The 57,432-nt window shown below is 54.3% G+C and carries 53 protein-coding genes and 1 riboswitch (1 of these 54 only partly in view); of the genes, 16 read left to right on the forward strand and 37 right to left on the reverse strand.

Going from position 1 to position 57,432, the window contains the following annotated elements; genetic code table 11:
- Positions 1-358: 358 nt before the first annotated feature.
- On the reverse strand, positions 359-688 hold the full coding sequence (locus DYU11_RS25760) for a hypothetical protein (RefSeq protein ID WP_119670620.1): 330 nt from the start codon (positions 686-688) through the stop codon (positions 359-361).
- Positions 689-1,214: 526 nt separating this feature from the next.
- Here DYU11_RS25760 and DYU11_RS25765 point away from each other — a divergent pair.
- Complete coding sequence (locus DYU11_RS25765; RefSeq protein ID WP_119670621.1) at positions 1,215-1,622, forward strand: hypothetical protein; 408 nt, start codon at positions 1,215-1,217, stop codon at positions 1,620-1,622.
- 186 nt (positions 1,623-1,808) lie between these two features.
- On the opposite strand, the gene rfbA is transcribed toward DYU11_RS25765, so the two are convergent.
- The 3 genes from rfbA to galE form a co-directional block, all read right to left on the reverse strand.
- Positions 1,809-2,669 carry a glucose-1-phosphate thymidylyltransferase RfbA gene (rfbA, locus tag DYU11_RS25770; RefSeq protein ID WP_119670622.1) on the reverse strand — a complete coding sequence of 287 codons (861 nt, stop codon included), beginning with the start codon at positions 2,667-2,669 and terminating at the stop codon, positions 1,809-1,811.
- Positions 2,670-2,746: 77 nt separating this feature from the next.
- Positions 2,747-3,817 (reverse strand): dTDP-glucose 4,6-dehydratase, encoded by a 1,071-nt coding sequence (gene rfbB / locus DYU11_RS25775; RefSeq protein ID WP_119670623.1) that lies wholly within the window; start codon positions 3,815-3,817, stop codon positions 2,747-2,749.
- Between the two features lie 53 nt (positions 3,818-3,870).
- Positions 3,871-4,911 (reverse strand): UDP-glucose 4-epimerase GalE, encoded by a 1,041-nt coding sequence (gene galE, locus DYU11_RS25780; RefSeq protein WP_119670624.1) that lies wholly within the window; start codon positions 4,909-4,911, stop codon positions 3,871-3,873.
- A gap of 130 nt (positions 4,912-5,041) precedes the next feature.
- Between galE and DYU11_RS25785 the strand changes: the two genes are divergently transcribed.
- Positions 5,042-5,917, forward strand: coding sequence for a transglutaminase-like domain-containing protein (locus tag DYU11_RS25785; RefSeq protein ID WP_119670625.1), 876 nt, complete (start codon positions 5,042-5,044; stop codon positions 5,915-5,917).
- 32 nt (positions 5,918-5,949) lie between these two features.
- Here the strand turns inward: DYU11_RS25785 and DYU11_RS25790 are convergent, their stop codons facing one another.
- Positions 5,950-6,669, reverse strand: a complete 720-nt coding sequence (locus tag DYU11_RS25790) for a 4'-phosphopantetheinyl transferase family protein (RefSeq protein ID WP_229366049.1) — start codon at positions 6,667-6,669, stop codon at positions 5,950-5,952.
- A gap of 14 nt (positions 6,670-6,683) precedes the next feature.
- Between DYU11_RS25790 and DYU11_RS25795 the strand changes: the two genes are divergently transcribed.
- The 3 genes from DYU11_RS25795 to folB all read left to right on the forward strand — a co-directional run bounded on the left by DYU11_RS25795 (position 6,684) and on the right by folB (position 9,074).
- Complete coding sequence (locus DYU11_RS25795; protein ID WP_119670627.1) at positions 6,684-7,583, forward strand: WD40 repeat domain-containing protein; 900 nt, start codon at positions 6,684-6,686, stop codon at positions 7,581-7,583.
- 119 nt (positions 7,584-7,702) lie between these two features.
- Complete coding sequence (locus DYU11_RS25800) at positions 7,703-8,653, forward strand: DivIVA domain-containing protein (protein ID WP_119670628.1); 951 nt, start codon at positions 7,703-7,705, stop codon at positions 8,651-8,653.
- 70 nt (positions 8,654-8,723) lie between these two features.
- Complete coding sequence (gene folB / locus DYU11_RS25805; protein ID WP_119670841.1) at positions 8,724-9,074, forward strand: dihydroneopterin aldolase; 351 nt, start codon at positions 8,724-8,726, stop codon at positions 9,072-9,074.
- A gap of 98 nt (positions 9,075-9,172) precedes the next feature.
- On the opposite strand, the gene ytxJ is transcribed toward folB, so the two are convergent.
- Entirely contained in the window at positions 9,173-9,502 is a 330-nt protein-coding gene (gene ytxJ / locus DYU11_RS25810) for a bacillithiol system redox-active protein YtxJ (protein WP_119670629.1), read from the reverse strand.
- Between the two features lie 55 nt (positions 9,503-9,557).
- Positions 9,558-9,863, reverse strand: coding sequence for a phosphoribosylpyrophosphate synthetase (locus DYU11_RS25815; protein WP_119670630.1), 306 nt, complete (start codon positions 9,861-9,863; stop codon positions 9,558-9,560).
- Between the two features lie 61 nt (positions 9,864-9,924).
- Between DYU11_RS25815 and DYU11_RS25820 the strand changes: the two genes are divergently transcribed.
- Positions 9,925-11,217, forward strand: a complete 1,293-nt coding sequence (locus DYU11_RS25820; RefSeq protein WP_119670631.1) for a 3-deoxy-D-manno-octulosonic acid transferase — start codon at positions 9,925-9,927, stop codon at positions 11,215-11,217.
- A gap of 68 nt (positions 11,218-11,285) precedes the next feature.
- Positions 11,286-12,212 (forward strand): ribosome small subunit-dependent GTPase A, encoded by a 927-nt coding sequence (rsgA, locus tag DYU11_RS25825; RefSeq protein ID WP_119670842.1) that lies wholly within the window; start codon positions 11,286-11,288, stop codon positions 12,210-12,212.
- Positions 12,213-12,299: 87 nt separating this feature from the next.
- Here rsgA and DYU11_RS25830 read toward each other — a convergent pair whose 3' ends face one another.
- The 4 genes from DYU11_RS25830 to mce form a co-directional block, all read right to left on the reverse strand.
- A complete protein-coding gene (locus DYU11_RS25830; RefSeq protein ID WP_119670632.1) occupies positions 12,300-13,676 on the reverse strand; it encodes a cystathionine beta-synthase in 1,377 nt (458 codons plus the stop codon).
- 2 nt (positions 13,677-13,678) lie between these two features.
- A complete protein-coding gene (locus DYU11_RS25835; RefSeq protein ID WP_119670633.1) occupies positions 13,679-14,251 on the reverse strand; it encodes a hypothetical protein in 573 nt (190 codons plus the stop codon).
- On the reverse strand, positions 14,248-15,318 hold the full coding sequence (locus DYU11_RS25840; protein WP_119670843.1) for an AAA family ATPase: 1,071 nt from the start codon (positions 15,316-15,318) through the stop codon (positions 14,248-14,250). Before DYU11_RS25840 ends, DYU11_RS25835 begins: the two co-directional genes overlap by 4 nt.
- A 70-nt stretch (positions 15,319-15,388) precedes the next feature.
- The gene (mce, locus tag DYU11_RS25845; RefSeq protein ID WP_119670634.1) at positions 15,389-15,796 is read right to left on the reverse strand and encodes a methylmalonyl-CoA epimerase; all 408 of its coding nucleotides are present in this window, start codon (positions 15,794-15,796) and stop codon (positions 15,389-15,391) included.
- 81 nt (positions 15,797-15,877) lie between these two features.
- Between mce and DYU11_RS25850 the strand changes: the two genes are divergently transcribed.
- Both DYU11_RS25850 and DYU11_RS25855 read left to right on the forward strand, forming a co-directional pair.
- Complete coding sequence (locus tag DYU11_RS25850) at positions 15,878-16,204, forward strand: HesB/IscA family protein (protein ID WP_119670635.1); 327 nt, start codon at positions 15,878-15,880, stop codon at positions 16,202-16,204.
- Between the two features lie 77 nt (positions 16,205-16,281).
- Positions 16,282-16,854: an acyl-CoA thioesterase gene (locus DYU11_RS25855; RefSeq protein WP_119670636.1), complete on the forward strand. Its 573-nt coding sequence runs from the start codon at positions 16,282-16,284 to the stop codon at positions 16,852-16,854.
- 114 nt (positions 16,855-16,968) lie between these two features.
- Here DYU11_RS25855 and DYU11_RS25860 read toward each other — a convergent pair whose 3' ends face one another.
- The 9 genes from DYU11_RS25860 to DYU11_RS25900 form a co-directional block, all read right to left on the reverse strand.
- Complete coding sequence (locus tag DYU11_RS25860; RefSeq protein ID WP_119670637.1) at positions 16,969-18,009, reverse strand: methionine synthase; 1,041 nt, start codon at positions 18,007-18,009, stop codon at positions 16,969-16,971.
- An 84-nt stretch (positions 18,010-18,093) separates the two neighbouring features.
- Positions 18,094-18,462, reverse strand: coding sequence for a nuclear transport factor 2 family protein (locus DYU11_RS25865; RefSeq protein ID WP_119670638.1), 369 nt, complete (start codon positions 18,460-18,462; stop codon positions 18,094-18,096).
- The gene (locus DYU11_RS25870) at positions 18,462-19,868 is read right to left on the reverse strand and encodes a Gfo/Idh/MocA family protein (protein WP_119670639.1); all 1,407 of its coding nucleotides are present in this window, start codon (positions 19,866-19,868) and stop codon (positions 18,462-18,464) included. Before DYU11_RS25870 ends, DYU11_RS25865 begins: the two co-directional genes overlap by 1 nt.
- A gap of 49 nt (positions 19,869-19,917) precedes the next feature.
- On the reverse strand, positions 19,918-20,427 hold the full coding sequence (locus tag DYU11_RS25875; protein ID WP_119670640.1) for a GNAT family N-acetyltransferase: 510 nt from the start codon (positions 20,425-20,427) through the stop codon (positions 19,918-19,920).
- Between the two features lie 5 nt (positions 20,428-20,432).
- Entirely contained in the window at positions 20,433-20,795 is a 363-nt protein-coding gene (locus DYU11_RS25880) for a cupin domain-containing protein (RefSeq protein WP_119670641.1), read from the reverse strand.
- Positions 20,788-21,594 (reverse strand): sugar isomerase domain-containing protein, encoded by an 807-nt coding sequence (locus DYU11_RS25885; RefSeq protein WP_229366051.1) that lies wholly within the window; start codon positions 21,592-21,594, stop codon positions 20,788-20,790. Before DYU11_RS25885 ends, DYU11_RS25880 begins: the two co-directional genes overlap by 8 nt.
- Entirely contained in the window at positions 21,591-22,487 is an 897-nt protein-coding gene (locus DYU11_RS25890) for an ROK family protein (protein ID WP_119670643.1), read from the reverse strand. Before DYU11_RS25890 ends, DYU11_RS25885 begins: the two co-directional genes overlap by 4 nt.
- Positions 22,484-23,269: an SDR family NAD(P)-dependent oxidoreductase gene (locus DYU11_RS25895; RefSeq protein ID WP_119670644.1), complete on the reverse strand. Its 786-nt coding sequence runs from the start codon at positions 23,267-23,269 to the stop codon at positions 22,484-22,486. Before DYU11_RS25895 ends, DYU11_RS25890 begins: the two co-directional genes overlap by 4 nt.
- Positions 23,270-23,320: 51 nt before the next feature.
- Positions 23,321-24,514, reverse strand: coding sequence for a Gfo/Idh/MocA family protein (locus DYU11_RS25900; RefSeq protein WP_119670645.1), 1,194 nt, complete (start codon positions 24,512-24,514; stop codon positions 23,321-23,323).
- A 113-nt stretch (positions 24,515-24,627) separates the two neighbouring features.
- On the opposite strand from DYU11_RS25900, the gene pnuC reads away from it, so the two are divergent.
- On the forward strand, positions 24,628-25,311 hold the full coding sequence (gene pnuC, locus DYU11_RS25905; RefSeq protein ID WP_119670646.1) for a nicotinamide riboside transporter PnuC: 684 nt from the start codon (positions 24,628-24,630) through the stop codon (positions 25,309-25,311).
- 147 nt (positions 25,312-25,458) lie between these two features.
- On the forward strand, positions 25,459-25,770 hold the full coding sequence (locus DYU11_RS25910; RefSeq protein ID WP_119670647.1) for an isoamylase early set domain-containing protein: 312 nt from the start codon (positions 25,459-25,461) through the stop codon (positions 25,768-25,770).
- A 68-nt stretch (positions 25,771-25,838) separates the two neighbouring features.
- Here DYU11_RS25910 and DYU11_RS25915 read toward each other — a convergent pair whose 3' ends face one another.
- The 8 genes from DYU11_RS25915 to DYU11_RS25950 all read right to left on the reverse strand — a co-directional run bounded on the left by DYU11_RS25915 (position 25,839) and on the right by DYU11_RS25950 (position 35,747).
- The gene (locus DYU11_RS25915) at positions 25,839-26,774 is read right to left on the reverse strand and encodes a hydroxypyruvate isomerase family protein (protein WP_119670648.1); all 936 of its coding nucleotides are present in this window, start codon (positions 26,772-26,774) and stop codon (positions 25,839-25,841) included.
- Between the two features lie 25 nt (positions 26,775-26,799).
- Positions 26,800-27,633 carry an RpnC/YadD family protein gene (locus DYU11_RS25920; RefSeq protein ID WP_119670649.1) on the reverse strand — a complete coding sequence of 278 codons (834 nt, stop codon included), beginning with the start codon at positions 27,631-27,633 and terminating at the stop codon, positions 26,800-26,802.
- Complete coding sequence (locus tag DYU11_RS25925; RefSeq protein ID WP_119670650.1) at positions 27,634-30,756, reverse strand: PVC-type heme-binding CxxCH protein; 3,123 nt, start codon at positions 30,754-30,756, stop codon at positions 27,634-27,636.
- A 114-nt stretch (positions 30,757-30,870) separates the two neighbouring features.
- Entirely contained in the window at positions 30,871-31,614 is a 744-nt protein-coding gene (locus tag DYU11_RS25930) for a Dph6-related ATP pyrophosphatase (RefSeq protein ID WP_119670651.1), read from the reverse strand.
- The gene (cobU, locus tag DYU11_RS25935; RefSeq protein ID WP_119670652.1) at positions 31,611-32,144 is read right to left on the reverse strand and encodes a bifunctional adenosylcobinamide kinase/adenosylcobinamide-phosphate guanylyltransferase; all 534 of its coding nucleotides are present in this window, start codon (positions 32,142-32,144) and stop codon (positions 31,611-31,613) included. The genes DYU11_RS25930 and cobU overlap by 4 nt, the downstream gene beginning before the upstream one ends.
- Positions 32,095-33,057: an ABC transporter substrate-binding protein gene (locus DYU11_RS25940; protein ID WP_119670653.1), complete on the reverse strand. Its 963-nt coding sequence runs from the start codon at positions 33,055-33,057 to the stop codon at positions 32,095-32,097. The genes cobU and DYU11_RS25940 overlap by 50 nt, the downstream gene beginning before the upstream one ends.
- Before the next feature lie 105 nt (positions 33,058-33,162).
- Positions 33,163-33,750, reverse strand: coding sequence for a DUF6580 family putative transport protein (locus DYU11_RS25945; protein WP_119670654.1), 588 nt, complete (start codon positions 33,748-33,750; stop codon positions 33,163-33,165).
- A gap of 14 nt (positions 33,751-33,764) precedes the next feature.
- A complete protein-coding gene (locus DYU11_RS25950; protein WP_119670655.1) occupies positions 33,765-35,747 on the reverse strand; it encodes a TonB-dependent receptor plug domain-containing protein in 1,983 nt (660 codons plus the stop codon).
- 142 nt (positions 35,748-35,889) lie between these two features.
- Positions 35,890-36,077, reverse strand: a riboswitch (cobalamin riboswitch).
- A gap of 143 nt (positions 36,078-36,220) precedes the next feature.
- Between DYU11_RS25950 and DYU11_RS25955 the strand changes: the two genes are divergently transcribed.
- Positions 36,221-36,991: an SDR family oxidoreductase gene (locus tag DYU11_RS25955; RefSeq protein ID WP_119670656.1), complete on the forward strand. Its 771-nt coding sequence runs from the start codon at positions 36,221-36,223 to the stop codon at positions 36,989-36,991.
- Positions 36,992-37,076: 85 nt separating this feature from the next.
- Here the strand turns inward: DYU11_RS25955 and DYU11_RS25960 are convergent, their stop codons facing one another.
- From DYU11_RS25960 to DYU11_RS25975, 4 genes are read right to left on the reverse strand one after another with little or no spacing between them, the layout of a single operon-like run.
- Complete coding sequence (locus DYU11_RS25960) at positions 37,077-39,464, reverse strand: hypothetical protein (protein ID WP_119670657.1); 2,388 nt, start codon at positions 39,462-39,464, stop codon at positions 37,077-37,079.
- A 56-nt stretch (positions 39,465-39,520) separates the two neighbouring features.
- The gene (locus tag DYU11_RS25965) at positions 39,521-40,636 is read right to left on the reverse strand and encodes a DUF4249 domain-containing protein (RefSeq protein ID WP_119670658.1); all 1,116 of its coding nucleotides are present in this window, start codon (positions 40,634-40,636) and stop codon (positions 39,521-39,523) included.
- Between the two features lie 6 nt (positions 40,637-40,642).
- Positions 40,643-43,420, reverse strand: a complete 2,778-nt coding sequence (locus DYU11_RS25970; protein ID WP_119670659.1) for a TonB-dependent receptor — start codon at positions 43,418-43,420, stop codon at positions 40,643-40,645.
- 2 nt (positions 43,421-43,422) lie between these two features.
- Entirely contained in the window at positions 43,423-44,154 is a 732-nt protein-coding gene (locus DYU11_RS25975; RefSeq protein WP_119670660.1) for a hypothetical protein, read from the reverse strand.
- A 467-nt stretch (positions 44,155-44,621) separates the two neighbouring features.
- Between DYU11_RS25975 and murI the strand changes: the two genes are divergently transcribed.
- From murI to DYU11_RS25990, 3 genes are all read left to right on the forward strand, one after another.
- On the forward strand, positions 44,622-45,452 hold the full coding sequence (gene murI / locus DYU11_RS25980; protein ID WP_119670661.1) for a glutamate racemase: 831 nt from the start codon (positions 44,622-44,624) through the stop codon (positions 45,450-45,452).
- A gap of 94 nt (positions 45,453-45,546) precedes the next feature.
- Positions 45,547-47,022 carry a carotenoid oxygenase family protein gene (locus DYU11_RS25985; protein WP_119670662.1) on the forward strand — a complete coding sequence of 492 codons (1,476 nt, stop codon included), beginning with the start codon at positions 45,547-45,549 and terminating at the stop codon, positions 47,020-47,022.
- Between the two features lie 216 nt (positions 47,023-47,238).
- Positions 47,239-47,520: a hypothetical protein gene (locus tag DYU11_RS25990; RefSeq protein ID WP_119670663.1), complete on the forward strand. Its 282-nt coding sequence runs from the start codon at positions 47,239-47,241 to the stop codon at positions 47,518-47,520.
- Between the two features lie 94 nt (positions 47,521-47,614).
- Here the strand turns inward: DYU11_RS25990 and DYU11_RS25995 are convergent, their stop codons facing one another.
- Together DYU11_RS25995 and DYU11_RS26000 are read right to left on the reverse strand one after the other, a co-directional pair.
- Entirely contained in the window at positions 47,615-49,000 is a 1,386-nt protein-coding gene (locus DYU11_RS25995) for a RagB/SusD family nutrient uptake outer membrane protein (protein WP_119670664.1), read from the reverse strand.
- A gap of 5 nt (positions 49,001-49,005) precedes the next feature.
- A complete protein-coding gene (locus tag DYU11_RS26000) occupies positions 49,006-52,206 on the reverse strand; it encodes a SusC/RagA family TonB-linked outer membrane protein (RefSeq protein WP_119670665.1) in 3,201 nt (1,066 codons plus the stop codon).
- 586 nt (positions 52,207-52,792) lie between these two features.
- Between DYU11_RS26000 and thrA the strand changes: the two genes are divergently transcribed.
- Positions 52,793-55,264, forward strand: a complete 2,472-nt coding sequence (gene thrA / locus DYU11_RS26005; protein WP_119670844.1) for a bifunctional aspartate kinase/homoserine dehydrogenase I — start codon at positions 52,793-52,795, stop codon at positions 55,262-55,264.
- A gap of 63 nt (positions 55,265-55,327) precedes the next feature.
- Here thrA and DYU11_RS26010 read toward each other — a convergent pair whose 3' ends face one another.
- The 3 genes from DYU11_RS26010 to DYU11_RS26020 form a co-directional block, all read right to left on the reverse strand.
- Positions 55,328-55,732, reverse strand: a complete 405-nt coding sequence (locus tag DYU11_RS26010; RefSeq protein ID WP_119670666.1) for a hypothetical protein — start codon at positions 55,730-55,732, stop codon at positions 55,328-55,330.
- A 209-nt stretch (positions 55,733-55,941) separates the two neighbouring features.
- The gene (locus DYU11_RS26015; RefSeq protein ID WP_119670667.1) at positions 55,942-56,742 is read right to left on the reverse strand and encodes a LytR/AlgR family response regulator transcription factor; all 801 of its coding nucleotides are present in this window, start codon (positions 56,740-56,742) and stop codon (positions 55,942-55,944) included.
- A 23-nt stretch (positions 56,743-56,765) separates the two neighbouring features.
- Positions 56,766-57,432 carry the 3' end of a histidine kinase gene (locus DYU11_RS26020; protein ID WP_158600364.1) on the reverse strand. Its footprint extends 2,507 nt past the window's final position, so only the last 667 of its 3,174 coding nucleotides appear in the window; the start codon falls outside the window, past its right edge — the gene reads right to left on this strand; it ends in the stop codon at positions 56,766-56,768.

Consider the following 57,432-nt stretch of genomic DNA (forward strand, 5'->3'; position numbering starts at 1 on the left):
CCATTACAACTATGCAAGGCGTCACCGATCCCTAGACTTTATTACCCCGCAAGAAAAGTGGGAGAAAGCAGTGGTGTGTGACTCAACCGTTTTAGAAAATCTGTCCAACTAATAGGGGGCTAAGACAAGTTGTTACTGCATCCCCTGTCCCATCATCTAAATCTTGAACAAGATTTAGATTAGCTTCATTGTAGAAGTTGCCAGAGAAGTACTGGATGTTTGTCGGACCAAAACTTGCGTAGTATGCACCTGTAACTTGCAGACTTATGCGTGGAATCTTATTGGCAAACCATACGCCAAGCACTTTCTCTTGGCTTTTTGCTCCGGCTCTAACTTTTTTGAAAATGTTACCCGGTACTCAAACTGTGATGAACGGTTGAATTAGTGAAAAATCGCCAACTAATCGCTTTCTATCACCTTGGTAGCCTGAAATACAATCTCTGTTCTCATCTTTTAATCTTGCATTTCGATCATTAGTTATTTGCAAACGAATGACATCTTTAATATCATCCAAATTATTAAGTTTTGACGGCTCGAAATCTCTTATATAATAAACCTTGTTTTCCACATACTTGTAAGCATCGTTTCCGAAAACAACAACTCCCTCTTTGTTAAGCACAGTTGCTAAAATATCGCTGTCTATTATTCTAACAACCTCTAGATCCTCTCCGTCCTTTCGTAGAAACATAAAAGATTCGTAACCACTGACCGACTTGGCACTTGCAATCTGATTTCTATCGGCTTATGTTAAATTGTTATATGCGGAGCGCATTAATACAAATCCAGTATTACTGAATTTTACTTCCCAAGCATTCAGTTCGGAAACACTTTGATGTTCAGTGAGATTAAGGTATAGCGTTCGATTGATGAGCTTAAGGCTATTATATATATAAAAGTAGTGCAACTCTAAGTACACAATCCCTCCATAATGCGGCCTTTATTTACGACAAGTCCGATCTTCGTTTGACTTGCCGAGACAACAAAGTGAGGTCTGATCCAGACATTTACCCTTTCTAATATTTTTCTAAGCGATAAAATCCTGCCTTTTCAATAGATATTACCAATTTTGTTATGGGCAGATTCTCGCTCGACATGCACATCCTTGAAAATGGAGCGAGCGACCAACTGCACCGGCGGTTGGTCGTTGTTTATTCTTCCATAAACAAGTAAAAACATGTCTGTTAACACCTTATTCTCGTAAACCCAACCTTACTATGACTAAGCCCTATCTAATCTACGTAATCGGCGTGGAGGAAGACACGCAGCTTCTATTGCTACGTGCCTTCAGCCGCACCGCCCCCGACTGCGTCCTGTATTTCTTCAGTACGTACGACGAACTGCTCGAACACCTGACCTTGACGCAGGATAAACCACACCTCATTCTGACCGATGGCTTACAAAGTCCGCGGCCTCATAGCAGTCAACCCATAGCTCAGACCCGGCTCATTCCGGCGTTCGTTGCCCGGGTGGCTGGTTATCTGAATCAGCAAGCCAAGGAAGACGGCCCGATGGAGCGGTGCCGTTTTCTGCCCCCCCTGACTACATGTTCCCAGGCCGTTCAGTTTATCAGCCAGCTCCGCCCGTTGTGGACCCGCACAAATCTGGTAGCAACCGCCGGTTAACGGTTTGCATAGCTTCTCTTGTCCATAAATAGGTTAGATTTCAATGACTTGCCGACATTCCGATTGGCAAGTCATTATTGTTTTACAATGAGTCAGCCAACGGTACGTAGAACGCAAAAAGCCCGGAAGCAAAACTTCCGGGCCAATAGACGCAATCAGGCGGGCCAACCGAATTCGGCCCACCCCTTACTTCAATATATTCAGCAGATATTGCCCGTATCCGCTCTTTACCAGCGGGCGTGCCACGGCCTCCAGTTGCCCGGCATCAATGAACTTCATCCGGTAGGCAATTTCTTCAATGCAGCCGATTTTTAATCCCTGCCGCTCTTCAATCACCTGTACGAACTGACCAGCCTGCATCAGCGACGCGAACGTACCGGTGTCAAGCCAGGCTGTACCACGGTCCAGTACACCAACTTTCAGTTTGCCCCGTTCCAGATACACCCGGTTTACGTCCGTAATTTCCAGTTCGCCCCGGGGTGAGGGTTTGATGTTTTTGGCGATGTCAACGACTTCGTTGTCGTAGAAGTACAAACCCGGCACTGCGTAGTGAGACTTCGGGTTGGCCGGCTTCTCTTCGATAGATAACACCTTGAACCCTCCATCAAATTCAACAACGCCATACCGCTCGGGGTCCTGGACCTGATACGCGAATACGACACCCCCATCGGGGTCATTGTTGGATTGCAGCAGTTTGGACAGACCGGAGCCGTAGAAGATGTTGTCGCCCAGCACCAGCGCCACTTTGTCGTTCCCAACAAACTCTTCGCCGATGATAAACGCCTGAGCCAGCCCATCCGGACTCGGTTGTACGGCGTAGCTGAACTGACAGCCGATACGGGAACCGTCGCCGAGCAGTTTTTCGAAGTGCGGCAGATCGTGAGGTGTTGAGATGATCAGAATGTCGCGGATGCCGGCCAGCATCAGAATCGACAGTGGGTAATAAATCATCGGCTTATCGTAGACCGGCATTAACTGCTTCGATACGGCCAGCGTCAGCGGATGGAGTCGGGTGCCGGAGCCCCCGGCGAGGATGATACCTTTCATAACAATGCATAGGGCAAGGGGCGAAGGGCATGGGGAAGAGGTTACAGCCCCAGCCCTATGCCCTTCGCCCCTTGCATTTATCTGTTGGCGTACATGGATTCGTAATAAGACTGATAGTTGCCCGAAGTGACGTTATCGAGCCATTCCTGGTTGTTGAGGAACCAGTCGACGGTTTTTTCAAGGCCTTCTTCAAATTGCAGCGACGGCTCCCAGCCAAGCTCGTTCATGATCTTGTGGGCGTCGATAGCATAGCGAAGGTCATGGCCGGCGCGGTCGGTCACGTAGGTAATCAGTTGTGCCGACGTACCTTCGGGCCGGCCCAGCTTGCGATCCATGATTGAGCAGAGCAGATTCACCAGATCGATATTCCGCCACTCGTTGAACCCGCCGATGTTATACGTCTCGCCCAGGTTGCCGTTGTGGAAAATCGTATCGATCGCCCGGGCGTGATCCACTACGTAGAGCCAGTCCCGCACGTTCTCGCCTTTGCCATAGACCGGCAGCGGCTTGTTGTTCCGGATGTTGTGGATCATCAGCGGAATCAGCTTTTCGGGGAAGTGATTGGGGCCGTAGTTATTCGAGCAGTTCGACAGCACCACCGGCATTTTATACGTATTGCCGTACGCCCGGACGAAGTGATCGGAAGCAGCTTTGGACGCCGAATACGGCGACTGCGGATCATACGGCGTCTCTTCCGTAAAGAACTCGTCGGGGTTGTGCAGCGATCCGTATACCTCGTCGGTTGATACGTGGTAAAACCGCTTGCCTTCGAAGCCAGACACTCCCCCGGTTGCCGCCCATGCGTTTTTAGCGGCATTGAGCAGATTCACCGTACCCACTACGTTTGTCATCACAAACGACATCGGGTCGGTGATAGACCGGTCAACGTGCGACTCGGCCGCCAGGTGAATCACCCCATCGACGGGCACTTCTGCAAACAGGTCTTCCAGAAACTTCGCGTCGGTGATGTCGCCTTTAATGAACGTATAGTTAGGAGCGTCTTCAATGTCCGACAGATTCGCCAGGTTACCGGCGTAGGTCAGTTTATCAAGGTTATAGATCCGGTACTCAGGATACTTGGTAACGAACAACCGGACAACGTGCGATCCGATGAAGCCGGCACCGCCGGTGATGAGAATGGTTTTCATAGTGTTTTAGTTTGGCGTTTGATGTGTACTGACGTCAAACGCCGTACTTTCCATCAAACTTCCTGCCTTAATTTCTGCTCCCAGCGCCAGGCATCCCGCAGCGAATCAGCCAGCGACCGGCTGGCTTCCCAGCCGAGTTCGTTTGGCGCTTTCGCAACATCAGCGTAGATCTTTTCCACATCGCCCGCCCGGCGGGGTCCGATGGTGTAATTGACCGAAACGCCCGTTTCACGCTCAAACGTATTGATCACATCCAGTACGGTTTCGCCCCGGCCGGTGCCGATATTGAACACATCGTAGTGGGCGTCGGCGTTGGTTTCGTTGAGTTTACGCAGCGCCTGCACGTGCGCTTCCGCCAGGTCCATGACGTGAATGAAATCCCGGACACAGGTGCCGTCGGGTGTGTCGTAGTCGCTGCCGAACACGGTAAGCTGCTGGCGCAGACCGGCGGCTGTCTGCGTAATAAACGGTACGAGGTTGCCCGGTACGCCCCTCGGCAGTTCCCCGATCAGACCAGACGGGTGGGCACCAATCGGGTTAAAGTACCGCAGGGCAATGGATTTGACCGGCAGCTGCGCCCGCACAGCGTCCCGGATAATGTCTTCGCAGATGGCCTTGGTGTTGCCGTAGGGCGACTGAGCCGGTAGCCGGGGGGTTTCTTCGGTAACGGGCAGTTGCTCGGGTTGTCCGTACACCGTACATGACGACGAAAACACGAGGTTAGGCACGTTGTAGCGCGGCATCAGTTCGAGCAGCAGCAGCAGCGAATCAATGTTGTTGCGGTAATATTTCAGCGGTTGCTGAACCGACTCACCTACCGCCTTGAAAGCCGCAAAGTGAATAACGCCCGAGAACGATTCCTTCCGGAAGATATCTTCCATGGCGCCGATATCGTTACAATCGGCTTCATAGGCCGTAACGTCGCGCCCCAGAATACCCCGGAGACCATCGAGTACACTACGTTCCGAATTGGAAAAATTGTCAACGATAACCGGCTCAAAACCGGCCTCAACGAGCGAAACGACCGTGTGGGAACCAATGAAACCCGCACCACCGGTAACCAGGATTTTGGGGAGATTGCCTGTTGGATTCAAATCGTTTTTTATAAAATTTTTGTTGTTACTTTTGAGTAGCAGGCTTTGAAACCCGACAAAAGTAGTATATTCAGGAGGTTTCCAAAAGTAGTATTTATCCTGGGGTCACCCGGATCAGCCATAAAAACGCATGAACGACAACGAATTAAAAGCGCTCATCTCGCTCTTAGACGACGAGGACAAGGAAGTGGTGGAGCACGTCGAGCAGCGCATCCGGCAAATGGGCGGTCAGATGATCCCCCTGCTGGAGACTGAGTGGGAGAGCAGTTTTAATCCTGACTTCCAGAAACGAATCGAAGAACTTATTCACGACCTGCAGTACGAATCGGTACTGGAACGGATGCGGAACTGGAAAAACGGGGGTGCTATGGACCTCCTCGAAGGCCTCTGGATCGTGGCTACGTACCAGTACCCCGACCTGTCGCTGGAAAAATTACAGCAGGACCTGGAGCAGTTGTATTACGACGTCTGGCTCGACATCAAGCCGGATATGCACCCGCTCGATCAGGTCCGGGCCATGAACAACGCCTTCTTTACCAAGCTTAAGTTTGCCCCGAATACCAAGCATTTTCATTCGCCGGCCAATTCGATGATCAACCAGGTGCTGGAAACCCGCCGGGGTAATCCCATTGCGCTCTGCGTTATTTATATGCTGATTGCCAAGCGGCTGAATCTGCCCATCTTCGGGGTCAACCTGCCGAACCTGTTCGTGCTGACGTACAAAGACAACAACGGGGTTCAGTTTTACATCAACGTATTTAACCGCGGGCTGATTTTTTCCAAGAAGGACATTGATCAGTACATCGACCAGTTGAACCTGAAGCACCTCGATACGTTCTATCAACCCTGTACGAATGCCGATATTGTCCGGCGTGTGCTGCGCAACCTGACCCTGGCATTCGAGAAAAACGGCGATACCGAACGCGTCCACGAGGTTGAGCGGATTCTGGAAGCCGTGAAGGACGAAGGCGACGGATTACCGCTTTCTGATTATACGCAACGCTGACGAAAAGCCCGAACGGAATTGTTCGGGCTTTTTTAGTACGCTATGGCCAGCAGGCCGGGACCGGTTTTGAAACAGCGGATGGTCAACTGGGCTTCGTGGTCGGGGAGCCGGACGTGTCCGATCAGCTGGTCAGCCCCGTCGGCAAATGGTTCCACGTGCAGGTGCTCCCGAAACGTAAGCTGGCGTTTGCCATACAGCTTGTAGAGCGCTTCCTTGGCACACCAGTACACCGCCAGTCGACCGGCTTCTCCGGCGGCATGGCTGATCTCGGCTTCCGACAGCACCCGGGGCACCACCCGCGTAAATTGATCCCGCACCGGCTCAATATCGATCCCTACCGGCCGCGACCGATGCAGCACCGCAGCCCCCCAGCCGGTTGTGTGCGACAGGGATACATGCCACGGCAAATTGATCAGATGCGGTTTTCCGTATTCATCTTTGACCAGCCCCTGATACGGTACGCCCTGGGCTTCGACCAGGTCGCGAATGGCTACGCGGCAGGCCAGCCACTCCACGCGCTGCGCCGGATGCCGGATGGTTTCCAGCTCCTCCAGTTCGGACGTAGTGATGGTCAGGTTCGTTCGCAGCATCGGCTCATCTTCGGTGATGGTCCATAAAACGGCCATGCACTCGTTGTTGAGCGGTAAATTCGTGGACAGGGGCATTTTCTTTACTTTTGCCGTAAAATTAGCGGTAAGTTGTTTAGTAATGACGTTCGGGCGTCGGGAACCCTTCCCTACGTCCGGAATCACAGCCAGTTTAGCCTTTGGTCGTTCAGAAACTTGATACGTTTGGTGGTCACCGCGACTGTGTGTATGCCCTCGACAAGGGGCCGCAGCCGGAGCAGTTCTTCTCATCGGGAGCCGATGGGCTGGTGGTGCGGTGGCAGCTCGACCGCCCGGATCGGGGGGAGTTGATGGCCAGGGTGCCCGCTTCGGTATACGCCATTGCCTTCCATCAGCCGAGCGGTTTGCTATGGGTAGGTCAGAACTACGAAGGTCTGCACCTGATCGATCCGGCAAAAAAACAGGAAGTTGGGTCGCTTAAACTGACCTCAGCCGCCATCTTCGATCTGGCATTTTACAAAAACGATACGTTCGTGGCCCTTTCCGACGGCGTAGTTGTGGTCTTGGATACCGAGCGGGTGGCGATCCGGAAATACCTGAAAGCCTCAGATAAGTCGGCAAGGAGCCTGGCCATTAACCCGGTTGACCGGGAGTTGGCTGTTGGCTACAGCGACAAGGCCGTGCGCATCTACGACCTGGAAACCTACGAACTGAAACAGGTCATCGAAGCCCATACCAATTCGGTCTTTACGGTTGGCTACTCCCCGGATTTCCGATACCTGCTGACGGCCGGGCGGGACGCGCATCTGAAGGTCTGGGATGCAGAGAACGGGTACGTCCTCAGCCACGACATCGTCGCGCACATGTTTGCCATCAACCACCTGACGTTTAGTCCGGACGGTAGCTGGCTGGCTACGGCCAGTATGGACAAATCAATCAAAATCTGGGATGCCGATACGTTCCGGCTGCTGAAGGTCGTCGATCGCGCGCGCCATGCCGGTCATGGTACGTCGGTCAACAAATTGCTGTGGACGGACTATGAATCTGAGTTAGTTTCGGCCAGCGACGACCGAACCATTTCGGTTTGGCAGGTAACCTAAAACTCAGTTCACCGAACAAAACAGTAGATTTTTCTTGCTAATTTTTGCTAAATCCATATAATGGGCGTTACTTCACTTTTAACAGACAACTCAGCATTACCCAAAACCTAAGCGCACCGATGAAAATCACGCCCATCGAAATACGGCAACATACGTTTGAGAAAGGTTTGCGCGGATACAAACCCGAAGATGTAGATGCCTTTCTGGTCTCGTTATCCCAGGAATGGGAGCGCGTGATCGGCGATCATAAAATGATGAAAATGCAGCTTGAAATAGCCGAAAAGGAACTAAACAAGCTGAAAGAGGTGGAGATGACGCTTTTCCGCACGCTCAAAACCGCCGAAGATACCAGTGCGCAGATTACGGATCAGGCCAATAAAGCCGCCGAGCAATACCTGGCCGAAGCCCGCCAGAAAGCCGACGACATTCTGGCCGAAGCTCGTAAGCGGTCCGCCCTGATGGTACAGGACGCCGAAAATCAGGCGCGTTACCTGAAAGACAATATCCTGAACGATCTGAAGGCTCTCGAACACGATTTCCAGGCGCTGGAAAAATATAAGGAAAACCTGTCGGTGCAGATTCGGACGCTGGCCGGCAACGCCATTGACAGTGTCGATCGCTTCGAGAAGAAGTTTGCCAAACAGAATCTGAAAGGTAAAATCGACGAAGTAACTACGCAGATCAAGGAGGAAATAGACCAGCAGGAAGCTGACAATCAACCAGCCGGCGATGCGCCCACGGCAGAAGCGCCGGAGTCAATGCCCGAAGTAACTGAACTGCCTCCGCTTACTGATCGGACTGAGTTTGTACCCGAAGCCATCCCATCGGACGAGCCGCTGATGGAAAAGGTGGATGAAGCCGTCGAGACGTCGGAAACGATGGAGTCGGCCCACGAATCCAGCGCTTCGCTTGAACCCGAGCCGACGCAGACCGAGGCAGCCGTGCCGGTAGAAGCTACGTCGAATGGTGTATACGAAACCCAGTCCGCCACGGCTGACGAGGAAAAGCCGGAACCAGTTGCTCAGGAATCGAGCGTAAAAAAAGGCGGGTCATTTTTTGACCAGATTTAAGTAACGCGGAGCGAACCCGCTTATGCTCCGGCGGGTTTTCTACCGAAAAGCCGACCCGGCTACGGTACGAATGGGAACAATTACGTTAGAAGGTCTCGAATTTTTCGCTTACCACGGTTTCTACGACGAAGAACAGAAAATTGGCAATAAGTACTCGGTCGACATCGTCGTAACGGCCGACTTCTCAGAAGCGGCCCGGCGTGACCGCCTGAGCGCTACGGTCAATTACGAAGAACTGTACCGGATTACGGCCACGGTTATGCAGCGGCCTGCCCGACTGCTCGAACACATTGCCCATAGCATCATCGAAGAGGTCCGCCGGAAGTACGCGGACGTCGAATCGGTGGAGGTAAGCGTCTCTAAATTCAACCCTCCCGTCGGCGGAGTCTGCCACCGGGCGAAGATTACGTTGAAGGAATAATGTAGAAAGGAGAAAAGCAGGAAGGGAGGAAAGGTTAAAGGGAACAATTGCGCAATCCCTTCTCCTTTCATCCCTTCCTGCTTTTCTCCTTTTCAAGACTAAACCGCCTGCCGCAGGCCATCGAATGAGATGGCCATGTGCGAAGCGTCGTAAACACATTCGCCGTTACGAATCAGCAACACCTGCGGTGATTCGTGTTCGATGCCAAACTCATTGGCGATCTTATTGGAAACCGAACGGTTGGCTTGCAGATCAAGATAATATGGCTTAATCCCCGCCTGTTCGTTCCAGTTGCGCTCCATGCGGCTAAGAGCCATAGCGCTGATTGAGCATGTTGTACTGTGTTTAAAGATCAGCACCGGCTGCTGCGCTGATTCCTGCCTTATGCCGTCTAACTGCTCTTCGCTCGTTAGTTTATTCCAGTTCATTGGTATACTATTACAATACTGCTTAACAAGTATTTCTAATTAGAAAAAGTTCAGATTATCCATTGTGCACACGTAGCTTCTGCACCATCTCGGCCGACATGTCGTCGGAGTAGGGTCCATAGGCATTGACGAGGGTGCCCCGCTGGCCATTTTTCTCTTCAAGCGCATAGATAATGGTTTCATCTCCGGGATCAGTCATGCCTTCGAACCGGAATACATCGAGAATCTCGAACTGTTCGGGGGATAATTCTAAACCATCCTGCTGGCATTTCAGGTGATTGGTGTGCAAATTGTAGTCACGGGTGAAGCCCTGCCGACGAAGGTCTTCGAGCGCTTCGGTCACTGTGTCATAGGTTTGCATGGTACACGCAGATTGTGAGGTGAGTTTGTAGCTTTGCAAAAGTAATCAAAAGGCTTCGCACTTGCTGTCTACCCTATACAACGCGTCGATTCATGCCTACCAGACTGTACTCCGGCTGGCGGCTCCCTTTCACGAAAAAGCCAGACTGATGGTAGAGGGCCGGCGCAACTGGTCTGACCAGCTGGCCGATAAGCTCGCGGGCAACACCGCGCCTATTGCCTGGTTTCATGCGGCCTCACTGGGTGAGTTTGAACAGGGCCGCCCGGTTATTGAAGCGTTTCGACAGCACTTTCCGGATCATAAAATTCTGCTGACGTTTTTTTCGCCCTCAGGTTATGAAGTCCGTAAACACTACAACGGTGCCGATTACGTCTGTTACCTGCCGGCCGACACGCCCACTAATGCCCGGCAGTTTATGGCGCTGGTTAAGCCACGTATCGCCTTTTTTATCAAGTATGAGTTCTGGTACAACTACCTGCGCGAACTAAAAGCCGCCGACGTACCGATCATTTCATTTTCAGCTATTTTCCGGGCTAAACAGCTTTTTTTTAAGCCGTACGGCGGTTTTTACCGTAACCTGCTCACCTACTTCGATTATCTGCTGGTACAGAACGCAGAGTCCGTCGAGTTGCTCAGGTCAATTGGGATTACCAACGTAACGCTGGCCGGCGACACCCGTTTTGACCGGGTGAAACAGGTAGCGGATGCCAAAAAAGACATTGGCCTGGCCGCTTCATTCAAGGCTAATGGCAAAAACCTATCGCAGCCGCTCTGGGTGATTGGCAGCGCATGGCAAGCCGACATGGACGTGTTGATACCCGTTATTAATCGGTTCAGTAAACCCCTGAAAGTGATTATTGCCCCGCACGAAATCAACGACGAGGAGATTGAACGCTGGCGCAAACAGCTGAACGGCAAATCCATCCGGTATTCCGAAACCCAGTCCTCCGCTTTCGATCCATCAACGCTTGAGTCCTACGATGTGCTGCTGATCGACAACATCGGCATGTTATCGTCGCTGTATCAGTACGGCGAGTTCGCTTACGTTGGTGGGGGATTCGGTAAAGGGCTGCACAACATTCTGGAAGCGGCAACGTTCGGCTCCCCGGTCTTTTTCGGCCCCAATTACAAACGATTTCAGGAAGCGGTGGATCTGGTACGTAACGAAGCGGCCTTTCCTGTCAATAATTCGGCCGAACTGACCCGTTGCTTTACCCGGCTGTACGACGATTCGGCGTATTACAATTCAGCGTCCTGGAAAGCCCGCTATTACGTTGAGCGGAACATTGGCGCAACCGCGAAGGTTATGGAGGTTGTAGAAAATATTCTTAAACGCAGAGCACGCGGAGATTGACGCAGAGCACGCAACGTATGCTCTTTAACTCTGCGTCGACCTCCGTGTACTCTGCGTTTAAATCCAACATGCAGAAAGGCTTAGTTATACGCTCTACCGGCTCGTGGTACGATGTCCGCAACTCCGACGGCCACATCTACCAGGGTCGGCTGAAAGGAAAATTCAAAATCAAAGGCCTAAAGGTGACGAACCCGATTGCCGTGGGCGACCGTGTGCAGTTTGACGTCGAAGACGAAGCCGAAAACACGGCCGTTATCACCGACATCGAACCGCGTGAGAACTACATTATCCGGCAGTCGGTGCACAAAACAGCCCATGGGCACATTCTGGCGGCTAATATCGACCAGGCGGTCATGCTCGTGACGCTGGCCCTGCCCCGCACGTCCTTGGGCTTCATTGACCGTTTTCTGGTTACGGCCGAAGCCTTTCGCATTCCTACGACGCTGGTATTCAACAAAACCGACATCCTCAGCGACGAGGGGCTGGCGTATCAGCAGGAGATCATGGCCCTTTACGAAAACATCGGGTATCACTGCGTAGCGACGTCGGCCACGGAAGGACAGGGCGTCGATGCGTTCCGGCAACTACTCGACCATAAGATTACGCTGCTGTCTGGCCATTCGGGCGTCGGCAAGTCGTCGTTAGTCAATGCGATTGCGCCGACTCTGAATCTCCGCACCAACGAGGTCTCAACTTTCGCCAACAAGGGGGTTCACACAACCACCTTCGCCGAGATGTTTGAGCTGGCACCTGATACGTACATCATCGACACGCCGGGTATTAAGGAGCTGGGCTTAGCGGATATGGAAAAGGAAGAGATCAGCCACTACTTCCCCGAAATGCGCGACCGCCTGAACCAGTGCCGGTTCCATAACTGCCTGCACCTGAATGAACCTGGCTGCGCCGTAAAAGACGCCGTTGGTGAAGGCGAAATCGCCGAAAGCCGGTATATGAGCTATCTGAGTATGATGGAGGGAGAGGATAATAGAAGATGAGCTTCTATGGAAAGGAGTAAGGAAGAAAAGGAGGAGGCAAGAAATTGCCGTATTCCCTTCCTCCTTTTCTCCCTTACTCTCTCACAGTCAATTCGTCATTGCAGCCAGCAGATCAGCCTGGGTGATGATGTGCACCTGCTGTGTTTCATCGCGCACCAACAAGGCTTTGTTCTCGCGATCAATCAGTGATGACAGTACGTCGACGGTGTTGTCCAGCCCTACGAACTTAAACGGCTTATCCATCACCTCACTCACCGGCTGATCTTTAATGGCCGGGTCTTCGATCAGGCGGCTGAGCACCGTTGAGTCGGTCAGGCTGCCCACGATGTGACCGCTTTCATCCGTGACCGGAATCTGCGAAATGCCGTTTCGGTTCAGCGTTTGAATCGCCTGACTTACCGTTACACCCGCCCCGATGGTAGTCAGTTGCGACCGGCCGTTCTTGGCATGGACGATATCGCGGGCGGTTTTGAACGCCCGGTCCTCAAGGAAGCCGTGATCCTTCATCCACGTATCGTTGTAGATTTTGGCCAGGTAGCGCGTACCGTGGTCGGGCAGGATAATGACCATCACGTCGTCTTCCTTCAGGTGTTCGCGGGCGTATTCCAGCGCGCCATGCACGGCCGTTCCGCACGACCAGCCAATGAACAGCCCTTCCTCCCGCGACAGTCGGCGGGCCATAATAGCCGCGTCCTTATCGGTTACTTTGATAAAGTGGTCAATCACCTCAAAATCAACGTTCTGCGGCAGGATATCCTCGCCAATCCCCTCGGTCAGGTACGGATAGATTTCGTTGGAGTCAAAGATGCCGGTTTCCTTGTATTTTTTGAACACCGAGCCGTAGGTATCCAGCCCCACCGTAACGATGTCCGGATTCTGCTCCTTCAGGTACTTCGACGTACCGCTGATCGTGCCACCGGTACCTACCGAAGCCGCGAAGTGCGTGATTTTACCGTCAGTATCGCGCCAGATTTCAGGACCGGTCGTGTCGTAGTGGGCGGCCGTGTTCGACAGGTTATCGTATTGATTCGGGTACAGCGAGTTGGGGATTTCCTGATTCAGCCGCTTCGCTACCGAGTAATACGAACGTGGGTCTTCCGGCGCTACGTTGGTCGGGCAAACGATCACCTCAGCGCCCACCGCCCGCAGAATGTCAATCTTCTCCTTCGACTGCTTGTCAGCCATGGTGAAGATGCACTTGTAGCCTTTCCCGATTGCCGCCAGGGCCAGACCAAAGCCCGTGTTGCCGCTGGTGCCTTCGATGATGGTACCACCCGGTTTGAGTCGGCCGTCTTTTTCAGCGTCCTCAATCATCCGAATCGCGATACGATCTTTGACCGAGTTGCCGGGGTTAAAGTATTCGGCTTTCACCAGAATGGTGCCCGGAATGCCCTTGTTGACTTTGTTGAGTTTGACCAACGGCGTATTGCCAATGGTTTCGATGATATTGTTGTAGTATTTCATGGCTACGTTTTGTTGTACTCGTTGAGAAAGGCGGTTATTTGTTTATGGAAGTGTTTGAAACTCTCTGAACGTTGCTCTAACCATTCAACATCCAAATGAACTAAAATGTCATTCGCAATTTCAACTTGCTTAGCAGCCACCTTTGTGCCTGCATAAACGGCCTGTTTAGCTGAAGAACGAGGTTGAGGTTCTAATGGCGTATTCTTACCAGGCTCTTCACTATGCCGTTTAATGTACCAAAGCCAGTATTCGATGCATTGTACCGGTAACATCAACACAGCCGGATGGTCTTTACATTTACCCGCGTAATGATTCTGCCGAATTGCAATTATTGGCTTATGTTCAGTGTCTATATCACGACCAACAAAGAGCACATCCAAGCCGAGTAGAGCGCGTTGACGCAAGGCCTCTGGTAAAAGACTATCCACTTGCTTACCATTACCTGCTTTAAACCGCCAGCGCTCATTTTCATCTTCAATGAACGTATTGGGATACTGTTGATTCAGATATTTTTCCAAAAAGTTACGCTGGGCTTCATCTTCACCGAAAAAGGCGTACGTAATAATTTTACTCATTTTGGCACACCTCCCAGAAAGCCAACCGTCCAGGCATCACCTAATGAGTCTGTATAATGGGGTGGCTCAATCCCCAACTCTTTACTCTTAGCGGTTTCTGGCTCGATTACATCGTATAGTAAATTATTGACATGCGTAGCTCCTTCTCCATCTTTATCAAAAATAAATACGGACTCCGGCATGTCTTTAAACATATCAACTACAATCGGACTATGTGTAGTCATGATGACTTGAACATCCTTTTCCTCGGATAGTCTTAGGATAAATTGAATTACCTCGTGAATCCGGCGCGGATGAATACCTTTCTCGGGCTCTTCGAGTAGAAGAAGTTTGGGCGGATTTGGCTGGTTAATGATACAGAGAAGGGCTACAAAATACAATGTACCTTCGGACAATTCGTCAGCCCAGTATTTTACATTTTGGCGATCATTTGTAAGACCAAGACGCTTAAAGGTTCCCGGTCCGAACAGCTTCACTAATCCTTCGTTTGACGGAATACTTTGGAAATTAATTTCGGTAAACTCAGGAACGCACTTATTTAAATCGTCTTTGATTTTGTCAAAAATTACTGGTTGATCATCCCTGATGAAATCAAAAAAAGCTATTAAGTTAGAAGCATCTGCATTAACTACTTCAGCTCCTGTACCGACTATTGAAGGCTGCGTTAATTTGTTAGGATCTGGCTTATAAATTATACAGGGGCCAAGTTTTGCCTTCATTTGTTCAGGATTGAAATGTAAAAAGCTACTATACCGTTGCCCCATTTTTGCCGCTTTTTGTATGGTAGCATTGTCGCCAACTATGCACACGACGCCTTCATCATCGCTTCGTTCATCAGAACTATATAGCAACTCAATCTTGATTTCTTTTCCTTTTTGCTGATTAAAAATCAAGCGCCCATATTCAGGCTCTTCCTGATTAGTATTATCCTTAACCATATATTCCAGCGCCTTCAAAAAATTCGTCTTTCCCGAGTTGTTGGGCCCGATGAGCAGATTCACCTTTTGCAGGTCGAGCGTGACGTCTTTCAGGCTCTTGAAATTTTGTATCGAAACGCGCTTCAGCATATCCCTTTTCTCCTTTATTTCGGACCGGCGACCCGGCTTCCCTTCTTTACTCCTCTCCTCCTTTCCTCCCTTACTCCTTAATTTCCTGACACAACTCCACCAACACTTCATTCGTCCCTTTCGGGTGCAGAAAGCAGACCAGCTTGTTGTCGGCTCCGCGCTTGGGGGTTTCGTTCAGGACGGTAAACCCCTCCCCTTTCAGGCGCTCCATTTCAGTCTGGATGTCATCCACCTCGAACGCAATATGGTGAATTCCTTCGCCTTTCTTGCCCAGAAACTTCGCGATCGGGCTGTCGGGACTAGTCGCTTCGAGGAGCTCAATTTTAGTCTGGTTCACTTTAAAGAACGACGTGGTCACACCCTCCGACTCGACGGCTTCGGATTTGTAGGGCGCTACGTTGAGCAGCTTGCTAAATAGTTCGTTGGATGCGTCCAGGTCGCGGACAGCGATGCCGATGTGTTCGACGTTCGTAAGCATAGGCAGAGAAAGAACTTTTCCGTTCGGCGGAAAGTTAATAGATTAGCGCCGATTCGCGTTCGTTACGATTCAAATACGACTATGGTTACTGTTTCAGATATCGCTAAGGATAAAATTGTTGAACTTCGCCGGAAGGACGGCCTGACCGATGAGTTTGCCATTCGCGTAGCCGTACAGGGCGGAGGTTGCTCTGGTCTGATGTACGACCTTCAGTTCGATGCGACGCAGCAACCAACTGACCACGTCGTCGAAGATAAAGGCATTAAAATTTTGGTTGACCGCAAAAGTCTGCTGTATCTTGCCGGTACAGAACTCGACTTCTCAGACGGGTTGAATGGCAAGGGATTCCAGTTTAAGAACCCGAACGCCACCCGGACCTGCGGCTGCGGTGAAAGCTTTGCCGTTTAAGAGTTTACCTTGATTAGTTGTGATTAAAGCATCGTCAGCTTCCATGGCGGTGCTTTTTTTGTTCTCCACCCTCCTTTATGTCGCTACCAGCCAAACCCGTTAGTGCTTCCCGCACGACCCTTACTGAACTCATGATTCCGTCGTACGCCAATTTTGGCGGCAAAATTCACGGTGGTATCCTGCTGTCTCTGATGGACAAAGCCGCGTATGCCTGTGCCTCCAAACACGCGGGCGAATACTGCGTTACGGTCTCCGTCGACGGGGTTAACTTCCGGCAGCCCGTCGATGTCGGCGATCTGGTATCGCTGATGGCCTCGGTGAATTATGTTGGCCGCACGTCACTCGTGGTAGGCATAAAAGTGATCGCTGAGAACGTGAAACTAAGAACAGTCAAGCACACCAATACGTCCTATTTTACGATGGTAGCGAAGGATGACGACGGCAAACCAACCGAAGTGCCTCCGCTTCAGCTCGAAACGACCGAAGATGTCCGGCGCTTTCTGGAAGCGATGAAGCGGAAGGAACTGCGGGCCACTTTTGGCGAGCACTTCGACAACGCCGTAACGCGTATGCTGTTACATGAAAATGTAGATAAGCTACAAAGTGAGCGGTGTGCGCTGGCTGATTCGTTGCGAGAAGAGTTATCTTAATTTTTGTCATGCTGCCGATAGGAAGCATCATTGGTAGGAAATGATGTTTCTCACCCGGAGATGCTTCCTATCGGCAGCATGACAAAAGCAATTACTACATCAATTCAATAAGCTTCAGCTCTCAACACCAATCTCCTGCCGTACCTTCTTCGCGCCCGCGACCATATTCGCCAGCTTCTGTTTGGCGGCCCAGCGGGCGGTTTGGCTCAGACCGCAATCCGGCGCAACGGCGAGTTTTTCGGCCGGTACGTACGGCAGGCACTTCCGAATGCGCTCGGCAACATCGTCGGGCGTTTCGATGTAGTAGCTTTTGACGTCAATAACACCCACCGCTACGTCGAACTTCTCGGCAAAACGCTCCAGCAGGTTTACTTCGGCAAAATTGAGAATGGTCATTTCGGAGTGAAGTTCATCGACCGTCATATCCAGAAAGTCGGGGAGCATGGGCGCGATGGTCTTTTTACCGACCGAACGGCCTTTGTAATTACCGAAACAGAGGTGCATCGACAGCCGCGTTTTACCCACGCCCGGCGCTATTGTCCGGTTGAATATATCGACAAACCGCTTCGTATCTTCTTTGTAGGCGTAGCAGCTCATCGACGGCTCGTCGACGCAGATTTCCGGAACGCCCAGGGCTACTAAATCAGCAATTTCTTTGCTGACCAACGGCAGCAATGCTTCGGTTACCTCCCAGCGGTCTTTGTATAAACTACCCGGCAACAAGCGTCCACTCAGTGTGTAAGGGCCCGGAATCGACACCTTCAGCCCCTGCCCCTCGGGTGCCAGCCGTTTCAGGCGCTGGTATTCTTCCACGACGCCCAGGCCCCTCGGAGCAGTCAGCGGCTCGACAATGTTATGCTTACCACGCTGATCATGAGCGGGTGGACCGAATCGGCGGAGTTCGGTTTCATTGTTCTGAATCCCCTTGATGTAGCCGTAAAACGACAGGTTAAAATCAAAGCGGGTTTGCTCACCGTCGGTGATGACATCAAGACCAGACGAAACCTGATCATGTACCGACGCGACAACGGCATCCTCAATCATTTCGCTGATGTCGGCGGGGCCAAACGATGCGAGATGCTGGCTCGAAAACTCAAGCCAGCCCGGAAACGGCATTGAGCCGACAACAGTGGTTTTAATTGGTACGGGTTGCATAAAAAAGGAGGAAAGGAGGAAGGAGGAAAGGAGAAAGGGAATGGCATTCCATCCTCCTTTCTTTCTTTTATCTCTCCTCCTTTTTTAACTATAATCGGTTAGTTGAGAAATTTTACCGTCTTTAAAGCGAAAAAAGCTGACTCCACGAAGCACCAGCGTATCACCCGCTTTCTTCTCGTCGGACAGATCGTGAGCCAGTGTCGCGTGATAATCGACCTCAACCGCGGCTGTGTCGGTACCCAGAACCAGCGAACGCACCAGTTGCATTCGCTCGGCAAACAACTCAACCGAACGACAGGCTAGTTCCGTGAAAGCGGCTTTGCCGTGGATAGTCAGGACGCCGTCAGTATTTGAAACGTTTTCGAAGGTAATATCGTCGTGGAGTACGTCCAGCATCCCGGCTACGTCCATTCGATTGTAGGCTGCGATGTACGCGTCGATCAGTTCTTCCATCAGGTTGTCAGTAACTTCATAGTAACCGGGTCCCAGTTGATCACCCGGCGTTTTTCGGCGCTCAGGTTGGCCGCCAGCGAAGGCGCGGCTGCCCGAAGCCCAAAGACCGCATCCTCCCGAACCGTCCCCTGCCCACGCACGGCATTGAAGAACGTAATCATGTGGTCGAGCCGGTCGTCATAGCCCTGGGGTGCATTGAATACCTCCTCCGGTTCGCGCTGCACCGAGCGGGTGTATTGCCCTTCCGGGTATCTCTGATCATACTGCTGGATAAACGTTTCCTGCATCGCCTGCGGGTACGTAAACAGCGCATCGTAGCCCCGGCTGAACATGGGCGCGGTCGGGCGTTTGAGCCGACGTAACGTAAATTCATTCCAGCCGATGTCAATTACACCCTCCGTACCGACCAGACGCGTATGGATTGAGCCACCGGCACCCTCGGCCAGATTTACCCGCGTAGTAAACTGAAACGATGGGTGTTTGTCGGTTTTGGGATATTCCATAATCGCCGTAACGAGATCGTAGGCGTCGCGGCCATCTTTCCAGTAGTTCAGGTCGCCCAGCGAAAAGATGCGGGTAGGCCCGTTGGATTCGGTGATGGTATGCAGGCCAGTAATCAGGTGGACAAACAGATCGCCTGCTACGCCGGTGCCGTATTCTTTGTAATTCCGCCAGCGGAAAAAACGCGTCGCGTCGAAGGGGCGTTTGGGGGCGTCGCCGAGGTAGCGGTCCCAGTCGATTTCTTTCGGATCAACGGTCGGCGGCATGGTGTACTGCCAGGCTCCCAATGCGTCGGAGCGGTCGACAAACGCTTCCACGAACGTCAGCTCGCCGATGGCACCCTGCTCGTAGCGTTTCTTGGCTTCCAGTACAGCCGCACTACTGGCCCGCTGGCTCCCCACCTGAAATACCTTGCCCGATTTTTTATGGGCATTGATAACGGCCTGGCCTTCTTCGATATGATGCACCATCGGTTTTTCGCAGTACACGTGCTTACCGGCGTTGAGCGCATCAATCGACATACGGTCGTGCCAGTGGTCCGGTACGCAGATCAGCACCGCATCGACATCTGGCCGCTTCAGGATCTCGCGGTAGTCGCGGGTGGTTTGAATATCAGCGCCCCACACTTCTTTGGCACGAATCAGACGCTGGTCGTACAGGTCGGCCACCGCCACTAGTTTGGTTCCGGGCACTTTCAGAGCCGTGTTGCAGTCGTAATGGCCGATGATGCCGGCCCCAATCAGGGCAATGTTGACGGTGTCATTGGCGGATTGCGGTCGGATGGGTTCAATCAGGTGTTCGCGGTGAATGGGTTTTGCTCCGGCGTTAGCAAGGGTCGATACCCCGGCAAGCATGGCTGTGGTACCACCAATCTGACGCAAAAATCGGCGACGGGATTGAGACATTTTAAGGAAGGATTTAGGTAAGGGTAAAAGACGAAGATAGGAATAAAAGCTACTCATCGAACATAAACTCCCACCACAGCAGGTGCTCGACCCGGCCGAACAGACGAAAGCCATTTTTCTCAAGCACTTTCTGCGACGCTACGTTCTCGACATCCGTATCGGCAACCACGCGCCGGATACCAGGCTGCCGTCTCGCCCAGGCCAGCAGGCCACTCACCATTTCAGTCATGTATCCCTGCCGCTGAAAAGCCGGGTACGTCCCGTAGCCGATTTCGACCGTACCGGTTTCGTCGGGTTCTCCTTTGAATTTGGCATCGGCAACAATCTGCTGCCTATCGCGATCGATGGCGATCCAGATCGTATGGTAAATGGGGTCAAAAGTTGGGTCTTTGAGCCGGGGAACGGTAAAATGAACGATTACGCTGAGCAGCGGCTCCGTCACCTGCCGGTGGCCGGGCAGCAAACCCAGCATTTGCTCAAGCCGGTGGTTGTCGGCTACGTGCAGTTGAAGTTGCTGGAGCGTCAGCGGAACAAGCGTCAGGCGCCGGGTGGTGATCATGCAACTCAGATACTCTCTAATTCTTTCCGGGTACGTTCATTGTCGACCGCGCCCGTGTTAACGGTAGTCGTCGGCTCCAGCATCATAATCCAGACCTCCTCGCCGTTGGTCTGCGGCCGATGCTCCACTCCTCTGGGCACAATCAGCATTTCACCGGGGGCTATCTCGACGGTTTTGTCCCGAAACTCCATAATCAGCGTACCTTTCCAGACCAGAAACAGTTCGTCTTCCAGCTCATGGCTGTGCCAGATGAACTCATCCTTGACCTTGGCAATTTTGACGTGCTGGCCGTTCAGTTCGCCGATGACGCGAGGATTCCAGTGGTCCTCAAACAGGCTGTATTTGTCAATGATGTTGATTTTATCCATGGTAGTCTGACGTTGATACGTAGGAAGCAATCCCAACTTTTTCGTACAGCTTCGCCAGCCGGTGAGCGTGTTCGTCGTAAGCCGCTTCGAACAGCTCAACGGCGCGTTCGGGGCCTACCACGGCTCCTGCACTCAGGACTTTAGGCGGCTGCCCGGCTTCGGTCAGCATCCGGGCTACCTCAGCTTTGATGCAGTTGACCAGCACCGCTCCACCAACCGTACTGCCCGGTGCTACGGGTGTGTCCAGTCCCGGCACCGTCACCATGGCGTCGCCGACGGGAGCGCCCGTGTCCAGAATCAGGTCCGCAAAGTCCCCGAGTTTTTTACCATCGCTACGTTTGCTGGTGCTTTTTTCGGAATGCTCTTTCGTGATCAGCGCCACGACCTTAACGCCATGTTTCTGAAAGATTTCGGCCATCTCGATCGGCACAACGTTGCAGCCCGACGACGAAATAATGAGCGCAGCATCCATGGCACTCAGGTCGTAGTTACGCAGGATGCGGTCGGCGAGGCCCGGTACATTTTCCAGGAACATGGCCTGCCGCTGGCCGTTTGCCCCGACAACCAGGTTATGGAACGTCAGTGATAATTCAACGATGGGGTTAAAACCAGGAAACGACCCGTAGCGTGGCCACATCTCCTCGACCATAATCCGGCTGTGACCGGAGCCGAAAACGTGCACCATACGGCCCGCCAGAATCGAATCGGCAAACCAGCGGGCAGCTTGTTGTATTTGTGACTCCTGCTGCCCGACCGTATCGAGAATGGCGCGGCATTTTTGAATGTATTGATGGATCATAGTGATGTTTGTATAGCAAAACTCGCGGCCCCGATCGCCCCGGCCATGTCGCCGAAATGGGCAATCCTGACCGGTGTCGACTGCCCACCCGGACGCCATTCGTACAGGCTCATAAATTCGGCCAGGGGCAGGAGGAGGTCATCTTCAGCCTGCGTGATACCGCCCCCCAGCACTACCAGTTCCGGCGAGAAACAGTTTATCAGCGAACTTACGCCCACCGCCAGCTTCCGCACGGACGTCAGCCAGAGCCACTGTGCAAAATAATCGCCCCGTTTGTAAGCTTCCAGCAGTTGATACGTTGAGGAGAACCGGCCTAATGATCGCTTCTCGATGGTGGCGTTACCGATGGCATCCTCCAGACTGCCGGGCACGCCCGTAATGTCGCGTTCGCTTTCTGAATCGACCGTGATATGGCCCAAATGCCCTGCTTTCTGAAAGGCGCCCTGATGAAGCTTTCCATCAATCAGAATGCCGCCACCAACGCCCGTTCCGAGCGTCAGCATCACTACGTTTTTGTGCGCTTTAGCCACGCCGAAGCGACTTTCGGCCATCAGGGCTGCGTGGGCGTCGTTCACTACGAATACACGGTCATTCAGGAAGTGGCCCCAGTGGAACCCTTCCAGCCCCTGCAGCCGACCGGGCATGAACGCGATGTACTGGTTGGAATCATTGGGCAAGCCCGGTGCCGACAGCCCAATGGCCTTTACCGGCCCGGGGCTATGCTGCCGCAGATCGGCAACGGTTTCGGCGACGGCCTGTTTCCAATGGGCATCGCTTCGGTCGGTATCACTGTTGGTCGGGTGATAAAGCTGCTTCACGATTTCGCCCGTGTAGATGTCCATCAGTACGCCTTTGATCCACGTACCGCCGAGGTCAATGCCGATTGCGTTCATAGCTGTCCTTCAGAAATGCTCCATCCACCATCGACAGTCAAGACCTGTCCCGTAGTGAACTTTGACTGATCGGACATGAAATACACCGCGGCTCCATCGAGGTCGTTAGGCTGGCCGATGCGCCCGCCATCCAGGGGTTGTTTGGTACGGGTGAAGGCCATAATGGTGTCGTCATTGGCCGCTCGCTGGGCCATGGGCGTTTCAACTAGTGCCGGAGCCAATACGTTGACGCGGATGTTGTCGTGGGCGTAGTAGGCCGCGATCGATTTGGTAAAGCCGATTACCGCCGACTTCATAGCCGCGTAGGCATGCGTAGCAAAGTAAGCCGGCGACGGCGATGACCCCAGCACCGAACCCATGTTGAGAATAGCCCCGCCGGTTTTCTGCGCCCGAAACGCCCGGACGGCCGCCTGATTCGACAGCATCAATGAGGTCAGGTTCAGATTAACGGTGAAGTTCCAGCCTTCGAGGGTCAGATCATGAAGCGGCCCGTCGCCCATACGTCGGCCGCTGCCCCCCGCCACATGGTACAATCCATCGAACCTGCCAAATATGCTCTGGCAGAGTCCAATGGCTTTCGACGCCGTTTGTGGGTCGGCCGCGTCGCCCGACATCGCCAGCCCATCACCGTTGAGTTGTCGTTCAGCCGCCGTGCAGCTTTCCGGGTTCCGGCCAACAACAACGACTTTAGCCCCTTCGCGAACGAACGCCTGAGCCGCTGAGAGACCGATACCGGTTGTGCCGCCCACGACGACAATACATTTGTTAGTAAGCCAGGTCATTTTAAACAAGTAGAAAACAAGCTGGCGCAAGATACCCCCGCGCCAGTTCCGTTACACTAAATCCCGCTCGACGATCTTCCCGCTGGCTTTCTCTTTCAGAATCACCTTGTGCCGTCCGTCGTGGGTTACTTCTTCTTTAATCAGGTAGTGCTCGGCGTCGTATTCGGTCAGGGTTTGCTCCTGCTGAACGCCTTCTTTTCCACGCCATACGGGCAGGATCACCGGCTCCCATTGCTTGGTTTCGGCCGACTTGTAGGCTGCATCAAGGATGGCGTTTACTACGTAGCCGTCGTAGAAGGTTTCGGCGGGTTCGCGACCTTCCTCGGCTGAAACGAACATGTCCGTAAACATGTGGTTGTAGCCGAGGTCGTTGACTTCGTCGCCCACGGGGAACAGCCAGCCCGTATTGGATTCCGCTTTTTCGGCTACGTAGTCGGCTCCTTTTCCAGTGGTAAACATTTCGAAGCCCGTACGCAGGAAGTTGTTAATCCAGATCGTTCCCTCGGTGCCCATCACCTCGTCGCGCAGGTCCATCCCACCCCGGAACGTCCAGCTTACTTCGAACTGACCGATGGCACCGTTTTCGTACTTCACCAACGCAATCGCGTGGTCTTCGGCGTCGATGGGTTTCACCTGCGTAGCGGCCCAGCACATCACTTCCACCGGCCGAACGTCCTTACCGATGTAGTTACGGGCGATTTCGACGCAGTGACAACCCAGATCGAGCATGCAGCCGCCACCCGCCTGCTCTTTGTCCCAGAACCAGTTGGAATGTGGCCCAGGATGCGTTTCGCGCGACTTTGCCCACAAAATACGTCCGAGAGCACCGTTCTTAACCGTTTCCATGGACTTCAGAAACTTCGGCGTGTAGCAGAGGTCTTCCAGGTACCCTGCAAAAATGCCGGCTTCTTCAACTGCCTGCATCATTCGCAGCGCTTCCTCAGCATTGCGGCCCAGCGGCTTGGTGCAAACCACGTTTTTCTTGTGCTTGGCGCAGAGTTGAACGGCAGGCTCGTGTAGGTTATTGGGCAAGGCAATACAGACCATGTCCACGTCGGGATGGGCAATCACCTCCTCCATATCCGTCGACATGAACGAACAGCCGTAATCGTCGGCGAATTTTTTAGCGGTTTCTTCCCGGCGGGCGTAGATAGCTACCACCCGGTCGCGGCTGCGCTGGCCGTGCAGTGATTCAGCGTAAAAGCGGCCGATGAAGCCGCCCCCTAACATGGCAATGCGTTGCATAGATTGGTTGTTGGGTTAGTGAATAAAGCAGCCTGATTTAGTATGGCATAAACAAGGCAAGGCTGTACTTTCGCAGGGCTAAAGGTAAAACCCCCTGCTGATTACTTCCAACTATGACTGAATTTTTTGACATTAATACAATTGCCTTCACCCTGTGGGGCTATTCCATGAGTTATCTGGAGCTCGCGGGCGTATCAATTGGTGGACTAGCTACCTGGCTGGTTGCCCGCAACAATACATGGACCTGGCCGGCCGGCGTACTGAGCGCAGTGCTGTTTTTCTTTCTCTTTTATCAGATTCAGTTGTACCCCGACATGTTTCTGCAGGTGTTTTTCATCGTTACCTACCTGCGTGGCTGGTGGCGTTGGACACATCCGCAAGCCGATGAAGTGGTCCGGCAGCGTGAGCTCCGCGTCTCGCGGCTGACCACCCGGGAGCTGCTGGTCTGGCTATCGGCCGGGTTGCTGGCTACCTTACTCCTGGGCACGTTTGCGAGTCGGTTACACGAGTGGTTTCCTGTGCTGTTTACTAAGCCCAGCGCGTTTCCGTATCTGGACTCCTTCACCACCACCATGAGCATCATTGCTACCTTTCTGATGATTCCCAAAAAGCTTGAATGCTGGTATCTGTGGCTGATTATTGACTTGATTTCGGCCTACATGTATTACGTGAAAGGGGTAAAACTGGTTAGTCTCGAATACCTGATTTTTTGTTATTTTGCACTGGAAGGAGCGCGGAACTGGACCCGTGATTACCGGACTTACAGCCACTTATATACGAAAGGGGCCGTACAATAAAAAACTGTCTACTTTTTTAACGGCAGTATTAAACAAAATACATTGTTTAGTATTTTAGCAAGAAGTTTAGCCCATAAAGGCCTGACTATTATGATCTTGTAATTTTTGTAATATAATTTCGTCCCACGAACTAAACAATCGATCCGTATGGCTGTTGCCAAGCAATTTCTCAAAAGTAAACCGGTTGCTAAAGTAACGTTTGAATTACCGGCCGATGCCGTGAATGGTGCCAAGACTGTTTCGCTGGCTGGTGAATTTAATGGCTGGGATGTAAATGCCTCCCCCCTGAAGAAGCAAAAAGATGGTTCATACAAAACGACACTCGAACTTCCCGTAGGCGCAGAATATCAGTATCGTTTTGTACTGGATGGTGAAAAGTGGACAAACGATAAGGACGCTGACAAGTATGTTGAAAGCGGTGTTTCAAACGAAGAAAACTCAGTTGTTGTATTGAAGTAATCTGTACGATTCATAAAAAAACGCCCGGCCATGCGGTCGGGCGTTTTTTTATGAATCGTCAGTCTGTCTCAAACCTGAAAGCTATCCGACTCAACATAGGCCTTGATCAGCGCCACTTCGCCGTCCTTGCCAGGTTTTGAGTTCCCGTGTTCCATGCCGAAGATGAAATCGCGGTTGTCTTCCTTCATCTTCTTGTGAATGTGCTCGAATACCTTCTTGTAGTTGATTTCGCCCGTAGTCGGCTCTTTCCGGCCGGGGTTATCGCCAATCTGGAAATAGCCAATTTCGCTCCAGGCCCAGTTGATGTGCGGAATGATATGCCCTTCGTTTTTCTGCATGTGGTAGATATCAAACAGAATCTTACAGGCGGGGCTGTTTACCCCGCGGCAAATCTCGTAAGTCTGGTCTGATGTGCGCAGGAACAGATTGGGGGTATCGCTGAGCGGCTCCAGCACCATTACCAGGTTATTCGGCTCCAGGATTTCGGCCCCCCGGCGTAACGCATCAATTACGTGACCGGTTTGAATACCAATTGGCAGGTTACGGTCAAAATCACCGGGTACAACCGTCATCCACTTGGCGTTGCAGCGCTTAGCCGTTTCGACGGCCCGTTTGCAGCCATTCAGAAAAATATCAATGTGCTCTTTCTTACCGGCCGCGAGGGTGTTTTGTGAGTTGCCGCCTTTATCGACCACAAACACGCCCATAGTCATGCCGAGTCGATCGAGTTCTTTACCGATCTTTTCCTGCGTAGCCGCATCACGCCCCATCATGCCATTATCTTCCAGCGCGGTGAAGCCCATATCAGCCATGAATTTGAGCTGATCAATCAGGTCTTTACCAGCACTGTTCTCGAACATGCCGAAGTGCGGAGCGTACTTGAGTTTGAAACTGTTTTTGGCCAGTGAAGCCGGTTGTGAATGCCAGTCGCCGGCTGCGGCTCCCCCGGTAATTGCCGCTCCGGCCAGACCAAATGTCGATTTTACAAAGTTGCGTCGTTGCATAAAGGGTCTAGTGATTGATTGCTGACTATTGCTTGGCCGCTACCCAACGAACGTATTCAGCGGTTGTTTGAGTGGCTTCAGCAATTTGCTCTTCGGTTAAAATATTCTGCCTGATTAATTGTCGAATAACAATTTCTTTCTCTTTCTGAACCCCCTCCTCAACGCCTTTCTCAATGCCTTTCTCAATACCTTTTTCAATACCTTGCCGGTACCGAATATCGGTCTCCAGATCATATACCAGTGCCATCTTCTCTGAAATTTTAATGGTTAGTTCCTGCAAGTTACGGAGTTTAGATAATACTTCTAACTGCTTTATATAGCGGGCTAATCGCAGCGGTCTGGGTGTAAGTTCGCGCAGTTTTGTCAGAACTAAGGCCATAACTGTTTCCGGCGGATCAGCCCCAAAATTACCCAGTACGGACAGGAGGACTTCTTCTGGCGTATTAGACATCAGAAAGAGCTTGTAATCCACTTCCGACGCGTTTATCAGATTATACAGAAAGGTGATATTAGCTTCTATCACCTGCCTTTTCATCTGTGAGGCTCCTCTGCCAATATAAAAAACGTACTGTTTTACCGGCAGGCGGTATTTACGATACAGTAGCGCGAAATACTCAAGCATCCGTTCGGCCATATCCTCGTCGTCGGCCGTCTGAAACTCAAAGTGTAAAATATAATTATCTGACGTTTTGGGATGAATGACCTTCTTGAGAAAGTCAGGTCGGCGCTCAACCGTTATCTGTAAATCATCAGGAATCTCTTCAAGTGCCGGAATCGACAGATGGAGGAGTTTGGTGGCCAAAGGCACTACCAACTCCTCCAGGTTTTCCCGAAAAATTTTGTCGTACGTTTGCGACATTTACTTTTTCTTCAGACTAGCCAGATACTCCACCAGATCCACTAACTGCTGGGTACTCATGGCTTCCTGCAAACCAGACGGCATCATCGACGAGTCCATCTTCTTCATTGAGACGACATCGGCCATTTTGTAGTTTTGAGCCACTCCACCCGGGAATTTCATCTGGAGATCCGTCTCCGTTTTGCTGGCAATGATGCCCGCCATGGTGCTGCCGTCCTTGAACTTTACTTCGTAGCCTTCGTAGCCAAAACTGATACCTGCGTCGGGATGCAGAATGGCCAAGTACTGACCCTCTTTGGGCAGTTTGCTACCAATCTCCGACAGCTTCGGGCCAAAGTCCATGCCTTCGCCGTTTACCTGGTGACAGGTTGAGCAGTTGGTTTTGAACACAGTTACCCCACGGCTCGCGTCGCCGTTCATGGCCAGCAGTTCGTTCATCGTGGGTAACTTCTTGCCCTCAGCACTCTGCCCACCATCCAGATAGCTGGCTGCTTCTACGCGGATTTTCTTACGCCATGCACCACTGACGCCCTGCACGGCGGCTTTCTTGTAATCGCCTTTGATGTCTCCTGACTTCAGCAGGGCAATCACCATGTCTTCGCCGTTGCTGCTGCCTCCCAGCGCGCGGGTCGCTTCCATGCGTAATGCCGTCGACCGTTTTTCGTCCAGCGCTATGGTTTTCAATATCTCCAGCGATTCCTTGCTGCCAACCCGGCGCAACGCGGTCACCATGCCGACGGCAACGTCCGGATTCGTACCGTTCAGTACGTCCCACACCATCGAACTGCCTTTCTGTTTGAGCAGTTGACGGGCGGCTGCACTGCCGATGTTATCGCTGGGCTTGTCGAGGGCCAACTGACGGAGTCGGGCATTTTCGGAAGCCGGCTCGTAGCGGGCCACCAGTTCCATGTATTCCGGCTTGCCGTAGACCTGATCCAGCAGGTTCTGGAGGGCCGTCATGGCTACCTTGTTCTGTTGCACGAACGCCGGATCGAGGTGACGGAGTGCCAGTTTGTTTACATCCGTATTCTGGCCTGCCTGAATGATGCTCAGCAGCGCCGTTGACTTCTCGGTAGCGCCGGGGTTGAAATCGAACGCCCGGAAATAACGCAGTCGATTGTTCAGGTCAATACCCGGATCGGCAGCCAGTTTGGCCAGCAGGGGTACCGACTCCTTCGTGCGGGCCCGCCACACAATATCGCGTCCGGCGGCACTGGCGATGGCCGGTGCGCCGTCGCGGTCACCATTCATCTGTTTCAGCCAGGCACCATAGTAGCTGTCCCACTGACCGTCAGCACCAATGCCGAGGGCTTCAAGGTACCAGCGGTCTTTCCCATCGTGTTTGGCCGCCAGCTGTGCCCACAGGCCCGGTGCTTCAGGCGAAACGTTTCGACGTAACGCAATGGCGCACTCACGACGTACCTGCGGGTCTTCGTCGTTGACCAGTTGTTTTACGGCCGCGATGGCCAGGTCATTGTTGAGCTGACGAGCCGCCCGGAGCGCCGTAATGCGCAGATCCGGATTGGCATCTTTCAGCGCCGTTTCGATGTATGACTTACCCTTAGGCAGCTTACTCAACAGCCACAGCGCCCGGGCTTTCATGCGTGGGTCAGCGGCCGTTTTGTAAAGTTTGGCCAGCGGCTTTTCGGCTTTCGCCCCCATTTCGTGGAGCTTGTTCCAGCCTGCGTAGCGAATGGCCATGCTTGGACTTTGCAATGCCTCGATGGCTCCTTCGGTGGTGGAGACATCCACTTTCGGCTGTTTGTAGGGCGTATTAGGCGGAGCGACGCGGTACACCCGACCCCGGTTCTGGTCACCTGCCTGGTGCCCGCCTACCCCCGGATCGTACCAGTCGGCGATGATCAGCGAACCATCCGGTGCTACGCAGACGTCGGCCGGGCGGAACCACTGGTCTCGGGCGCCTTCCAGAACGTTGACGATATTGGCTTTATACCCGGCGCCGTCTTTCGTAACCGGATACGACCGCACTACGTTCGGACCCGCATCGCAGTGGATCATTTGTCCCTGAAATTGCTGCGGCAGCAGATTCCCTTCGTACACAATGATGCCCGTTGGCGAACCGGCACCGGTTTGCAGCAGATTCGGTACGACACCCGGGTCGTTCAAATGCCAGTGGCGCTTCGGAATATCGGGCTCGATATTGGTGCGATTCGCCTGCCAGCCTGCCCCCGTCATCTCGTCGGTATAGCCGTAGTTGCCGCCTTCCATGACGAAATTAATCCGAACGCCCTTGTTGCCGTCGTCATCGTTATCCGATTGCCAGAGTGTACCGTACGAATCAACCGCAACCTCGTAGTTGTTCCGAAAATTGTGGCCGAGCACTTCTACGTTGCCACCACCCGGATCGCAACGAAACACCATGCCCTGCCTGAAATTTTCTTTGTTGATGGCTTTCCCGGTAACCTTGTCAACGACCGGTTTACCGTCTTTATCGAGGAGCTGCTCGCCAGAGTTACCGAAGTTGAAATACCATTTTCCATCGGGCCCGAACACGAACGTATGCATGCCATGGTCGTGCTGCTCACCGCCGATTCCTGTGAAGAGGAGTTCTTTTTTGTCAGCCTTATCGTCGCCATTTTCGTCGGTGAAGACGAACACATTCGGGCTGTTCGACACGATCACTTTGTTACCCTGTACCCAGATGCCTAGGGGCGATTCAACGTCCGGCCCCTGATAGAACACCTTGCTTACGTCGGCCTTGCCATCGCCGTTCTGGTCTTCCAAGATGACAATCCGGTCGCCTTCCTTGTGGGTTGGGTTACCGTTAATGGCCGGGCGGTAGTTGTAGGCTTCACAGACCCAGACACGACCTTTGGCATCCACATCGATGTTCGTCGGATTGGTCAGCATGGGTTCGGCCGCGAACAGGGTAGCCTCCAGTCCCGGGGCGATGTTCAAACTACCAACGGCGTATTTCGGATCACGCTTGTCGTCGTCGTTTAACTCCGCAAAAAGCCGGGTCAGATACGGCTCCGAAGCCTGGTTGAGATTACGGTTCTGGTAGGCGCCAATAAGCGCTCCGCCCGCGAGCAATCCGGCCGCTGAAAAGGCCAGCGCCCGCCGGGCTATGGAAGATGAGAAGGGTGATCGGAAGGAAGTCATAAGCTGGAACGAGTAAGGCAACGCGCTGTACTATAACTCGTAAATTTAATAAGTAAAGGCGTACAAATGCCAAAACTACCGCTTCCGGCTTATGAATTATCCTGCTCTGGGTGGTTAGTGTATAGATACTTCCTGATGCGTCAACCGCAGGTCCTGATACCAGAAACCCGTATCCCAGACGCTATCGGTTTGGTCGGTGTGGCAGTCGCTGCCGCCGGATGGCGCGTAGGTCCGGCGCACCACTTCTCCTTTCTCGATCGGAATAGGCTGGGCGAACAGGGGGCCATCGTAAACGAACGTGTGGTACTCGCCGTTTTCTCCGCAGGGATCAACCGTTTTGGGCAGGTCTTTGAGTAAATCCAAATCCAGTTCACGGCCAACGAACTCCTGACCGAGCTGCTTCTCGTTTACACAGACCAGTACCGCCCGGAACCCCAGATCGACAAACGCATGAATCAGCTCCGTAGAACTACGTTGCCAGATCGGGAATACGCCCGTCAGACCGGCCCGCCGGAGCTGCGTTTCGCGGTATTGCCGGAGGTCCTCCAGAAAAATATCGCCAAAAATGGAGTGTGTAACGCCCTGCTGTCGAAATGCCTGTAGCGTTCCGAACATCCGGGCGTTGTACGTTTCCATCGATACCTCGCCGGGCAACAGCAATTGATGAAGCGGGAGCCCGAGTTGCCGGGCCTGCTCAGTCAGCAAGTCCGCCCGAACGCCGTGCATGCTGACGCGCTGGTGCTGCTTGTTGACGGTCGTTAGCAGGCTCAGTACGTCCCACTGCTCCGTATGGAGGGCATAATAAAGCGCCAGAGCCGAATCTTTGCCTCCGCTCCAGTTCATAATGGCTTTCTTCATGGTATCGCGGTTTTAATCGGCACGGGTATGCCACTAACCAGTAATGTAACGGCATCGGCCTGACCGGCCACGTATTGGTTCGCCCAGCCCTGCAAATCGGTAAACGCCCGGCCAATGGCGGTTTCAGCATGAACGCCCATGCCCAGTTCATTCGTCACGATAATGAATCGGCCGGGCATGGTCAGCAACGTATCGATTTCCTGCCTGAACAGTTGTAACGACTGGTCTACGTCCTGCCGGGTATCCTGAAAGAAATTGGTTAGCCAGAGCGTTACGCAGTCGATCATGACGACCTGGTTCGCTACCGGCAACCGGCTGACGTACCGCTGCTCCTCAAAAACAGTCCACTCCGAACCCCGGTCCTGCCGGTGATGGGTTACCCGCCCGGCAAACTCATCGTCCCAGATACGGGCCGTTGCTACGTAGACGGGCGTCTCGCTCCACGTTCGGGCCAGTTGCTGCGCATACCGGCTTTTACCGCTACGCGCCCCGCCCGTAATCAGATGCAGATAAGCTTGTCGTGGGAGCATGCAGTGCGTAGACTTTATGGTGTAAGGCTTCCGGAACGGTGAACAGATCGGGGTGAAAACAAGCCGCCAGGAGCTCAATACCATCTACTAAGGTAGCCGCCGACGGTTGCGTAAACAAGTCATAGTCGGCAATAAACACCGCTTTGTTCTGTACGGCCCGCAGTTCGTGCCAGCCGGGTTGCTGCTCCAGCACCGACAGTTCCTGAAGCGTCCGGTCGGTTGTGAAGCCGCAGGGCGCAATCACCAGCACCTCGGGATCGTACCGGCGAACCTTCTCCCAGGACGTTACAATACTGTCGCCCGAGGGGTTACCAAGCATGTCGATGCCACCGGCGTAGGCAATCTGATGCGGAATCCAGTGGCCGCAGTTGTAAATCGGGGCCATCCACTCCATCACCATAACGCGCTTCGGCAACGCCCGTTCGGCCCGCAACCGATCAATGACCGCGTTGATCCGGTCGCGCAGCCGTTGTAGATACGTGTAGGCCGCTTCTTCCCGACCCAGCGCCGAGGCAATAGCCACGGCCGTATCGAACACATCGGTCAGGCTTTGGGGCGTCAGCGCTACTACGGCAGGCTGTTTGGGCAGCCGATCCAGCACAGCCTGCGTACACTTCGTGTCGATCTGGCAGACTTCGCAGACATCCTGCGTAAAGATTACGTCGGGCGCAATCTGATGCAGCGCGTCCTCTTCCACGTAGTACAGGCTGCGTCCTTCCGCTTTGGATGCCGAAAAAATCCGGTCAATTTCCTCACTGCTGTAGTCGTGTCCTTCCAGTACGCAGCGCACCAGAATGGTTTTTTCGGCGCGGGCGGGTTCCGGGCATTCGAACGTGACCCCGAACAGCAGGTCCTGCAGGCCCATATCGTAGACCATCTGGGTGGCAGCAGGCAAAAACGAACAAGCTTTCATGTCTTTTTCTTTAAACGCAGAGAGCGCAGAGTAAGCGCAAAGGACGCTATGAAAATATAGCTCCGCGAACTCTGCGTATCCTCTGCGCCCTCTGCGTTTAAGCCTTTACGCCACTGCCAGTTTTGGATACCGTGACTGCAGCCACTCGAAACCGCCGAACAGCACCGCGCTATAAACCAACGTACCAGCCAGGAAATTACGCATGTAGGGAACACCCTGCAGAATGCACTGCTGCCAGCCTGCAAAGTCGCGGCTCAGCGGCAGGTTCGTGCGCAGGTCCGTACCACCCACCAGCCAGACACTCGTGTCGGCCAGCAGCCAGTGAGTCAGTGAGGCTACCAGGGCGGCTACCAGTACGTTCTTAACGGATACCTTCTGAAGCAGCACCTTACCATACCACACGATCAGCGCGAAGATGCCGTAGATCCAGTACCAGCCGTCGTACATGATGCCGAACTGACCATCCAGAAGGACGACGTTGACTACCAGATCACTGAGCCACAGGGTAAGCAGCGGCAGACCGAACGCTTTCCAGCGATTCGGAAAATACGAACCGCCGAAGAGGGCCATAGCGCCGATCGGTGAGAACGTAGAAATGGCCGACACCTGAACCGTATTCACGATACGTAATGCAGCCATCAGCCCGATGAACAGCAGCAGAACAACGAAGCGGGGATTGAGGGTTTGTTTCATATTTTCACTATGTGTTACCAAGTAAATCGTAAACCCACCATGGCGTTTCGGCCACGGGTATTGTATCCGTAAATGTCGACGTACTTCTCGTTAAATAGGTTACGCACATCGGCATACACCCGAAGCTGAGACGTCAGTTTACCCTCTGCATACAGATCAACGGTTGTGTAGCCGGCCAGCGTTACGTTGCTGGTTGACACGCCCCCAAAAAACCGGTCAGTCCGGGAGCCGATTGTGCGAACCGTCGCGTTGACCAGCAGCCGGGGTGTAATCTGATACCCGGCGCTGGCGTTCAATTGTACCCTGGGCCGACGAAACAGGTTGTTGTAGGTCGTATCCCGACCTTCGACCTGCGTGGTGATAGCCCCGTCGAGCCAGGTCAGGTTGGTCGTCAGCAGCAGCCGGTTAAACTGTCCCTGCGCTTCAAACTCCCAGCCGTGATCGTGCTGGCGATCAAAATTAATGTATCGACCGTACGGGTCTACGTTCAGCGACTCAAAAAACAGCACGTCCTGAATCTGCCGATCAAAATACACGACCCGTAGCCAGGCATTGCGGTTTTTGGTGAACACTTGGCCTCCCGCTTCAAACGTACGGCTACGCTCCGGTTTCAGGGCTTTGTTGCCGTAGGGTGAGAAAAGCTGGTAGAGTGTCGGTGCCCGGAAACCCGACGACAGGTTGACGAACAGCTTGATCTGATCAGCCAGCAGGTACGAAGGGTTGAACGAATACGTAACGACGTTGCCATACAGCGAATTCCGGTTGTATCGCCCGCCCAGCTCGATCGACAGACCTTTGTACGGCGTCACAATGCCCGTTGCATAAACGCCCAGTTGCCCAATGCGGGCGGTATCAGCCCCGATCGGTGGCGACTGGTACGGTCCGTATTCGCTGATGGACAGGTAGCTCTGGTCCGTGTTGCTGAATCGGTAATCGGCCCCCGTCAGCAGTTCGCCCCAGGTGTTTAGTTTCAGGGTGTGGTACACTTCGACGTAATGAGCCAGGCCGCCGTAGGCCTGGTATGAATAGTTTTCAAACGCGCCGGATTCGATGGCTGTCGAATCGTTTTTGTACGTCCGCCGACTATCACTCAGGCCGTAGTTTAACACCAATCGACCGCGCTGATGTATGTATTCCAGTCCAACGGCCGCCTGCTTGAATTCGTTGCGGTAGGAGAAATCCTTCTCGTCGGCAAACGCCCCGGCATCCAGATCAGTCCGGTACGCGGTTGTCAGGCCGCGCAGCTTTAGGGTCAGCTTCGGCGTCAACTGCAGGTTCAGATTGGCGAGTACGGCATTCTGCCAATAGCCGTCGTTGTCGAAATTCCGGGTGCCGGTCGTATCCGTGGCGGCCGAAAAGCCCGCCGACGACAGACGGGTATATTGTACGTTGTACGACAATTTCTCCGTTTGGCCACTCACGCCCACGGTCCCACGGAAGGTGTTATACGTACCGTAGTTCAGCGAGGCCGTTACCCCCACCGGCTTGCGGCCCTGCGCTTTGCGGGTAAAAATATTGATGACCCCGGCCACGGCATCCGAGCCATACGTTGTCGATTGAGCCCCGCGCAGAATCTCGATGCGATCGCATTCGCCGACCGTCAGCAGATTCAGATCGAACGTATTGGCCGATCCGGACGGGTCGTAGACTGGCAGTCCATCCAGCAGAATCAACGTATTGCCGGCCGATGCGCCACGCAGGTAGATATCGGGGTTGGTACCGAGCGGCCCGTTGGCACCAACAATCTGTAATCCTGCCTGCCGCGACAGCAGTTCGCTAACCGATTGTGTAGCGTAACGCTGTAATACCGAATCAGATAGTACCGTAACGACTTTACCGGTTTGCGACAGTTTTTGCTCGATCCGGTTGGCCGTAACCGTAACGGCATCCAGTTGCAGGGAGCGTTCTACCGAAGAATTGGGATTGTCCTGCGCCCAGGCAGGCAGGCAAAGTGCAGCCAGACAGGCCGCCAGTGAAGTACTTGTTTTGCTCATCATTAATCAGGTTGATTAAGTAATGAGCTGTCGGAAAGTGAAAATAAAAGATAGACAGGCAGGTAACCCGTCAATGGTCATCGTCCTGACCACGCCAATCGTTAGAAAAACGTCTTTCATCCCCGGCTTTTTTCCCGAAAGCTCGATCATGAATCCGTTTGAGGCAGGTCTTCTGGCTCGCTCTACCGACAACGCCTTCCCACCCGAGGGGCAGTGGCATTTTGTTGCCGGCTGGTAAAAGAGCTTACAGCTACGGGAATAGCCCCGGATTTGCACCGGTGTTCCCTTTTAATCGCCCGTGTTAGTGGGCAAACCTTAAACGCGTCGCAAAGGTAAAGTTTTCTCTGGATATAACGCCTTCAGAACGGCCATTATCGCCGTAAGCACCGACCCGTTCCGACAAAAGGTGGCGGCTTCGTAGCCAAAGTACCGACCGGAACGCCTAACTTTCAGCCGCAACTTTTGAACCCGAATCAATGACTTTACCTATTTGGCAACTTAACGGCCAGCGGGCCCTCGTGACGGGCGGAACCAAGGGCATCGGAGAAGCCATCGTGCAACAGTTTTTACAACTCGGTGCCGCCGTGTTCATCGTCGCCCGCGACAACGAACGCCTTCAGGAGCAACTGGCCACCTACCGCCAGCAAGGCTATTCGGTGGAGGGACTGTCGGCGGACCTGAGTCGGCCGGGCGTCGCCACGCAGATTATCGACGCCGTTCAGACGACCTGGGGCAGCCTGGATATTCTGGTTAATAATACGGGTACGAACATTCGGAAAACCACCGCCGAGTACAGCCCCGCCGAGTACGACCACGTGCTGACCACAAACCTGCGATCGGCCTATGAGCTGAGTCAGGCGGCTTATCCGCTCCTGAAAGCATCGGGACAAGGCAAACTTGTGTATATCTCGTCGGTGTCGGGCCTCACGCACACCAGCAGCGGTTCACTCTACGGCATGACTAAAGCCGCGATGAATCAGCTTACGCGCAACCTGGCCGTCGAGTGGGCAGCCGACGGTATTCGCGTCAATGCCGTAGCACCCTGGTACATCCGAACGCCACTGGCCGGCCCCGTGTTGAACAATCCCGAAAAACTGGCCGGTATCCTGAGCCGTACGCCGATGAAGCGCATCGGTGAGCCGGAGGAAGTTGCCTCTGTGGTTTCGTTTCTGTGTATGCCCGCGTCGGGCTACGTGACGGGCCAGACCATCGCCGTAGACGGTGGCTTGCTGGCGTGGGGTTTTTAAACGACTTTGGCAGGCGGTCGCACTTTACTTTTTCGTGCTACTCCCAACCCGCAGAAGGGGATTGGGAGTCAGCATGAAACGGATGCTACCTAACCGGATTCTTCACGGTAAACGTTGTCTGCTGACTTCCCCCCTGCCCCTGCTTCGTCAGGCCGTTTACATCAACCAGAAAGCGTCCCTCCTGATCGGACGTAAAGAACTCGATCTTCCCTTTTCCAGTCGCGTCGAGGGCCAGGCTGGGTGACCAGTACAGAAGGGTGCGGGCATCAGGCAGGCGGCTTTCCAGCTGCCTTGGCGTATCGTATCGCGGGGCATAAAATTCACGCTGTAACTGTAGTCCGTCGTAATCCACCCGCAGCAGACCAGGGTCAAGTTCGAACCCGGCCAGATCGCCTTTGTACGTAGAGAAACTGATCAGCCCGTTGAACACGGTTCTGCCGATAAAGTACCGTTTCGTCATGACATCCAGCCGGTTGATTTTCAGCGGACTGAACGCCATGATCCGGTCCATATCGAACACCGGTACCCCGTCCATCAGCACCAGCGACGGTTCGTCGAAAAACGCGCGGTAGGGTGCGTTAATAACAACCAGCCGAAACTTGCCCTGCCGCTTTCGGGGCTGAATACCGAGGACGTATTCACGCAGGACATCCTCCATGGTCGTGAACCGGGTGTAATCATCCAGCTTGTAGGATTCGTCGGTCTTACCGTAGAAAGCAGCACTGTCGACCACCGGATAGCGGTACCGAACCGCCCGGTCGCTCCAGTACGTGTTCTGCACCTGCATGGCCACGCTGCGGTCCAGGATGGATTCGGCCGTCTGTTCCCGCAGGTTAAACGCAGGCAGCCGGGTAGCCGACGGCTGTTCCGAAAACGGGTTTACGATCGACAGGCGGTTTGAGCTGTCGGCGGGCTCGGTCCGGACAACAACCTGCTTAGGACCGTATGCATCTTTCAGTTCGAAGAAGACCCGGCCGGCCGAATCGCTCTCGGCCACGTAGAACCGGATGGGTTTACCGATGGTAGACAGGTAGGTTGTGATGCCTTTGGCCGGCGCAGCGGAAACCGGATTTTTCACCAACCCCTGTACGATGAGGCCGTTGTGTTCGGGGGCAAGCGAAAACGGACCCGGTTGCTTCGTCAGTACATCGTTCCACGTAAACCGGCGCCAGCCGTGCGTCAGCATCAGGTTGTCGGTAGCCTCCCCGACATCCGCGTTCTCAGGCTGGAGATAGAATTCGGGCGACTCAATCGTACCACGGAGGTCGGAGGTCAGCCACAGGTAACTCAACAGATTGCCCGACGAAGCCGTGGGCAACGAATCGAGCCGGTACACGGCCACCGACAGATCGGCGGCACCGGACTGCTTCGCTGGCAGCGTCACATCGATACTGACTTTTGTCCGCGACGCGTACTCGCTTTTGTCGGGCGTCAGCCCAATAGTCAGGGGTTGTTCGGGACGTTTGAAGTACAGCCGTTCGCAGACCGGCCTGCGGTCCATGCTGAATACGGTCAGGTGCGAAATGCCATCGCCCAGTTTCTTTTTATCGATCAGGAACGTAGCTTCCTGCTGAATGGGGCGCATTTCGGCTACGGAAACGACTTGTCGCGTGTGTGCCAGCAGATATACCAGCGCCTGACCGGCTACGTTCGTGCTGACGGTCACCCTGAGCTGGTCACCACCGGCATCTTCCAGGCGCATCGTATATCCCTGCTCCTGAACCACCGGCAGGGGCCGTACCGTTGTCCGCCCGTTCGTATCTCTGATCACAACCCGGTACGTTGTATTTGGCGCGGGCGTGACCACGAAGTGCCCAATGCCGAACCGGTGCGGAGCAAACCGGCTCAACGTATCGTTCTGCTGGTTCACGAGCGCCCCCTGAAAGGCAATGCCTTTACCGGCTTCGTCGGTTACGCGAAAAGCCACCTTGCTGCTCAGGCCCTGCACCAACTGACCACCTTCCGGAAACAGCTGCACGTCGTAGTCGGGAGCAGCCGCCACCACCGGCAGTTCCAGCCGTTTGAAGGAATTGACAATCGTGATCGGCTTTTCGAAGAAGAAATCAGCCCCGAAATTAGTCATCCAGCGCGTATAGGCCCGCAGGAGATAGTGGCCTGAATTGATCGATGTGGGCAGAAAAAAGGCACCGTTGCCACTTCCGGCCGCCAGGGCTACCTTGGCCTGCACTACCGGCTTACGTTCCTGATCCAGCACCTCCACATACGCCACCTTGCTGACGTCCAGCGGCCGGTGAAACGTACCGTCCACGCAGTACACCTTGAACCAGAGCGTTTCGCCGGTGAGGTAAAACGCGCGGTCGGCGTGGACAAATACTTTCTCCTGAAACGCCTGTTTCCGGTACTGATCGAACCGCTGTACGACCGGTTGTAGTCCTTCGGCGGGCTGCCCGGCGGCTTCTGAGCCGATGAGCAACAGCAGGCAGCAAACGAAACAGAGTTGATAACTTTTCATGCGACTTGGCAATGGCGTGTTCGTGCGGTCAGGTGCTGATCCCGACCAGCGGTATATCAATCTTCCCAGAATGCCGGTTTTACGTTGGTGCCCCTCAGGCGGCAATCGACGCACGCGTCGGACGTAGCGAAAAACCGCCCGTCGTCGTTGAGATCGATAATAAATTTGTTCTGCTCCATCACCTCGGGTAACGTCAGTGTATCAACGACGCAGCTCTCGTAGCCCGTGATGGTGCGCCGGAAAGGGATCTCACTCCGGTTGATGTAGATACGTTTCGTGGCCACAGAACCCGCGCCGAAATAGCCCAGCACCGGTTCATTTGGGTTTGACACCGACCGGACATTACCCGTTACCTGCGTCGGCTGCGGGTCAAACAGAGAACCCAGACTCTGGGTGGTTTTGGCCAGTTGATCCCAGTATTCGTACGCTTCGCGCGTGAGGGCGTACTGCCTTACCAGAATACTGTACCGAATGCCCAGCTTGGCCGATGAGCCCGGTATGAACGTCAGCGGAAAGTCATTGATCACATCCTGGCTCAGCCGCGCCGACGACCCCAGGATGATGTTCGTAGAGCGATTACTGGCCCAGCACCGATAAATATCAACCAGCCGGGGCAACACCTGCTTGTTGACAATCTCATAAAAGGACTGGTAGCCCGCCGTGAACCGCCAGGTTTCTTCAAACTCCCAGCGGTAGTAGCGGGTGTTGTTCTGAGGATCGCGCGTATCCAGAAAAAGCTGAACCCCATCGTTCTCGACCCGCCAGCCGATGGCCTCAATGGCGGGCGTCGGCTTCACCGCCACAAAGTCGGACAGGTAGTCGGTTCCCCGCGCTGTGCGGATGCGCAGCCGGTACTTCTGGCTGGTTTGCGGACTCAGCCCGGTGATCGAATAGACGCCCGTAGTGGTTTCGTTCAGGCGATAGGTTTCGTTGCGGTCACTTTCGATGGTTACCTGCGCCCGGGTTTCGGCCGTCGGGGCTTTCGTATCCGATACGTTCTGCGTCCGCGACAGCCGGATGGTTGTGGTTGTACCGGGGCCGCTGTCCAGAAAACCGTCGACCACGAGGTAGGAGTTCGGGGCCGTAATTTCAGGAGGTCGGTACGGGTCCACGCAACTGCTGACCAATACCACCAATACCCAGCCAAGGCTTTTTTTCAGGGACATATTCATGCGTAATCAGAATCTGAAATTATACGTAACGGACGGAATCGGCTGTCCGAAAATTGACAGTCTGTACCCGCGAATGACCCCATTCTCCGACCGGAAATACACCGAGTAGGGGTTTCGCCGACCGGTCAGGTTATACACCCCGACGGTCCATGAGCTGTGTGCCAGCTTTTTGATTTTATGATTCCCTTCGATGTTCATCGAGAAATCGACCCGGTAGTAATCCGGAATACGGTACTGGTTGCGCTCGGAGTATAAAACCCGCTGCGAGTTACCGAGCGTGTACTTAGCCAGTGGCAAGGTGATGGGCCGCCCCGTATTGTACGTAAAATTGAGCGACATGCTGAACCGCCGGTTAATCTTGTAGTTGCTGATCATCGTAACGTCATGCGGCTTGTCGTAGTTGCTGGGGTACCAGTTGCCCTGGTTGATGCCCTCGTTCGACGTGGTCGGCTTCACCCGCAGCAGCGTCCGGGCGTAGGTGTAGCTGATCCATCCGTTCAGCTTACCCGTCAGTTTCTTGATCAGGAACTCCACGCCATACGCTTTCCCTTCGGCATTGACTACGTCGGTTTCAATGTGGTTGTTCAGCAGCAGCGTGGCCCCATTTCGGTAGTCCAGCATGTTTTCCATCGTCTTGTAATACCCCTCGACCGACGTTTCGATGGTGTTGTTCCGGAAGTTTTTATACAGGCCCAGCGAATACTGATCGCCCACCTGCGGTCGGATGTTCGGGTCGCTGAGTTTCCAGATGTCGGTGGGCGAAATGGCCGTTGTGTTCGACAGCATCTGAATGTACTGCCGCATCCGGTTGAAGCTTACCTTGACCGATGCCTCGGACGTCAGACTGTAACGGGCCGAGAATCTGTATTCCGGTCCGTGGTACGTGCTGATCACCTCGTTGTTGTTGTAGGCGATCGTATCGGTGATGTTGCTCACCGACCGCGGCAGGCCCGGCGCGTAATAGAACACCGACCGCGGGCCCAGGTAGTTGTACAGAGAATACCGCAGCCCGGCGCTGATCGACAGCCGCTCGCTGATGTCGTAGCGGTCGCCAACGTAGATGGCGCTTTCCAGCCCCTGCTCACTGGGCACCACATCGGGCGTAATCAGCGACTCCCCTCCGCGCGGCAGGAACGTACCGGGCCGCAGCTTGTAGTACGTCGAACTCAGCCCGAAATCGATGGTATGGCGGGCACTGGGGTAGTAGTTAAAATCGGCTTTCACCGTACCCTGGCCAACGGAGAACCCGAGCTGGTAGGCGTTCACCGGATTGCGTTCGCTGGTAATGTTGTACTTGTAAAAACTATACCCGGCCGTGAAAACACTGTAAAGCTTATTGGTAAAAATGTGCTTCCATTTCAGGGTTGCGTTCTGGTTCTGATAGCGATACACCGTGTCCTGATCGAACCGGAACCGGTCCTGGCTCAGGTAGCCGGTCAGGAACAGGCTATTCTTTTCGTTGTAGTCGTGGGTGACGTGCAGGTTCAGGTCGTAGAACGATGCCTGGCTATTCTGATAGGCGGCATTGGGCAGCTGTCTCAGCAGCCAGTTCGAATACGTTGACCGGCCACTGACGATGAATGACGTCTTATCCTTTATGATCGGGCCTTCCAGCGTCAGCCGGCCGGTGAGCAGCCCAATTCCTCCAGAACCGGCCAGCTTCTTCTTGTTACCGTCGCGGGTCATAACGTCCAGCACCGACGATAACCGCCCGCCGTAGCGCGACGGAATGCCGCTTTTGTATAGTTCAACGCTCTTAATCACGTCGGGATTGAAGGCCGAAAAGAAGCCGAACAGGTGCGCGGCATTATACACAGTGGCGTCGTTGTACAAGATCAGGTTCTGGTCGGTTGCGCCCCCGCGAACGTTGAGGCCGGTTGAGCTTTCACCGACCGATTTCACGCCCGGCAACGTCAGCACGACCCGCAGCAGGTCGGTTTCGCCCAGGGCGGTGGGTACCTGTTTCATGGTGGCGATGCTGATGCGCTCCTGCCCCATCTGCAACCCCGATACGTTCACGTCTTTCTCGGCTTCGATCACGACCTCCTTCAGCGGAATCACGTCGTCTTCCATCTCGATGTCGAGCTTTCCGTCGTTGTAGAGGATGATCTGACGCCGGGTATCTTTCAGGCCGATGCTGCGGAGCCTGAGGTCATACCGGCCCCGGGGCAACGTAATGGAGTAATAGCCGAACTGGTCGGTTACGGTACCGACGCGGGGGTTATCGACGTAGACAGCCGCCCCGACGATCGGCTCACCCGACGCTGCGTTCCGCACGTGACCGGCCGCCGTAGCGCGACCCGACCGGATGGGATTCGTTCGCTGCCCTACTTCGTACGTCTTCGTTTCGGCGGCAATTAGTTTCCGGCGGGTTTCGGTCAGGTACGAAGCCCCCGCGGTGGAATCGGCCGCCGAACTGCCCGTACTCCCCCGCTCGAAGAACCCAATGGGCAGTTCGGTCCGGATGGGGCGGTTCAGCGTAACATAAACCCGCTGCTGCCTGTCGATGGCGTACGCGTAGTTCGTGCCGGCGAAGAGCTGTTTGAGTACCTCCGGCAACGGCTGCCGATTGATCTGAAGATTGACAACCAGACTGTCGACCTCGGCCGGGTTATAGAAAAATCGGTAGGGCGTACTAACCTCCACGCGTTTCACAAACTGCCCGAAACGCAGGTTGGTGTAGTCGCCGTTGAGTGGCTGCTCAGCGGGAGTCTGGCCGAAACCAGGCTGAACAAACCAGAAAAGACAGAAAAGTAAACGTATCGTTCGGTAAAAACAGGTCATACTCAACGGGCTAAAGCATCATAGTGTTTGACAACGCCGGTGATGGCCCGCTCGCGTTGCTTCCGGAATTTAATCCCATTCGTACGCAGGTAGCGTCGCAGCGTTTTCTCCTGCTCCGGAAACAGACCGAACAACGACTGCTGGGTTTTGATCTCGTGGTATGTACCGTCTTTTTTCTCCGCAAAGAAGCGGGTATTCTCCTCAAAATTGGCTTTGTATTTTCCGCTGGAAATGTCTTCCCGGATCGTCTTGACCCGTTTGGCGAGCAGCCGGACGGAGCCGTCGTAGAGCACCTGATAGAAACCGGTACGGATACCGCTGCTGCTCAAACTATCGGCTACCAGCCGCACAAACTGATGTGGCCCCAACGAGAACGAATCGATCCGCTCCGAATGCAGCCGGATTCGAAACAGACTGTCGACCTGATCAATCAGCACCTCCCCCCGAACGATGTCGTGGCGCATCGGTACGTTGCGGTAACGCACCCCGTTATACTGAATATAGCCGGTTTGAGTACTGTCGGTAAGGAAATAGGGATGACCCGTGATGCGGTAGTCGTAGCGAATGTATTCCGTCCCGTTGTTCAGGTGCGGCCTGTCAGGAAAGGTTCGCTCGTATACCTGAACAGCCTGTTGTACGGCCAGCCTGACAAACGACGTATCGGTAGAGGCCGACTGACCCAAAGCAGGGCAAACCACAGCCAGCAGAAAGAACAGCAGAAATTGACAACGCATGAGCACTCAGGCAAAGCTAACACCACGACGCATTCATAGTGTATTGACTCCGAAAAGTAAGCAGCCGTTGCAATTTAAAGGCAATAATTTGGTATCGATTGCAAAAAAAACCGTCTGAATTGCCTCGAACGATCAAAAGACAATATAAACTATTGATGACTTCGCTCCGATTACTTGTCTAACTGGATGTAAAGCCAGATCGACGACAACGGCAACGTATCAGCAAAAGCCCCACTTGGTGAATGTGGAGGTTCAATACGACTAGTTGTTTGGCAAAGTAAAGGGGCCCCATCCTTATAGCCCCGGTCGTTTGCCGGATCGGCTCATCAATTCCACTACGTGTATGAGTCAACCTATGGTTTACATAAACTACCAAATCAGACTGCTCCAACCGCCGTTAAACCGCAACCCATGTGGCAGGCGCAAAAACGACCACCGACCACAACGAAATTCGGTAGTTTTGCCATATGATTACCAACCAGCCCATTGGCGTATTTGATTCCGGCTACGGTGGCCTTACGATTCTGAAAGAAATTGTCCGCAAGTTGCCCCAGTACGATTATGTCTACCTCGGCGACAACGCCCGCACACCCTACGGTACGCGCTCCTTCGATACGGTTTACCACTACACCCTCGAATGTGTGCAGCATTTGTTTGCCATGGGGTGCCGACTGGTGATTCTGGCCTGCAACACGGCATCGGCCAAGGCGCTGCGGAATATTCAGCAACTGGACCTGCCCCGACTCGCTCCTGATCGCCGGGTGCTGGGGGTTATCCGACCCACGACCGAAGTGATCGGGCCGTATTCCCGAACGGGCCACGTCGGGATTCTGGCCACTCCGGGAACAGTTACGTCGGAGTCATACGTCGTGGAGATTGCCAAGTTTTTTCCGGAATTAACTGTTGTGCAGGAAGCCTGCCCGATGTGGGTGCCGCTGGTCGAAAACGGCGAACACCTCAGCGCCGGCGCCGACTACTTCGTGCGGCAGCACCTTACCCGGCTGATGCAACGTGATCCGAAACTCGATACGTTGTTGCTGGCCTGTACCCATTATCCGCTGCTGCTGCCTAAAATTCAGGCGTTCACTCCCCCGGCGGTCACCGTCCTGAGCCAGGGCACCATCGTGGCCGATAGCCTCGCCGACTACCTGAACCGCCACCCCGAGATGGCCGCCCAATGCAGCCAGGGCCGGACGCAGACCTTCTACACAACGGATTCCGCCGAAAACTTCGAACGACAGGCGAGTTTGTTCTGGGGCACGGCCATTCAGGCCAGAAAGTTAACACTTTCAGTCTGAGCCAATAAACTCAAACGAAAAGCTTGTTCAGCGCTGAACAAACCGGTTAACACGGGGGTTTGTAGTGGTACTCTTCATCATACCGTAATGGTTTATGTCAGTCCGTAACTACACCACCCTCCGCGATTATATCGAGGCAAATCGCTGCGTAACCGAAGAATACACCGATGTTACGCTGCCCTTGCTTGAGGGGAGCCTGCCGACCGGCCTCCTCGGAACGCTGTACCGCAACGGCAACGGCCGCTTTGAACACCAGGGGGTCCTCTACGACCACCTCTTCGACGGCGACGGGATGATTGCCCGCTTCACCTTCGACGAAACGGGCGTTCGCTACCGGAACCGGTACGTCCGCACCGCTGAGTTTGTGGAGGAGGAAAAAGCCGGGCGGATGCTTTACCGCAGCTTCGGCACCAACATCCCCGGCGGGATGTGGAAAAACATCATGAACTTTAAGTTCAAGAATACAGCCAACACCAGCGTCGTCTGGCACGGCGGCAAACTGCTGGCCATGTGGGAGGGCGGGCTGCCTCATCTGATTGATCCTGATACGCTCGATACCATTGGCCGCTACGACTACGACGGGGTTCTGCGCAATTCCTTTTCGTGGCTCGACCGGCAGATCATGCCGGAACTACCGTTTTCGGCCCACCCCAAAATTCATCCGACTACGGGCGTTCTGCATAATTTCGGTACGGTGCCCGGCACCAAACAGCGGCTGGTACTGTACGAAGTAGATCCGGCGGGCCGGGCACGTATCAGCAAAACCGTCGAAATGCCCTCGGTGATTTTTGCGCATGATTTCGTGCTGACGCAAAGCGGCCACCGCATCTTTTTTCTGCCCCCGGTCGCCTTCGATATGCTGCGGACGTTTGCGGGCATCACCTCGCCGGCCGCGTCTATGCGCGTCGACCGTTCCAGCCAGACGACCGTGCTCATCGTGGCCCCCGATGGCCGGGAATACCGGCTCAAGACGCATTTTGGCTTTGTTTTTCATTACGTCAACGGGTACCAGGACGCCGATGGTACGCTGGTAGTCGATGCGCTCCGGATGTCCGATTACCCTGAGTCGCCGGGCATGAAAGAATACCTGGCCGGCAACATTTCAGACGATACGGACATGGCCCGCTTCGTCCGGTACCGGATCAACCTGACTACCCAGACCGTCGTGCACGAGGAACTGTCTGACTACCAGGGCGAGCTTCCAGAAATCCATCCGAACCGGGTGGGGCAACCGTATCAATACACCTGGACAATCGGCCGGCCCGCTGTCCACTCCATGCCGCTGCTGGATCATATCGTTAAGCTGAATGTACAGACCGGCGAGGGGTGCCATGCGTACGAAACTGATACCCTGCCCAGCGAACCGATCGTTGTGCCGCGTCCGGGCAGCACCCGGGAAGACGACGCCTGGCTGCTGTACATCCGTTTCCACGCGCCGTCGCAGACAACCGATCTGCTTGTAGCCGATGCGGAGGACCTGAAAACCATAGCCCGGCTGCGGCTGCCGCACAACATCCCGCTCGGCTTTCACGGCCTGTGGCTGGACAACTCAGCCGCTGCGCCTTACTAGCTGGAAACCAGAGCTTACGGCATTGCGGTAAGCCGTAGGTCAATCGTTGCCTCACTCGGGTAGTGATCGGCACACTGTGTTAAGCCCGAATCAAAACCGCCGTTAACTAATTGACGAACGGAATCAGCACAGATGCCCCAGTCATCGCACAGGGAAACAGTGGATAGAACGGAACAACCCGCTACTTTTATAGCAGTTCTCCGCCCCTATCCCTTTATGAAAACGATTACTACCTTAAACTGGATCCTGGTTGGTCTGTACGGTCTGCTGCTCATTTTTACCCTGTTCAACATCAGTCGCCCCGGCAACGACGCGGCCGGGCAAGGTATGGAAGGTGGTTTTCTGGTCGTTGGCATCATCCTGCTGGCAGCCATGGCCGGCCTGAACCTCATGCCCTACACCTGGTCGAAAATTACCGCTCTGGTCATTCAGGCACTCCCGCTGATCGTAATACTTTACAATTTCATTTCCAATTATATGGATTCCAGACAGCAGTAGCTCAGCCGTCTTTGCACACAAACGGCCGGGTAAATCAGCAGGTTCTTCCTGCTAACGTACCCGGCCGCTGGTTATCTGTCGTCCTGTTCAGTCTCTAATATCCCTGGTTCTGCGGGAACGCCGTGGGGTTGTTATACGTATCGATTTCCGACTGTGGGATGGGGTACACGACCCGGTACGGCGGAACCGTGATGTTCGTCACTTTGAGCGCATCGACGGCCGTTCCGGTCCGAACCAGGTCGAACCACCGGTCGTTTTCAAGGGCCAGTTCCAGCCGCCGTTCGTTGATGACAGCCGTCCGAAACGCTTCCTTCGTTGCCAGCTGAGACGCTGTATACGTAGCGACTCCCGCTCGCGTACGGACTTCATTCAGCCGCTGGAAAGCCTCGCCGGCAGCCTGATACTCAACTTCGTTCAGCGCTTCGGCGTAGAGCAGCAGTACGTCGGCATACCGCAGTACCGGGAAATCATTACCTACGTCGTTGGTGGCCGAAAACTCGTCGTAAAACTTACGCGGCACTACGTTCACGTTACTCGGTACCGGTATCTGTACCGTCAGCGGAAGGCGTTTGTCTCCGGCCGGGTAGGCAGCCCGCAGCGTCGGTTCGATGTTGTCGCCAATGTTGGTTCCGTACCACAGGCCGTGGCCTTCCGTCAGGGAGCCGCCAACGCCTTTTCTGAACTTCACGGCAAACACGATCTCCGCGTTGTTTTTGTTCGCTACGTTAAACACGTCAGCCACGTTGGGCAGCAGCCGGTACGTACCGCTGGTGATCACCTCGCGCAGCACCGGAACCGCCTGGGCATATTTCTTTTCGGTGACGTACACTTTACCCAGCAGTCCCTTGGCTGCCCCGGACGTAGCCCGTCCAATGTCGGCGCCGGTGTAGCTGGCCGGCAGGTTGGCCGCGGCATCGGTCAGGTCTTTTTCAATGGCTGCGTAGACCTCAGTTACTTCATTACGGACGTACGACCGGGCATCGGTGGTTGTACCGGCCTGCAGCACGAGCGGCACTTTCCCCCACAACCGGACCAGGTTAAAATACGATAGCGCCCGGATAAACTGCGCTTCCCCTTTGTAGCGGGCCTTGAGCCTGGCGTCCATCGCCACGGCGTCGATCTTGTCCAGGATCAGGTTGCAGCGGTTGATGCCGGTGTACAGACTGCCCCACGTATCGCGCAGAATGGTGTTGGTAGTCGGTTCGATAAACCGGTCGATGTTGTAGCGCAGACCCGCATTCGACGATGGATCATTATCCAGTACGTTGTCGCCCCGGGCTTCGATCAGCGTATTGAAATCTCCGCCGTACTGGTTTGATGACTGCAGGGCATCGTAGGCCCCGTTGACGGCGTTTCCGAAGTCGTTGGCGGTCTGGTAAAAGTTATCCACGTTAGGCTGCGACTGCGGCTTAAGATCCAGAAAATCGTTCTGGCAGGCAGCCAGGCCAAGGCCGCAAAGGAGTATGAAGGCGTTTTTCATGGAACTCAGAAGGATACGTTAAGGCCGAGGGACATGGTGCGTGGGAGCGGGTACGTGCCGTAATCTTCACCAGCCGAAAGAGCATTGTCGGGCCGGCTGCTGACCTCAGGATTGTAACCGATGTAGTTGGTGAACGTAAACGGATTCTGAGCCGTCACGTAGAGTCGGGCCCGCGTCATCCGCAGTTTCTGCAACAGGGTTGTGGGCAGGGCATAGCCGAGCGAGATCGTCCGGATCCGAACAAACGAACCATCCTCAATGTGCCAGGTTGAGATTTCGCCGTTGGAGCCCGTTTGGAGCCGATTGGCCCGGTTGTGCTGCCCATCACCCGGATTATCGGGCGACTGCCAGCGGTTCAGCGCTCCGCGAAACTGGTTCCCGTTGCCCTCTTCATTGTAGATGTACCGCCGAATCAGGTTCATGATCTTGTTGCCCTGCACACCCTGCACCGTTACGCCCAGGTCGAAGCCCCGGTACGCGAAGTTGTTTACGAAACCAAACGTGTATTTGGGAAAATAGCTGCCCGTAACGGTACGGTCGCTACTGAAGTCAATGCGCTTATCGCCGTTGACATCGACAAACCGGAAGTCGCCCGGCTTGGTCGTGGCCGTACGCGGGTACGCATCCACCTCGGCCTGGTTTCTGAAAACGCCATCAACCAGCATGGTATAGTACTGCCCAATGGGGCTGCCAATCTGCGTGATAAACTGCGCTCCGGCTACCCCACCCGACACGATGATCGGATCGCCGGAAGGCCCGAGTGCAATCACCCGGTTGCGGTTCGTGGCTAGGTTTGCGCTGGCGGTCCACTGGAACTGCCCGAACGTTTGCCGGGTGCCCAGGCTAAACTCAAAGCCCCGGTTGTTTACCTTACCGATATTCTGTAGTTCCGTACTGAAACCCGACGCCCGGGGTACGGGGACGTTCAGCAGCAGGTCAGACGTGTTGGCGTTGTAATAATCAACCGTCAGGCTCAGGCGGTTGCGGAAGAAACTGGCGTCGAAGCCAATGTCCAGCATGGCCGTTTTCTCCCATTTCAGCTTGTCGTTGGCGGAGTTTACCGGCGCCAGACCGCTCGTGATGACGTCGGCCCCCAGGATGTAGTTCCGGTATTCGAGCAGGCTGAGCGAGCCGTAGTTGGGAATCTGGAAATTTCCGGTCAAGCCATAACTAGCCCGTAGTTTCAAATCGCTCAGCCAGGTCTGGGACTGCAGAAACGACTCCTGTGAGACATTCCAGCCGGCCGATACGCTCGGGAAGTAGCCCCAGCGGTTGGCGGCCCCGAAACGCGATGACCCATCGGCCCGGATAGCCGCCGACACCAGGTACCGGCCGTTGTAGTCGTACTGAACCCGGCCGAGATACGACAGCAGCGACCACTCCTGAATATCGGTGCCCCCGGCCGTTACCTGCCCGGCGTTGAGCGTCTGCACCAGATCGTTCGGGAAGTTAGTCGCCGTCAGTTCGGCCGATGTCCGGCGATCTTTCTGGGCTGTAAATCCGGCCAGGGCCGACAGGTTGTGCAGCCCAATGGTGCGGCTGTAGTTCAGCGTATTCTCGACCAGCCAGTTGATGAAATTCTGGTTTCGGGCAAATCCTGTCGGGACGGAAGGGCCTTTTCGGTCGCGGATTTCGACCGTCGACGGCCGGTAATAAGTACGCTGGAAGTTGTTGATGTCCGACCCAACGCTGAGCCGGTACGACAGGCCTTTGGCAATGTCGTACTGCGCGTAGGCATTCCCCAGCAGGCGCAGGTGATCGAGCTTGTCGCTTACTTCGCGGGCCACCGCTACCGGATTCAGGATGGAGGTCGCTCCGAAGCCCCAGCCATTGGCGTCGAAATTGTACGTACCATCAGGATTATAGACCGGCCAGATGGGCGCAATCTGTACCGCCAGCCCAATGACACCATCGGCCAGGTAAGGCCCTTCCGCTTTGATCAGGTCATGGTGCGCAAACGTGGGGTTCAGATTGAATCCGACCGACAGCTTCCCGCTTTTTATGTCGACGTTGGCGCGGGTACTATACCGCTTATAACCTGAATTGATGACCACTCCGCGCTGGTCGAAGTAGTTCCCGGATACGTAGTACCGCACGTTTGCGTTGCCGCCGGCAATGGAGAGCGTATGGTTCTGAATCGGAGCCGTCTGGAAAATCTCGTCCTGCCAGTCGGTGTTGGTCAACCCCGACTGCCCCGACAGATATGGCGTAACCTGGGGTGGAATCAGCGTACTGGGCGCCCCTACCCCCCGTTGCCGGATCTCGTTGGAGTCGGTCGGCCGGCCGTTTGGGTTTCGGTCGAGGTACGCGTTGTTTTTACCTTCGTAATTGAGCTGAGCGTACTCGTAGGCGTTGAGCAGATCCAGCTTTTTCGTAACCTGCTGAAACCCGACGTACGTATCATAGCTCACGGTTGTCCGGCCTTCTTTGCCGTGTTTGGTTGTTAGCAGCACCACGCCGTTGGAGCCCCGCGAGCCGTAGATTGCAGCCGCCGATGCATCCTTCAGCACTTCAATGCTCTCAATATCATCGGTATTGATTGTGCTTAGTACGTTGATCGGGTTGTCCGGAAACTGGGTGTTTGTGCTGCCGGTCGCAAACTTCGTGTCCCGCGAGAGCGGAATCCCGTCGATCACGTAGAGCGGATCGTTACCGGCGCTGATGGAGCCCGTACCCCGCACCCGTACGGACAGGGCAGCCCCCGGCGCGCCGGACGTTTGGGCGACCTGCACCCCCGCAATCTTACCTACCAGCGCCTGATCGAAGCTCGTCACAGGCTGGTTGGCAATATCCCGCGCTTTTACGGACCCGATCGACGTAGTGATGTCGCGCCGGTTCTGCACCCCGTAGCCCACCACGACCACCTCGCCCAGGGCGTTGTCGGCGTTGGTCAGCCGGACATCCACGACCGTCCGGTTTCCGATTTCGACCTCGTTGGGCTGATACCCGATAAACGAAAAAACGAGCGTTCTGGCCCCGGAGGGCAGCGTGATCTGGTAGCGGCCACCGGCATCGGTTGTCGCCCCCACGTTAGTGCCTTTAACCTGAACGGTCGTACCGGCGAGGGCGTCGCCCGTAGCAGCATCAGTAACCCGGCCGCTGACTGAGGTCTGCGCATAACTCAGGTGAGCCATCAGCACGAACAGACCGGCCAACGCCCCTTGCCTGGCCCTGTCGAGCAGGCGTTTACAGCTAAAAATGGACATAAGGGAATGGTTAAACAGTGACAAGTGAACACGTATTGGATAGGCTGTGAGTGCTTGCGGGCGTACTACCAGTACCCGAATCCGATACTACGCAATTATACGCAGCGAATCTCAGATTTCTACTTATAGTACCAAGCCTGAAAGCAAAAGCCGATTCACTTCCTACCCATCCTTTGCCGGCACAAGTCGCTGATTTTTCTAAAATACTGGACTTCACGGGTAGCCTTATTCTTTTTCGACCTAGTAGACTACTCATCCTATATACTTTAAAAAAGTCTATTTTGAGTACAATCACAACGTAGCTGCCATCTGACCAGGCTTCGGCGGGTCTTCAGCCGGTGCCGACTAGTCGGGAGTACGTTGGCCCTGGCACCTCCGCCCGGATACCGGCAACTGGTCGGGCATCCGTAACCAGATAGAAGCCTCTTGTTAATTTCTCCCGCCGACGCGGTGGCTTGCCGATGTCTTTCCGTTATCTTTGCCCTTCCGGTCACCTCATCAACGGCTTCCTGATTAGTTATGAGCGTACGTGTACTATGCCCGCGGCAACACGAATTCGCTCATTCACTCATTTGCAATTACACTAATGTTTGTATTAAAATTCGGCGGTACTTCGGTCGGCTCGGTTGAGAGCATAAAACAGGTTATCCAGATCATTGAAACTCACCGCGAACAGGGCGATTCGATGGCCGTTGTGCTGTCGGCCATGAGCGGAGTAACGAACCAGCTTATTGAAATCGGACGCATGGCCGCGGGTGGTAACCACGACTACTCCGAACTCGTCCGGCGCATCGAAGACCGGCATTTCAACGTTATCAAGGCCCTGATTCCCATCAAGGAGCAAAGCAAGGTGTTTGCTTCCATCCGGGGTGTTATCAACGAACTGGAGGATTTGCTGCGGGGCGTATCCCTGATCCGCGAACTGACGCCCCGCACGATGGACCTGGTTATGAGCTTCGGCGAACGGCTATCGACAACGGTCGTGACGGAGTGTCTGCGCAGCCGGGGTCTGTCGGTGGCCTTCTGCGATGCCCGGAAGCTCATTAAAACCGACGATCAGTTCAGCCACGCTGAGGTAAACTACCCGCTCACGAACGAACTCGTTCAGGCTCATTTTGCCAAAGAAACCGCCCTGCAAATCGTAACGGGTTTTATTGGCTCAACCGAAAAAGGCGAGACCACTACCCTCGGCCGGGGTGGTTCCGACTACACGGCCAGCATTCTGGGGGCGGCCCTCAATGCCGACCGCATCGACATCTGGACGGACGTAGACGGCATGATGACGGCCGACCCGCGCAAGGTGCCCAACGCCTTCAACATCCCGACCATTACGTACGCCGAAGCGATGGAACTGTCGCATTTCGGCGCCAAGGTGATCTACCCGCCCAGCCTCCAGCCGGCTTTTACCCGCAACATCCCGATCCGGGTGCTGAACACGTTCAATTCAACGCATGAAGGTACGGTTGTGAGCCGCACGGCCGAACGGCGGCAATACACGATCACCGGCATATCGAGCATCGACGATATCGCGCTGGTGAACGTACAGGGCTCCGGCATGATCGGCGTTGCCGGGGTATCGGCCAAGCTGTTCGGAGTGCTGGCCCGTCACCGGATCAGTGTCATCCTGATCTCGCAGGCCTCGTCGGAACACTCGATCTGTTTCGCCATCGACCCGCGCGGAGCCGAGAACGTGAAGGCTGTGCTGGACATGGAATTCGCCACCGAGATCGCCCACGGCCACATCGACAGCATCAGCATCGAGCGTGACCTATCGGTTATCGCCACCGTCGGCGAAGGCATGCGCAAGAGTTCGGGGATCGCCGGCAAGCTGTTTTCGGTACTCGGTAAGAACGGGGTCAACATTGTGGCCGTGGCGCAGGGCTCGTCGGAAATCAACATCTCGGTGGTGATCAACAAAAACAACCTGTCGAAAGCCCTGAACGCCATTCACAACGTCTTCTTCCAGTCGGAAGCGCGGGTACTGAACCTGTATCTGGTCGGAACGGGGCTGATCGGCCGAACATTGCTGAAACAGATTTGCAGCCAGTACGAATTCCTGCGTTCCGAAAAGCTGCTGAAGGTTTGCGTCGTCGGGCTGGCGAATACCAAAAAGATGCTGCTTGATCCGAAGGGCGTTGCCCTGGATGCCTGGCACGAACGGCTGCTGACCGAGGGGGTTACCACCTCACTGCCCGCGTTCGTCGAAAAAATGCAGGACTACAACCTGCCAAATTCGGTCTTTATCGACTGCACGTCGGACAAGGATATTGTGCAGTTCTATGAATCGCTGCTGGACGCCAACATCTCGGTCGTGACGCCAAACAAAGTGGCCAATTCCGGCCCGTATAGTGAATACCGGCGGCTGCAGCGTACGGCCCTGAACCGGGGCGTTAAGTTCCTCTACGAAACGAACGTCGGGGCTGGTCTGCCCATCATCAACACGCTGCAGGGCCTGATTACGGCCGGTGACCGCTTTCTGAAGATCGAAGCCATCCTGTCGGGTACGTTGTCGTACATTTTCAACACCTTCGGCTCCGGCGATCCGGCGAATCGGCCATCGTTTGCCGACGTCGTGCGCGAAGCCAAGGAAAAAGGCTACACCGAACCAGACCCGCGCGACGATCTGAGCGGCCAGGACGTAGCCCGTAAAATCCTGATTCTGGCCCGGGAAGCCGGCTTTCCCCTGGAGCCGTCCGACGTAACGGTAAAAAACCTGTTGCCGCAGCCGTGCCTGGATGCACCCAGCGTTCCGGCCTTCTTTGACGAGTTGGAGCGGAATAACGATTACTTTGAAAATCTGCTCCGGGAGGCCGAAGCCGAGGGCAAAAAACTACGGTTTGTTGCCTCGTTTGAAGACAACAAGGCCGTGATTGAACTGCGGTCTGTCGGTCCGGAGCATCCGTTCTATCAGTTGACCGGTGCCGACAACATCGTATCCTTCACGACCGAGCGCTACAAAGATCGGCCGCTGGTGGTGAAAGGTCCCGGCGCGGGCGCCGAAGTAACGGCCTCGGGTGTGTTTGCCGACGTAGTGAGCATTGGTAGTTACCTGGCGTAACCCCTAGGTTCCATCATTAAACGCAAGGGAAGACAACGTTGTCTTCCCTTGCGTTTAGCTGGCTTAGCCAGTTATAATACTTCGCCTGAGCGTACTCGTCTGAAGCCTGATCGCATAGCTTTTCCGCTTTTTACCGTGAATTACGTTTACCACGTACCTTCCATCAGGTACTTCACTCAGGTTTAGCTTAAAGCGGAAGCTGCCTGGTTCGCTACGGATCTGCCTGTCCCACACGATATCCCCCTCGTTATTTTTGAGTTCGATCAGTACTGGCCTGCTATTGGGGGTTTCAACTAATACCTGCAAAACGGTTGGCTCCGCCGTGGGCACAACGGCTACGTTTAGGGCTTTAATCAGGTGGTCATCCGCTGGGCGAGCCGCAGCAAACTGCGTTGTAAGCAGCACGACGATACTCACAGCGCTGACTACGCGTAGCGCTAATAGCAGTGATTTTGAGAAGGTTTCCATTAGTCTTTGTGTGTTTGTTTCGTTAACGACACAAAACTAATGCCCCGAACAAGCCTTAGCCGATGCGACTGTTTGGGTTGGGTTAAACCATTCACCCCGGTGCTGAACTGGTGATTTTTCAGGATGAAACCCGACCGGCTGAGCGAACGGCTCACGCAGACTATACAGGCTCAACCAAGCTTTATTGAGAAACCTCTACCATCATCTTACTACCAGCTTGTCTGCTCAATCTTTTCGGCGTTACTGGCGTAGATCTGAAGTTCACGAACCTTACCGTTCAACAACAGCCGACAGCGGGTACGGGCCCCCTTCTCAAGGTAGTTGATGGCCTCTTTGTTAATGATGTGACTCCGGCCAATGCGCAAGAACAACGGCTCCGGCAGCAGTTTCTCCAGTGTATCGAGCGTCAGGTTTGGCACGTTGATGTGTTCGACTTGGCTACAATAGATATTAATTTGCCGATTAGTCGCTTCGCAGTACATAATGTCGGCCACGGGAATGCGGTGAAAGGAAGAACTACTGTGAAAAATCAGGTGCCGGGGCTCCGTAAGTTCCGGGCTTCCTGTCTGCGCGAAAGCCTCCTCCAGCTGCGCCATCATTTCGGCTTCGTGCTCTTTGTCAGCCAGCCATTTCTGGTAAAATAACCGAACCTTCTCCTTTAGTTGCCGCGGATCAACCGGCTTGACTAAAAAGTCGGAATGTAAGTGCGAAGCGGCTTTTTGAACAGCCGTCAGGGCTTCGTCGGGATACCCCGAAACAAAAATGACGCCGTAGGACTGGTGATGCTCCGATAGTTCATCGAGCAGGTCAAAACCGCTCCGAACCGGCATTTTAATATCCAGAAACAGCAGGTCCGGCTTACATTCAGCAATCAGGTCGAGCCCTTCGGTAACGTTGCTGGCTTCGCCCACGACGTCGACTTCCGGTATGGGCGATAATAGCCCCCGCAACGTTCGCCGGATAGCCAGTTCGTCGTCGATCAGTACGGCTTTTATAACAGGAATCATCATGGTCAATAACAAGTTTAAGGGCACTACCCTGGGTTAAGTGCCGACGACGCGTCTGGTTTTGGTACCGGCCGCGAATCCACCGGATCAACGGCGGCCTCCTCGGGTGGTAGCTTCGGATACAGTGGAATACTGGCTTCCTGGCGAACTCCGCACCGACCGGGTTCCATCTTGATCAGGTCGGTGATTCGTTGCCAGCTCGGCTCGTTATTGTATTCGTTAAGCTGGTTAAAAATGGCCTCGTTGATGCTAAGGCCCCGACCTGTACTACGCCGGCGATATTGTTTAGCCAGATCCAGACCGACCCCATCATCTTCCACACAAATAAAAAGACGATCATCGGCTTGACGAACAGTGAGTTGAACCGTACCGCCTTCCGGCTTATTTTCCAGACCGTGTTTGATGGCATTCGATACGTACCCCTGAATCAGCATTTTGGGAAGGTGCGTATTCGCCGGTACGTCGGACCTGACATCGACCGAGAACCGGATGCGGTCGCCGAACCGAACGTGCTCCAGTTCAAGATAGTTGTTGACAAATTCCAGTTCCTCACCCAGTGTCCAGAACACCCGGCTCCGACTGGTCAACTGGTTACGGAAGATGGCCCCAAACTTAGCCAGGTAGCTTACGATGGTTTCCGGATCGTTTTCAAAGGCCACAGATTGAACGGTCATCAGGAAGTTGGACACAAAA

It is taken from the genome of Fibrisoma montanum (assembly GCF_003583365.1).
Lineage (GTDB): Bacteria > Bacteroidota > Bacteroidia > Cytophagales > Spirosomataceae > Fibrisoma > Fibrisoma montanum.

What these genes read in the sequence shown, in the direction of transcription:
- DYU11_RS25760 (WP_119670620.1), bottom strand. Translation starts at nt 688, where the DNA reads ATGTTTCTACGAAAGGACGGAGAGGATCTAGAGGTTGTTAGAATAATA.
- DYU11_RS25765 (WP_119670621.1), top strand. Translation starts at nt 1,215, where the DNA reads ATGACTAAGCCCTATCTAATCTACGTAATCGGCGTGGAGGAAGACACG.
- rfbA (WP_119670622.1), bottom strand. Translation starts at nt 2,669, where the DNA reads ATGAAAGGTATCATCCTCGCCGGGGGCTCCGGCACCCGACTCCATCCG.
- rfbB (WP_119670623.1), bottom strand. Translation starts at nt 3,817, where the DNA reads ATGAAAACCATTCTCATCACCGGCGGTGCCGGCTTCATCGGATCGCAC.
- DYU11_RS25785 (WP_119670625.1), top strand. Translation starts at nt 5,042, where the DNA reads ATGAACGACAACGAATTAAAAGCGCTCATCTCGCTCTTAGACGACGAG.
- DYU11_RS25800 (WP_119670628.1), top strand. Translation starts at nt 7,703, where the DNA reads ATGAAAATCACGCCCATCGAAATACGGCAACATACGTTTGAGAAAGGT.
- folB (WP_119670841.1), top strand. Translation starts at nt 8,724, where the DNA reads ATGGGAACAATTACGTTAGAAGGTCTCGAATTTTTCGCTTACCACGGT.
- ytxJ (WP_119670629.1), bottom strand. Translation starts at nt 9,502, where the DNA reads ATGAACTGGAATAAACTAACGAGCGAAGAGCAGTTAGACGGCATAAGG.
- DYU11_RS25815 (WP_119670630.1), bottom strand. Translation starts at nt 9,863, where the DNA reads ATGCAAACCTATGACACAGTGACCGAAGCGCTCGAAGACCTTCGTCGG.
- rsgA (WP_119670842.1), top strand. Translation starts at nt 11,286, where the DNA reads ATGCAGAAAGGCTTAGTTATACGCTCTACCGGCTCGTGGTACGATGTC.
- DYU11_RS25830 (WP_119670632.1), bottom strand. Translation starts at nt 13,676, where the DNA reads ATGAAATACTACAACAATATCATCGAAACCATTGGCAATACGCCGTTG.
- DYU11_RS25835 (WP_119670633.1), bottom strand. Translation starts at nt 14,251, where the DNA reads ATGAGTAAAATTATTACGTACGCCTTTTTCGGTGAAGATGAAGCCCAG.
- DYU11_RS25840 (WP_119670843.1), bottom strand. Translation starts at nt 15,318, where the DNA reads ATGCTGAAGCGCGTTTCGATACAAAATTTCAAGAGCCTGAAAGACGTC.
- mce (WP_119670634.1), bottom strand. Translation starts at nt 15,796, where the DNA reads ATGCTTACGAACGTCGAACACATCGGCATCGCTGTCCGCGACCTGGAC.
- DYU11_RS25850 (WP_119670635.1), top strand. Translation starts at nt 15,878, where the DNA reads ATGGTTACTGTTTCAGATATCGCTAAGGATAAAATTGTTGAACTTCGC.
- DYU11_RS25855 (WP_119670636.1), top strand. Translation starts at nt 16,282, where the DNA reads ATGTCGCTACCAGCCAAACCCGTTAGTGCTTCCCGCACGACCCTTACT.
- DYU11_RS25860 (WP_119670637.1), bottom strand. Translation starts at nt 18,009, where the DNA reads ATGCAACCCGTACCAATTAAAACCACTGTTGTCGGCTCAATGCCGTTT.
- DYU11_RS25865 (WP_119670638.1), bottom strand. Translation starts at nt 18,462, where the DNA reads ATGGAAGAACTGATCGACGCGTACATCGCAGCCTACAATCGAATGGAC.
- DYU11_RS25870 (WP_119670639.1), bottom strand. Translation starts at nt 19,868, where the DNA reads ATGTCTCAATCCCGTCGCCGATTTTTGCGTCAGATTGGTGGTACCACA.
- DYU11_RS25875 (WP_119670640.1), bottom strand. Translation starts at nt 20,427, where the DNA reads ATGATCACCACCCGGCGCCTGACGCTTGTTCCGCTGACGCTCCAGCAA.
- DYU11_RS25880 (WP_119670641.1), bottom strand. Translation starts at nt 20,795, where the DNA reads ATGGATAAAATCAACATCATTGACAAATACAGCCTGTTTGAGGACCAC.
- DYU11_RS25885 (WP_229366051.1), bottom strand. Translation starts at nt 21,594, where the DNA reads ATGATCCATCAATACATTCAAAAATGCCGCGCCATTCTCGATACGGTC.
- DYU11_RS25890 (WP_119670643.1), bottom strand. Translation starts at nt 22,487, where the DNA reads ATGAACGCAATCGGCATTGACCTCGGCGGTACGTGGATCAAAGGCGTA.
- DYU11_RS25895 (WP_119670644.1), bottom strand. Translation starts at nt 23,269, where the DNA reads ATGACCTGGCTTACTAACAAATGTATTGTCGTCGTGGGCGGCACAACC.
- DYU11_RS25900 (WP_119670645.1), bottom strand. Translation starts at nt 24,514, where the DNA reads ATGCAACGCATTGCCATGTTAGGGGGCGGCTTCATCGGCCGCTTTTAC.
- pnuC (WP_119670646.1), top strand. Translation starts at nt 24,628, where the DNA reads ATGACTGAATTTTTTGACATTAATACAATTGCCTTCACCCTGTGGGGC.
- DYU11_RS25910 (WP_119670647.1), top strand. Translation starts at nt 25,459, where the DNA reads ATGGCTGTTGCCAAGCAATTTCTCAAAAGTAAACCGGTTGCTAAAGTA.
- DYU11_RS25915 (WP_119670648.1), bottom strand. Translation starts at nt 26,774, where the DNA reads ATGCAACGACGCAACTTTGTAAAATCGACATTTGGTCTGGCCGGAGCG.
- DYU11_RS25920 (WP_119670649.1), bottom strand. Translation starts at nt 27,633, where the DNA reads ATGTCGCAAACGTACGACAAAATTTTTCGGGAAAACCTGGAGGAGTTG.
- DYU11_RS25925 (WP_119670650.1), bottom strand. Translation starts at nt 30,756, where the DNA reads ATGACTTCCTTCCGATCACCCTTCTCATCTTCCATAGCCCGGCGGGCG.
- DYU11_RS25930 (WP_119670651.1), bottom strand. Translation starts at nt 31,614, where the DNA reads ATGAAGAAAGCCATTATGAACTGGAGCGGAGGCAAAGATTCGGCTCTG.
- cobU (WP_119670652.1), bottom strand. Translation starts at nt 32,144, where the DNA reads ATGCTCCCACGACAAGCTTATCTGCATCTGATTACGGGCGGGGCGCGT.
- DYU11_RS25940 (WP_119670653.1), bottom strand. Translation starts at nt 33,057, where the DNA reads ATGAAAGCTTGTTCGTTTTTGCCTGCTGCCACCCAGATGGTCTACGAT.
- DYU11_RS25945 (WP_119670654.1), bottom strand. Translation starts at nt 33,750, where the DNA reads ATGAAACAAACCCTCAATCCCCGCTTCGTTGTTCTGCTGCTGTTCATC.
- DYU11_RS25950 (WP_119670655.1), bottom strand. Translation starts at nt 35,747, where the DNA reads ATGATGAGCAAAACAAGTACTTCACTGGCGGCCTGTCTGGCTGCACTT.
- DYU11_RS25955 (WP_119670656.1), top strand. Translation starts at nt 36,221, where the DNA reads ATGACTTTACCTATTTGGCAACTTAACGGCCAGCGGGCCCTCGTGACG.
- DYU11_RS25960 (WP_119670657.1), bottom strand. Translation starts at nt 39,464, where the DNA reads ATGAAAAGTTATCAACTCTGTTTCGTTTGCTGCCTGCTGTTGCTCATC.
- DYU11_RS25965 (WP_119670658.1), bottom strand. Translation starts at nt 40,636, where the DNA reads ATGAATATGTCCCTGAAAAAAAGCCTTGGCTGGGTATTGGTGGTATTG.
- DYU11_RS25970 (WP_119670659.1), bottom strand. Translation starts at nt 43,420, where the DNA reads ATGACCTGTTTTTACCGAACGATACGTTTACTTTTCTGTCTTTTCTGG.
- DYU11_RS25975 (WP_119670660.1), bottom strand. Translation starts at nt 44,154, where the DNA reads ATGCGTTGTCAATTTCTGCTGTTCTTTCTGCTGGCTGTGGTTTGCCCT.
- murI (WP_119670661.1), top strand. Translation starts at nt 44,622, where the DNA reads ATGATTACCAACCAGCCCATTGGCGTATTTGATTCCGGCTACGGTGGC.
- DYU11_RS25985 (WP_119670662.1), top strand. Translation starts at nt 45,547, where the DNA reads ATGTCAGTCCGTAACTACACCACCCTCCGCGATTATATCGAGGCAAAT.
- DYU11_RS25990 (WP_119670663.1), top strand. Translation starts at nt 47,239, where the DNA reads ATGAAAACGATTACTACCTTAAACTGGATCCTGGTTGGTCTGTACGGT.
- DYU11_RS25995 (WP_119670664.1), bottom strand. Translation starts at nt 49,000, where the DNA reads ATGAAAAACGCCTTCATACTCCTTTGCGGCCTTGGCCTGGCTGCCTGC.
- DYU11_RS26000 (WP_119670665.1), bottom strand. Translation starts at nt 52,206, where the DNA reads ATGTCCATTTTTAGCTGTAAACGCCTGCTCGACAGGGCCAGGCAAGGG.
- thrA (WP_119670844.1), top strand. Translation starts at nt 52,793, where the DNA reads ATGTTTGTATTAAAATTCGGCGGTACTTCGGTCGGCTCGGTTGAGAGC.
- DYU11_RS26010 (WP_119670666.1), bottom strand. Translation starts at nt 55,732, where the DNA reads ATGGAAACCTTCTCAAAATCACTGCTATTAGCGCTACGCGTAGTCAGC.
- DYU11_RS26015 (WP_119670667.1), bottom strand. Translation starts at nt 56,742, where the DNA reads ATGATGATTCCTGTTATAAAAGCCGTACTGATCGACGACGAACTGGCT.